The sequence below is a fragment of the Pseudomonas sp. PGPPP1 genome (assembly GCF_002255865.1).
GTDB lineage: Bacteria > Pseudomonadota > Gammaproteobacteria > Pseudomonadales > Pseudomonadaceae > Aquipseudomonas > Aquipseudomonas cremoris.
The window spans coordinates 1-57671 of record NZ_NKIG01000024.1; the positions used below are offsets into that span (position 1 = coordinate 1).

The following is a 57671-nucleotide window of genomic DNA, read 5'->3' on the forward strand; positions in this document are numbered from 1 at the left end:
GCGAGCGCGCGACCAACTCCTCATCAGAGAGCTCACGGGGGTCATAGCGCGTGGACAGCGTTTGGGCTTTATTCAAAACAAGTCGTGCCGACAGTCAGGTCAATGTCCGCTACAGCCCGGTCAGCCGGGTTTGCGGCGGCGTACATTAGCAGGGTTTTGCCGGATTAGCGGCTACTGACCTGCTGCTCCAGGAGAATCCGATTGGACAACGACACCAGGTCACCGTCATCAGTCAGCACCGTCGTCTTGACTGTGCCGATCTCCTCGATCTGCCCTTCGACCTCGCCCACACGCACCTGTTGCCCAACCTGATACAGCTCACGCACATAGATTCCCGCAAGAATCTGGCCGGCAATTTCCCGGCTTCCCAACCCCATGGCCAGCGCAACGGCCAGACCAACGGTAATCAAAACGATCACAATCACGTGGTTGAGCAGGTCAGTCTTGACCTCCAACTGGCTGATCGCGACCGAAATACTGATGATAATGACCAGCCCCTGGGCAATTCGCCCCAGCCCCGCAGCATAGTCCAGGCCCACACCTTCTGCGGCGCCGCGCACCAGCCCATTGGCCAGTTGCGCCAGCAAAACACCTACCAGCAGTACCAGCGCGCCGCCGAAAACCTTCGGCAAATACAGTGCCAGCATGTCGAGCGTAGCTGAAACTCGCTCAAGGCCAAGGGATTGCGCCGCAGAAACCAGAAAAATAAGTAAAACGAACCAGTAGACGATCTTGCCGATCAGCGTGGAGATCGGGACTTGCAGCCCCGCGCGCCCCAGCAGCTTGGTCAGGCCAGTGCCTGCCATCAAGCGATCGAGGCCCAGTTTCGCGAGCAATTTGGACAGCAGGGTGTCGAGCAGCTTGGCCACGACAAAGCCCAGCAACACCAGTACCAGAGCACCAAACAGGTTGGGAATGAAGTTCGCCACCTTGGTCCACAATGCGGTCATCGCGGTGACCAGGCTCTGGGTCCAGAGATCAAGTTCCATATTCAATCAGCCTTATCAGCAGTGCGAGCAAGAGGTTTACGACGGGAAACCGGTGATACGTGGGCCGAACCGTTGTTCAGGGCCATCATCAACGCCGGCAGCCAGCGGCCGAGCAGACCGAACAGATCGCCCGCGCCTACCTGGCGGTTGGCGGTTTTCAACACGCGGCCCAGGCAGGCATCGTCATCCCGGTTGGACGGCGAAGCATTGAGCATGTCACGCAAAGACTGTTCGAACGGATCGTGCATATAGACCTCTCGCAAGTGAGTTAAAAGACGAGGGTTAAATTCTTGGGGTCACATAGGACCCTTCCTACGTTCAGGTCATATTCAGCTCAAACCCAGCGCAATCGTCGAAATAGCCACCATTGTCCGAGCGCGACAGCCACCATCATCAGGCAGGCAATCACGAAACCATAGGGGCTGGCGGAGAACGGAATCCCCCCCACGTTTATACCCAGCAGGCCGGTCAGAAAGCTCATCGGCAAAAAGATCCCGGTGATGATCCCGAAGCGGTACATGGTGCGATTCATGCGCACGCTCAAACGCCGGTCTTCGGTCTCAAGCACAAGCCCCACGCGCTCCCGGGTCAATTCGAGCTCTTCCAGGTAGCGGGTCAGGCTGTTGTTCAATTCGTTCCAGTAATCGGCATCGTCGTCGCAAAACCACGGCAATTTGATCCGTGTGAGCTGGGCAAAAATATCCCGCTGTGGCGCGAGGAATCGCTTGAGCCCGGCTGCCCTGCGACGGATCTGCAGGACACTGCCATGCTCCGGGGTATACCGTTCGTCGGCGTCGAGTTTTTCTTCCTCGCCATCGACGATTTCAGACAGGTCACCGACCAGATCCTGCACTTTATTGGTCAGGTACTGCGCCATATAAAGGATGAGTTCTGACGCAGTTTTGGGGCCTTTGCCATCCGCCAACTGCACCAGCAGCTCATCGGTGGCACGCAGCGGGCGCAAACGCAGGGAGATCACACGGTTGGCTGCAGCAAAGATGCGCACCGAGACCATGTCTTCCGGCTCGGCACCCGGATTGAGGTTGACCCCGCGCAGAAACAGCAGCAGCTCAGAGTCCGGCAATGGCAACAGCCGTGGGCGCGTGTTCTCCTCCAGCAGCAGGTCACACGCGAATTCGCTCAAACCGCTGGATTTACGCAGCCAGGTCTGGGTTTGCGGGTGGCTGCGATCCCAATGCAGCCACAGGCTTTCCTGGGGCTGCAGTTGCAAATCGTCGAGCTCAGTCCGGGCAATCGAACGCGCGCCGCCTTTACCGTCCAGCACCAGGGCGTGCACCAGCCCCCACTGCGCGTTTTCTTCCTCGAACATCCTCACCCCTGTCGGTTATTGCGGTTTATTCAGGCATTTTCAGCGGGCTGGGTGACACGATCACACCGTTGTTGTCGGCGTAGATGTATTCCCCCGGGCGGAACGTCACGCCTGCGAAGGTCACTACGACGTTGAGGTCGCCGATGCCGCGCTTGTCGGTCTTCATGGGATGGCTGGCCAGGGCCTGTACCCCAAGATCGGTCTGGGCGATGACGTCGACGTCACGAATACACCCGTAGATCACCAACCCTTCCCAGCCGTTTTTCGCGGCTTTTTCGGCGATCATGTCGCCAAGCAGCGCGCGGCGCAGCGAACCACCACCGTCGACCACCAGCACCTTGCCGGCGCCCGGCTGGTCGGCTTGTTCCTTGACCAGCGAGTTATCCTCGAAGCACTTGATGGTGACAATCTCACCGCCAAAGGAGTCTCGGCCACCAAAGTTACTGAACATCGGCTCGACCACCTGTACCAGTTCCGGGTAGGCGTCGCAGAGGTCGGGGGTCACGTAATGGTTCATCGAAAAATTCCTTTCTGTCAAAGAAGTGTCTTTCAAGGAAGTACCGGTCGAAGCAGGTAGGGAACATCCCACTCACTTCGCCGCAACGCAATAGTCACTGCGCGACTGAATATGACCAGAAGCGATCAGCGCGTCATATCTTAGCCGCAACCTGCTACAAGCGAAACGCCCTTGGCAGAGCGCTTCATCAATCCACCGCCAATGCCGGCGCTTCGAACAACGGTGCAAGCGGATCTCTCAACCAGCGTTCCACCAACGGCCACACTTCGGCCTGTGCAGGCTTGCTGACCAGCATCTCTACGTGCCCGAAATCCCCGGTAAAACCTTGCTGACGCCCCAGGCATAAGTACTGGCGATGTTCCGACCCCACTTGTTCGAACAACTTGCGGCACGCCCAGTCCGGGTCTTGACGATCCCCCGCGGCGCTTACCGCCAGCAACGGCACATCGACTTCAGCCAAGCCCTTCCACCAATCATTCTTGCCTTCGCCAAACCGGCCAAACAGACCATTCCAGCGCATGGCTTCGATCATCACGCCTGCCGGTTCGTCCTCTGGGCCACGCTTGAGGCGCGAGCCGGAAACCTCGCCGAAGCGTTTCAACAGCAAGCGCCCCGTCCACTCAACCGGCGGCAGTTTCAGCGGCCAGTGAGTGCGGCTGACCTGACAGCCAAACAGCGCCACCGACGCCACTGCTGGCGCGCCCAGGTGTTGCCCGCCAAGGGCCGCAGCCAAGCTGGTGCCACCCAGGGAGTGACCGATCCAGTGAGGAATCTGCCCACTTTGTTCGCGCACAAACGCACCAATCGCCGGCAAATCGTAGCGTGCATAGTCAGCGACGCGGTTGCGCGCGTAGTTCTGGTTACGCTTGGACAGGCCATGACCGCGCATTTCCGGGATCCACACATCGAACCCTTGGCGCGCCAGATAAGCACCGAGACCGATGCCCTTGGGTGAGTACCAGAAACGCCGATTGGAAAAACTGCCATGCAACAAAATAACCGGGATGCCCCGGTTTTGCGGGACATCCGCCAGGCCCAAACGGGTAACCGCCAGCTCAACGGTGCCGTCGGGACTGTTACCGGGCTTGAGGCGGTACACATCTTCACTCAGGTCGCCACGACGTTCAGCGCTGATCAGGGCGACGGGAAACAGGTTGCTGCTGCTTTGCATAATGCTCTTGCACAAAAAAGGGCGAGTCCGCAAGGATTCCGCCCTGTACAGATAAGAATGCCGGCCACCCTCGACGAGTGACCGGCACTTTTGACGTAGCGACCTTAGGCGGACGCTTGGCCTTCCGCCAGGAAGAACCAGGTTTCCAGCACGGAGTCCGGGTTCAGCGAGACGCTTTCGATGCCCTGTTCCATCAGCCATTTGGCCAGGTCAGGGTGATCGGAAGGACCTTGGCCGCAGATACCGATGTACTTGCCGGCTTTATTACAGGCCTGGATAGCGTTGGCCAGCAGCTTCTTGACCGCAGGGTTACGCTCGTCGAACAGGTGCGCGATGATCCCGGAGTCACGGTCCAGGCCCAGGGTGAGCTGGGTCAGGTCGTTGGAACCGATGGAGAAACCGTCGAAGAATTCCAGGAACTCCTCGGCCAGGATGGCGTTGGACGGCAGCTCGCACATCATGATTACGCGCAGGCCATTTTCGCCACGAGACAGGCCGTTTTCAGCCAGCAGATCGATGACTTGGCTCGCTTCGCCCAAGGTACGCACGAACGGCACCATGATCTCGACGTTATCCAGGCCCATATCGTTGCGCACGCGCTTGAGGGCACGGCATTCGAGTTCGAAGCAGTCACGGAACGCTTCGCTGATGTAACGCGAGGCGCCACGGAAGCCCAGCATCGGGTTTTCTTCTTCCGGCTCGTACAGCTTGCCGCCGATCAGGTTGGCGTATTCGTTGGACTTGAAGTCCGATAGACGCACGATGACCTTTTTCGGGTAGAACGCCGCCGCCAGGGTGCTGATGCCTTCCACCAGCTTCTCGACGTAGAAGCCCACCGGGTCGTTGTAGCCGGCAATGCGCTTGTCGACGCTTTCCTTGATGTCCAGCGGCAGGCCGTCGTAGTTCAACAGGGCCTTGGGGTGCACGCCGATCATGCGGTTGATGATGAACTCCAGGCGGGCCAGGCCCACACCGGCGTTCGGCAACTGCGCGAAGTCAAAGGCACGGTCCGGGTTGCCGACGTTCATCATGATCTTGAACGGCAGGTCGGGCATGGCGTCGATGGAGTTTTGCTTGATATCGAAGCCCAGCTCGCCTTCGAAGATAAAGCCGGTATCACCCTCGGCACAGGAAACGGTCACGCCCTGGCCATCTTTGAGCAGTTGAGTCGCGTTGCCGCAGCCCACGACCGCAGGGATACCCAGCTCACGGGCGATGATCGCCGCGTGGCAAGTACGCCCGCCACGGTTGGTAACAATGGCGCTGGCACGCTTCATCACCGGTTCCCAGTCCGGGTCGGTCATGTCGGAAACCAGTACGTCACCTGGCTGGACTTTGTCCATTTCGGACACGTCCTTGATGATCCGCACCTTGCCGGCGCCGATGCGCTGGCCAATGGCACGGCCTTCCACCAGCACAGTGCCGGTTTCTTTGAGCAGGTAGCGTTCCATGACGTTGGCCGAAGTACGGCTCTTCACGGTTTCCGGACGGGCCTGCACGATGTACAGCTTGCCGTCGTCACCGTCCTTGGCCCACTCGATGTCCATCGGGCACTTGTAGTGCTTTTCGATGATCATCGCTTGCTTGGCCAGTTCGCTGACTTCAGCGTCGGTCAGGCAGAAACGCGCGCGCTCGGCCTTGTCGACTTCAACGGTTTTAACCGAGCGACCAGCCTTGGCTTCGTCGCCGTAGATCATCTTGATGGCCTTGCTGCCCAGGTTACGGCGCAGGATGGCCGGGCGACCCGCTTCGAGGGTGCCCTTGTGTACGTAGAATTCGTCCGGGTTTACCGCGCCTTGTACGACGGTTTCGCCCAGGCCGTAGGCACCGGTGATAAACACCACATCACGGAAGCCGGATTCAGTGTCCAGGGTGAACATCACACCGGCAGTGCCGGTTTCCGAACGCACCATGCGCTGCACGCCGGCAGACAGGGCTACCAGCTTGTGGTCGAAACCTTGGTGTACGCGGTAGGAAATGGCGCGGTCGTTGAACAGCGAGGCGAACACTTCCTTGGCCGCGCGGATCACGTTTTCCACGCCGCGAATGTTCAGGAAGGTCTCTTGTTGACCGGCGAAGGAGGCGTCCGGCAAGTCTTCGGCGGTAGCCGAGGAGCGCACGGCAACGGCCACATCCGGGTTGCCGGCAGACAATTCAGCAAAGGCGGTACGAATTTCTTCGTTGAGCTTCTCGGGGAACTCGGCTTCCATGATCCACTGGCGGATCTGGGCGCCGGTCTTGGTCAGGGCGTTGACGTCGTCGACGTCCAGGGCATCCAGCGCGGCGTGGATCTGAGCGTTGAGGCCGCTCAGTTCGAGGAAATCGCGGTAAGCCTGGGCCGTGGTGGCGAAACCACCCGGCACCGAGACACCAGCGCCTGCAAGATTACTGATCATCTCGCCGAGGGATGCGTTCTTGCCCCCTACGTGCTCTACATCATGGACGCCGAGCTTATCGAGGGAAACTACGTACTCTACCAAGGTGATCTCTCCACTAACTGTGTTGGAAAAGCTCAGGACGCCGGTTGCTCAGTAGGAGCGCTTACCGGCGTTTGTGGCCTGGACCTGGAAAATAAGTGAGAATGCGGCCCACTGCGGGACGGCAAAATCGCGCCTATCATATCCAAGATTCGTCATCAGCTTAAGGCCCAGGGCTCAAATGAAACGATCTGCTTTCTTTATCTCCGACGGCACCGGCATCACAGCCGAAACATTGGGTCAAAGCCTGCTCGCGCAGTTCGAAAACATTACCTTCGCCAAATTCACGCGGCCCTATATCGACAGCGTGGATAAAGCGCGGGCCATGGTACAACAAATCAATCTGGCGGCTGAAAAAGACGGTTTTCGGCCGATCATTTTCGACACCATCGTCAATCAAGACATCCGTGAGATCCTCGCAACCTCCAATGGTTTCATGATCGACATCTTCTCCACGTTCCTTGCGCCACTGGAGCAAGAGCTGAGTGAACACTCCTCATACTCCGTAGGAAAGTCTCATTCCATTGGCCACAACTCCAATTATATGGAGCGAATCGAAGCGGTGAACTTCGCCCTCGACAACGACGACGGCGCCCGCACCCACTACTACGACAAGGCCGATCTGATCCTGGTGGGTGTGTCCCGCTGCGGCAAGACGCCGACTTGTCTGTACATGGCCATGCAATTCGGCATCCGCGCGGCGAACTACCCGCTGACCGAAGACGACATGGAGCACCTGACACTGCCCGCCGCCCTGCGCGCCCATTCCCACAAGCTATTCGGCCTCACCATCGACCCGGACCGGCTGACGGCGATCCGCAATGAGCGCAAGCCTAATAGCCGTTACTCCAGCTATGCCCAGTGCGAGTTCGAAGTGCGTGAAGTGGAAAATCTGTTCCGTCGCGAGAATATTGCGCACATCAATTCCACGCATTTTTCGGTGGAAGAGATTTCGGCGAAGATTTTGGTGGAGAAAGGGGTTGAGCGTAGGTTCAAGTAAGGCTGGTTGCCCGACAGCGCCGCAGTCCAATGTGGGAGCGGGGTTGCTCGCGAATGCGGTGTGCCAGTCAATAGATTCGTTGGCTGATACACCGCATTCGCGAGCAACCCCGCTCCCACATTTGGTTCAGTGTATATCCCCGCCTACAGATGAAACCTGCCCCCACCCTGCCCCAGCGCAGTAGCCAACGCATCAAACCCCGCCAGCAACAACTGATCATCTCCCGACGTATTGCAGATGCTCGCCCGAATAAACTGCGGCACCGCCGTCTGCCCCACGGCAAACGCCTCGGCAGTGGCGATCAGGTAATTGTTTTGCTTGAGTTCCGCTTCAATTTCCGACGCGCGCCATGGCTCCGGTACTTCAATCCAGAAGTGCGGGCTATTGAGATGGGTGCGGTATTCCAGGCCGGCCAACAGGTCGCGCACCAGCGCCTTGCGCCGGCTGATCTCGTTGATCTGTTGGCGCAGCAGGTACTCCGCCGTGCCGTTTTCGATCCATTGGGTGGCCAGTTCCAAGGTCACCGGGGTGGCCATCCAGCACGTCGAGCGCAGCGCCGCCGAAATGCGGCTGACCAACGCTGGCGGCGCATGTACGTAACCCACGCGCAACCCGGCTGACACCGCCTTGCTCAAGCTGCTGATCAAAATCGTACGCTCGGGCGCGAAATAACTGAGCGGTGGCGGCCGGTCTTCTACCAATACACCGTGGGCCTCGTCTTCAAGGATCAGCAGGTTGTGTTCACGGCACACCCTGACCAGCGCTTCCCGACGCGCGACGGATAACACCGCCGTGGTCGGGTTTTGAATAGTCGGCGTGCAGTACAACGCTGAAACCCGGTGATTGCGACAGACTTCATCCAGCGCACTCGGCAGCACGCCTTCTTCATCCATCTCCAGGCCGATCAGCCGTATGCCGAGCATGCGCGCGGCAGTGATGAGGCCGGGATAGGTCAGTTGCTCGGTGACCACCGTGTCGCCGGCCCGCAGCAACGCCATCATCGCGCAGAGCAAGCCGTGCTGGCCGCCATTGACGCAGATGACCTGTTCGGGAATCGGATGGAAATCGCGCTGCACCAGCCACTGCGCGCCCGCCTCGCGGTAGCGCGGCAGGCCCGCGTCCGGCGTGTAGGCGCTGATGTCCTGGAGGAACTTGGCATTGGTCGACAGGGTTTGGAAACTCTGGGCGAGAAACGTCGTTTCCTGCCCGGGGATATGCATGTTGCGGCTCATGTCGAAGTACTGGCGCGGCTCTTCGCTGAAGTTGCGAAAACCTTCATCGCGCTGGCGCTCCATCCCACGCTTGCGTACGAACGTGCCGTCGCCCACACGCGCCACTACCAACCCCAGGCGTTCCAACTCGCCGTAGGCCCGGCTGATGGTGCCGATCGTGACGCCAAGATTGTCGGAAAGCACCCGATGGGGTGGCAGTTTTCTTCCCGGTTCAATCAAGCCTTCAAGGATGCCCCGTTCCATGACATCGGACAGGCGCTTGTACTTCACGCCCTGCCCGTTGGACAACCCCTCACGCATAATTGACACCATGTCAATATTTGTTTTGACAGCCATCTTTCGCCCTAATAGTGTGCTTTTACGGGTTCAATCGCCGAATTTTACAACTCATTACAAGCTCAATATAGAGTTCAATTTCGGCTCAGGGAAGCAATAAACGATGCCAATGTCCGCCGTTCTCGAAAATACCGCCAAGGCCAAAAACCAAAAACAGTGGTTGGCCGGCCTGGTCACCAGCGTGATGTTCCTGATCGTGTGCCTGAGTTGGGGCACCACTTGGCTGGGCATCAAGATTGCCGTGGAGAGCGTTCCGCCGCTGACATCCGCCGGCCTGCGCTTCCTGATCGCCTTCCCACTGTTCCTGTGTTTTGCCTTGGTGCGCCGCGAGCCCATCCTGTTCCCTCGTGAAAGCCGCTGGTTCTTTGTGTTCGTGACCCTTTCCTACTTCAGCGTTCCCTATTACCTGCTCAATTACGGCGAGATGCATGTCTCATCCGGCCTCACTGCCCTGCTGTTCAGTTGCATGCCGGTCTTCATCCTGATTTTCTCCGCGCTGTTCCTGCGCGAACGGATCTACTTTTCCCAGGTGGTCGGTATCGGTATCGGCTTTGGCAGCCTGTACATGATCATCAAGAGCCAGGGCCTGCACCTGGACCACGCCGAGTTCTTCGGCGTGCTGGCGATTCTCACCGCCGCGATCATGCATGCCTTGTGCTACGTGATTACCAAGCAAAAAGGCAGCGCCATCAGTGTGATCACCTACAACACCCTGCCCATCGGCATCGCTGGGCTGATGCTGTTTGTCGCAGGTTTGTGGTTTGAAACACCGACCTTTGAAGCCATCACCCTGCGCTCCTGGGGGGCACTGTTCTATCTGGGGCTGGTGGCTTCGGTCGGCGGGTTCATCGTGTACTTCATGCTGCTCAAGCGTTTGAGCCCGATCATCCTTTCGTTCGTGTTCATCATCTTTCCGGTGTTCGCGGTGATCATCGGCGCCTGGTACGAAGGCGTAGCGATTTCCCGCGACCTGATGCTGTATTCGGCCATCCTGCTGGCCGGTTTTGCGATCACCAAGTTGCCGGTTGAAAAACTGCTGGCCAAGAAAAATTGACCCTTCAACCACTACGCGAGAGAAACATGGACGTCCTCCGCCCAAAAGCCCTGGAACAGATCTACGCCCACGCCAGCCGCAGCTATCCCGAAGAATGCTGCGGCTTCGTCTTCGCCGACGGCAGCGTGTACCTGGGCAGCAATATCCAGAATGAGCTGCACCGCAAGAACCCCGAGATGTACCCACGCAACGCGGCCAACGGCTACACGTTTGCGGTGGCCGACACCCTGCTGATGAACAAAGCGTTTCGCAGCGACAACCCGGTGGTGGTGATCTACCACTCCCACCCGGATGTCGGTGCCTATTTCAGCGACGAAGACCAGGACAAGGCGCTGTTCATGGGCGAACCGATCTACCCCGTCAGTTACCTGGTGGTAGACGTTCGCCAGGGCCAGGCCCTGGGTTCCAAGCTGTTTGCCTGGGACGGCAAGCATTTCGCCCTCAACCCTTTCAACGACCTGCACACGGAGTTGTCCATGAACGCTGTCTCTTTCCCCGACATTCTGGTTCGCGTGGCCAAGCTGCCGGAATCGACCCTTGAGGGTACCGGATCGACATTGCGCGAAGTCATTGAAAACCTCTGCAGCAGCCACCCACAGTTGCGCCCGCACCTGTTCCACGAGAAAAACAACCAACTCAAGGAGCACTTCCTGTTTACCGCCGAGGAAGCGCTGATCGACGCGGACGACCTGCTGCCCGAAAAAGCCAAGATCGAAGTACTGCTCGCCACCTCGGGCGGCATCGACGTCGATACCTTGAGCAACGAAGAAGTACAGCGCTACGTGCGCCACATCACCCTGCCCGGTGTCGGTCGTGAAGGCCAACTGAACCTCAAGAAAGCCAAGGTGCTGATCATCGGTACTGGCGGCCTGGGTTCGCCCATCAGCCTGTACCTGGCGGCGGCCGGCATCGGCACCCTGGGCCTGGTGGACTTTGACGTGGTGGAAAGCAGCAACCTGCAGCGCCAGATCGTGCACGGCAACAGCACCCTTGGCATGCCCAAGGTCGAGTCCGCCAAGCAACGCCTGCAAGACCTCAACCGGCATATCCAGATCAACGCGCACGACACTGCCTTGAACGCCGACAACGCCCTGGAACTGGTGGGCGCCTACGACCTGGTGATCGACGGCACCGACAACTTCGACACCCGCTACCTGGTCAACGACGCCTGCGTGCAGCTGGGCAAACCCTTGGTGTACGGCGCCATCTACCGTTTCGACGGGCAGATCAGCGTCCTCAACTATAAAGGCGGGCCGTGCTACCGCTGCCTGTTCCCCAAGGCGCCGCCCGCTGAGCTGGCGCCCAATTGCAGCGCCGGCGGCGTGATCGGCGTGCTGCCCGGCGTGGTCGGAATGATCCAGGCCACCGAGGCAATCAAGCTGCTGATCGGCATTGGTGAGCCGCTGTCCGGCCGCCTGATGCGCTTCGATGCGCTGGCGATGAAATTCAGCGAGATCCGCTTCAAGCGCCGTGCCGACTGCCCGTGCTGCTCGGAACTGCGCCACAGCGAAACCCAGGCGCCGGCGGTGTGCGCCGATGCCGTGCCGAGCCAGCCGTCACTGGCCGAAGAGCGCTACATCAAGCCCCGCGTGCTCAAGCAACTGCTCGAACACCCGCGCAGCGCCGACGTGCTGCTGGACGTGCGCGATGCCAGCGAACTGGAAGTGTGCAAGTTGCCGGGCGTGGTGCACATCCCGCTGGCCGAACTGGATGGGCAACTCGACAGCCTCAGCCGGGACAACACCCATTACCTGATCTGCTATGCCGGCACCCGCGCCGAGCAGGCTGCCAGCACGCTGCTGGCGGCAGGTTTTGCCAACACCAAAGTCCTGCAAGGTGGCATGAAACATTGGGTTCGCGACGTCGAACCCGACATGCCTTTGTACTGACCTCCGGCCATGGGCTCCTACCTGATGCTGCATAACTCTATTCTCGACGCCATCGGCCACACGCCGATCGTGCGCCTGGCGCAGTTTTCCGAAGACCTCGGCATCGAGGTCTACGCCAAGCTGGAATCCCTCAACCCCGGCGGCAGCCACAAGGCGCGCATCGCCTTGGGCATGATCCTCGACGCCGAGCGCCGGGGCGTGCTGATCCGCGATTCCGGGCAAACCATCATCGAACCCAGCGGCGGCAACACCGGCATCGGCCTGGTAATGGCCGGCAATGTGCTGGGCTACAAGGTGGTGCTGGTGATCCCCGACAACTACAGCCCTGAAAAACAAAAATTGCTGCGCCTGTACGGGGCCAAGGTGGTGCTGTCGGACAGCCGCCTGGGCAACAACTCCCATGGCGAAAAATGCATGGAACTGCAGCTGCAAAACCCTAGCTTCGTGATGCTCAACCAGCAGCGCAATGGCGCCAACCCGCAGACCCACCGCGACACCACCGCACGGGAAATCATCCGCGCCTTTGGCGAGCGTCGCGTGGACTATTTCGTCAGCGGCATTGGCACCGGCGGGCATATCACCGGCATCGGTGAAACCTTGAAAGCGACCTGGCCAGCCGTGCGCGTCATGGGTGTGGAACCGGAGGAATGCGACCTGCTGAAAAACCAGCACGCACCGCACCATATCCAGGGCCTGTCGATCGGCCTGATTCCGAGCATCCTCAACCTGGACGTGATCGACGGCATGCTCAAGGTCTCGCGCCAGGAATGCATCGACATGATGAAACGCATCATGCGCACCGACGCCATCAGCCTGGGTCTGTCCTCCGCCGCCAACATGGTGGCCATCGCCAAGCTCGCCCCCGAATTGCCGCCCGAAACGGTGGTGTTGACCATGGTCTACGACAATGCCGACAGCTACCTGCCCAGTTTCGAATAAGCGGTATTCCAACAAACCAGAATGCGGGGGTGCCTCCATGAGCGGTTTTATCGACATGCAACAGCTGCACGATGAGTTGCTCACGCACCTCATCACCACCCTCACGCCTGCGCAGATGAAGCAGTTGGAACCGCACCTCGCGCCGCTGATCCAGAACGCCGCGCAGGCGGTGGCCGAAGACCTGATCGCCTACGCCTACCGCGACCCGGCATCCCGTGGACGGGGGGAGCTGATCCTGGAGTCCTATGCCTCGTTCAAGGCGGTGCTGTATTACCGCTTGGCGCACTTGGTGTGGAACTTCCCCGACCAGACCAACGGGATGTTTTCGCGCATGGCGCTCAAGCTGAGCAACCAGGGCAAGATCCTCTCCGGCGCCGAGATCCACCCAGCAGCCCGCATTGGTCGGCGCTTTGTGCTCGACCACGGCTACGGCACGGTGATCGGTGAAACCTGCGAGATCGGCAACGACTGCTACATCCTCTGCGGCGTGACGCTCGGCGCCCGAGGCATCGCCAACAACCCCGACGGCAAGCGCCACCCGCGCCTGGGCAACAACGTCGAGGTCGGCTCCGGCGCACGCGTGCTGGGTTACGTGCTGATCGGCGACAACGTGTTTATCAGCCCTTCCTGCGTGATCACTCAAGACGTGCCGGCCGGCACCAAGGTCAAAGTGGTAAACCAGGTCCAGTTGCAGAAAAACGATGAATCAGAGCACAGCAGCTACCTCGGCGCTTTCGCCCTCGACGAGCGTTTGCACGTGGTCGGTGAGATCAACGCCAGTCATAAGGTCACGGTGCTGGACGCTGATTTCCACCCCTTGCAAGGGCTGATGCTGGAACCCACGGTGAAGGAGCGCCACCACCTGCAATTTCGCCTGCATCGCGTGGAGTCGGGCAACCAGCTGCCGCGCCTGCCGCTGAACCTGAAAGTGTGCGGCCCGGAATTTGAAATCACCCTGCTATCCCCCCCTGGCTTGAGTGCAATGGTGCGTTCCCTGTTGCAAGCCAGCCCATTGACTGTCGGAGGTTGAACATGTCTGTGCACACCATGGAAACCCTAGCGCTGTTCGATAGCGCGCCCTACCAGAACGCCTTCAGCGCCCGGGTGATCGCCGTCAGCGAACACGGCGTCGCGCTGGAACACACCTTGTTCTACCCCACTGGCGGCGGGCAGCCGGGTGACACCGGCCACCTCACGCTGGCCGACGGCACGCGGGTTCAAGTGACTGGCACGATACGCGACCCGGTACTGCGCTCGATCATCTGGCACCAGGTGGAACAGTGGCCGGCGCAGTTGGCTGCCGGCGCGCAGGTAGATGCAGGTATCGATTGGGAGCGGCGCTACCAGCACATGAAGATGCATACCTGCTTGCACCTGCTGTGCTCGCTCATCGACGCTCCGGTCACCGGTTGCAACATCAGTGCCGACAAAGGCCGCCTGGATTTCGACTTGCCGGAAATGACCCTCGACAAAGATAGCCTCACCCGTGACCTGAATGCGTTGATCGAGCAGGCCCATGCGGTCAAGACCCTGTCGATGCCCGCCTCCGAGTATTCCACCCTGCTGCAGATAACGCGCACCCAGGCGGTCGCGCCTCCGGTGGTCCAAGGCTCGGTCCGGGTCATCGAGATCAGCGGTATCGATATCCAACCGTGCGGCGGTACCCACGTCACCAACACCGAAGAAATCGGCCGGGTGTTCTGCGAGAAAATCGAGAAGAAGAGCAAGCACAACCGCCGGGTAATCCTGCGGTTTGAATGACCGCCGGGCAACAGCTGGGGCGACCGCGCCCTGGCTGCGTTTCGTACAGCAAACTGACAGCAAATTTATGTGCTTGTAACATTCAGAAACGTACAATCCCGCCTGCAGCCATCCCCCTGATGTGCCGCCATCTGACTCATGGAGAAAGAGCGTCCGCCCATTCTCGGTGGGGCTTTCGAACAGAAGCTAAGCTCACCCCCATCGCCTCTCTTAGAACCTGAACGCTGCAGGAATGACTGCCTATGAACAAAGTGTTCCGCCACTACATCCCGGCGTCCACATTGCGCTTGCTGCCCAACCGCTGGGATTTGGTTGCCCTGCCGCTGGTAATCGGTTTTCTACTGTTTTTCTCGATCACCGCCCGTGAAACCTGGGCCCCCATCGACACCCTGCAGAGCGAAATCATTTCCCTCGACCCGGCCAACCTGCCGGAGTACGCGATGCGCACCACCCTGCGCATGCTCGCAGCGATGGTTGCGGCGCTGGTTTTCACCCTGTTGTACGGCACCTTGGCGGCCAAAAGCCGGCGCGCCGAGAAACTGCTGGTGCCGGTGCTCGACATCCTGCAATCGGTGCCGGTGCTCGGTTACATCTCCTTTACGGTGACGTTTTTCCTGCTGCTGTTCCCCGGGCGCGTGCTCGGTGCCGAGTTCGCGGCGATCTTTGCGATCTTCACCAGCCAGGCCTGGAACATGACGTTCAGCTTCTACCAGTCGCTGCGCATGCTGCCCCACGACCTGGTGGAAGTGTCCACCAACCTGCGGCTGTCGGGCTGGCAGAAGTTCTGGAAACTCGACGTGCCCTTCGCCATGCCCGGGCTGGTGTGGAACATGATGATGAGCATGTCCGGCGGCTGGTTCTTCGTGGTCGCATCCGAAGCCATTACCGTCGGCGACAAGACCATCACCCTGCCCGGCGTGGGTTCGTACCTGGCCCTGGCCATCGCCCAGAAGGACCTGCACGCCGTGGGTTACGTGATCCTGGCGATGATCGCGGTGATCCTGATCTACGACCAGTTCCTGTTCCGCCCGCTGGTGGCCTGGGCCGACAAATTCCGCATGGAAACCACCGCCTCCCAAGGCGCTGCGCCACAATCCTGGGTGCTGAACCTGATCCAGCGCACGCGCATGGTCCAGCGCATCTTGCGCCCCATCACCCGCACCATCAGCCGGATTGGCAACAAGCGCTTCAGCCTGGCAGGCGGTGCGCTCAAGGCATTGCCGGCAGAAACGCCAGCAGCCTCGAAGGTGATCGACTGGGCATGGGGCAGCCTGATTGCCTTGATGGCCGCCTATGCGCTTTACCACATCGTGCTGTACGTCGGCACTGAAGTGGGCCTGGCCGAAGTTGGCCACGTGCTGGTGTTGGGCCTGATCACCTTGTTGCGGGTCGCGGGGCTGATCCTGATCGCGTCGCTGATCTGGGTGCCACTGGGCGTGATGATCGGCCTGCGCCCAAAACTGGCGGAAAAGATCCAGCCATTGGCGCAGTTCCTCGCGGCGTTCCCGGCCAACCTGCTGTTCCCGGTGTTCGTCATCGTGATCCTGCACTACAAACTCAACCCGGATATCTGGCTGAGCCCACTGATCGTGCTGGGCACCCAGTGGTACATCCTGTTCAACGTCGTCGCCGGTGCCAGCGCCTTCCCCAACGACTTCAAGGAAGCCGCCGCCAACTTCCGCATTCGCGGCTGGCTGTGGTGGCGCAAGGTAATGCTGCCGGGGATCTTCCCGTACTACGTCACCGGCGCGATCACCGCCTCGGGCGGTGCGTGGAACGCCAGCATCGTCTCCGAGTACGTGTCGTGGGGCCAGGACACCGTGGTCGCCCATGGCCTGGGCGCCTACATCGCACAAACCACCGCCGCCGGCGACTTCCCCAAAATCGCCCTGGGCGTGGTGGTGATGTCGATCTTTGTGGTGGCCTTCAACCGTGCGGTCTGGCGGCCGATGTACGCCATGGCTGAAAACAAACTGCGTCTGAATTGATGGGATTCACCGTGATGAGTACTTCTATCGAACACACTGCAGACACCCCGGAAATCTACGCGTTGAAGAACGTCAACCGGGTGTTTGGCAAAGGCAAAGACGAGCTGCAGGTACTCAGCGGCGTCGACTTGAGCCTGCATGAAGGCGAGATCGTTGGCATGCTCGGGCGCTCTGGCTCCGGCAAGTCCACCTTGCTGCGTATCATCGCCGGGCTGATCCAGCCCTCGTCGGGCGACGTGCACTACAACGGCAAACCGCTGACCGGTCCGGCCGAAGGCGTGGCCATGGTGTTCCAGACCTTTGCGTTGTTCCCCTGGCTGACTGTGCTGGAAAACGTCGAAGCAGGCCTGCAAGCCTTGCAGGTCGAGCGCAAGGAAACCCGCCGGCGCGCCCTGGCCGCTATCGACCTGATCGGCCTGGACGGTTTTGAAAACGCCTACCCGCGCGAGCTGTCCGGTGGCATGCGCCAACGCGTCGGTTTCGCCCGTGGCCTGGTGGTCAACCCGACGCTGCTGCTAATGGACGAACCTTTCTCTGCCCTCGACGTGCTCACCGCCGAAACCCTGCGCACCGACCTGCTGGACCTGTGGAGCGGCAAACAGTTGCCGATCAAGTCGATCCTGATCGTGACCCACAACATCGAGGAAGCCGTGCTGATGTGCGACCGCATCCTGGTGCTGTCGTCCAACCCTGGCCGCGTGGTCGCCGAGATCAAGGTACCGTTTGCTCACCCGCGCAATCGCCTGGACCCAACATTCCGGCAGATGGTCGATGACATCTACGCGCTGATGACCGACCGGCGCAGCGCCGATGCCAGCGCCGGCAAACCCGAGCTGAAAATGGGCAGCCTGCTGCCGGAAGTCTCCACCAACCTGATGGCCGGCTTGATCGAAACCCTGGCCGCCGAGCCCTACAACGGTCACGCCGGTTTGCCCAATGTCGCCGAACGGGGCCTGCTGGAAGTGGACGATCTGTTTCCGGTGGCAGAAATGCTCGAGCACTTGGGCTTCGCCGAACTCAAGGGTGCCGACATCACGTTGACCGATGCGGGCAAGCTGTTTGCCGACTACGGCACCCAAGAGCGCAAGACCTTGTTCGCCGAGCATTTGATCCAGCATGTGCCGTTGGCCGCGCGCATTCATCAGGTGTTGCTGGAGCGCAGTGGGCACCGGGCACCACGGGTGCGTTTCGAGCAGGAATTGGAAGACTCGATGACCGAAGCGTTCGTGGAGAAAACCCTCGAAACCGTGGTGGCGTGGGGACGGTATGCGGAGATTTTCTCGTATGACGACCATACCGAGACGTTTAGCCTGGAGGACTTCGAGGGCAGTATGTAAGCCTTGAACAACACAGAACAAAATGTGGGAGCTGGTTTGCCTGCTCCCACATTGACCGCGTTGTTATTTAGATCACGAACAGGTCCACGAACCGGTTGACCGGCGTGGCCTCAAGCCGCGCTTGATCCTTGCACAACGCAAAAATCTCCCCGCTGCGCTGCGCCGTGAACCGCGTGGCCAGGTTGGCCTTGAACTTGTCTTCCAGCAACGGAATGCCATCCCCACGGCGGCGGCGATGGCCAATCGGGTATTCCACCGCCACTTGTTCAGTACTGGAACCGTCCTTGAAGAACACCTGCACCGCGTTGGCGATGGAGCGTTTGTCCGCTTCCAGGTATTCGCGGCTGTAGCGCGGGTCTTCGACGATGACCATCTTGTCGCGCAGTTCGTCGATGATCGGATGGGCTGCGTGGAACTCATCTTCGTACTGCTCCGCCACCAGGTTGCCGAACGCCAGCGGGACGGCGGTCATGTATTGCAGGCAATGGTCGCGGTCAGCGGCGTTGGCCAGTTGGCCGACCTTGGAGATGATACGGATCGCCGACTCGTGGGTGGTGATCACGATGCGGTCGATGTCATGCAGGCGATCTTTCACCAACGGGTGCAAGGTCACCGCCGCTTCGCAGGCGGTTTGCGCGTGGAACTCGGCGGGGAAGCTGATCTTGAACAACACGTTTTCCATCACGTAAGTGCCGTAGGGCTGGGACAGGCTGAACACGCGCTTGTCCTCGGGTTTGAGCGCCAGGTCCTTGTTGGTGTGACTGAACAACACGTCGTAAAAGCCCCATTGCGGCGCGCTCAATACGCCGGGAATGCCCATCTCGCCACGCAACGCAATATCCGCCAGGCGCACGCCACGACTTGACGCATCCCCCGCTGCCCAGGATTTACGTGACCCGGCATTCGGTGCGTGACGATAGGTGCGCAACGCTTGCCCATCGACAAACGCATGGGACAACGCTGCCAACAGTTGCTCGCGGTTAGCGCCCATCAGCTTGGCGGTGACCGCCGTGGAGGCGACTTTCACCAGCAGCACGTGGTCGAGGCCGACGCGGTTGAAGGAGTTTTCCAGGGCGATCACGCCTTGAATCTCGTGGGCCATGATCATTGCTTCCAACACCGCACGTACGGTCAGCGGCGCGTCGCCATTGGCCACGCGTTTTTGCGAGAGGTGATCGGCCACGGCCAGGATGCCGCCGAGGTTATCCGAAGGATGGCCCCATTCGGCGGCGAGCCAGGTGTCGTTGTAGTCGAGCCAACGCACGATGCAGCCGATGTCCCACGCGGCTTTTACCGGGTCCAGTCGGAACGAGGTGCCCGGTACACGCGCGCCAAACGGCACCACCGTGCCCTCGACGATAGGCCCCAGGTGCTTGGTGCACTCGGGAAAGCGCAGGGCCAGCAGGCCACAACCCAAGGTGTCCATCAGGCAGTTACGGGCGGTGTCCAGCGCAGCCTGGGAATCGATCCGGTAGTTGAGGACGTAGTCGGCGATGTCCTGCAAGACCTGGTCGTAATCGGGGCGGTTGTTCTGGTCGACGTTGGCGCTCATGGCAGTACTCCAAAAGTGGGTTGGGGGTAGTCCTCGGGCTCACGGTTGATCAAATTTGGGCTGGTCTGATTGCCAGCCTTGGAATAAATGTCACCTGTGGGAGCGGGCTTGCCCGCGATCGCGGTGGGTCAGCAAAAGAAATGTCACTGATATGCCGCTATCGCGGGCAAGCCCGCTCCCACAGGTGATGGGTGTCGGGTTTTAGAAAGCGTCGCCGGGGACGCGCACGAAACCTTCCATCAGCACCCGCGCACTGCGGCTCATGATGGCTTTCTTCACCACCCACTCACCGTTCACCTCACTGGCCTCGGCGCCCACGCGCAACGTGCCGGACGGATGCCCGAACCGCACCGCATTGCGTTCCACACCACCGGCAGCGAGGTTGACCAGCGTGCCGGAAATCGCCGCTGCCGTGCCAATCGCCACCGCCGCCGTGCCCATCATCGCGTGGTGCAGCTTGCCCATGGACAGCGCACGCACCAGCAGGTCGACATCACCGGCCTTGATCGCCTTGCCGCTGGATGCCACGTAGTCCGCAGGCTTGGCCACAAACGCCACCTTCGGTGTGTGCTGGCGCTGGGCCGCTTCGTCCAGGTGCTTGATCAGGCCCATGCGCAATGCGCCGTAGGCCCGTACCGTTTCAAACATTGCCAGGGCCTTAGGGTCGCTGTTGATCGCACTCTGCAACTCGGTGCCGGTGTAGCCCAGGTCTTCGGCGTTGATGAAGATGGTCGGGATGCCCGCGTTGATCAGCGTGGCCTTGAACGTGCCGACGCCGGGCACCTCCAGGTCGTCCACCAGGTTGCCGGTGGGGAACATCGAGCCGCCGCCCCCCTCTTCTTCTGCTGCCGGGTCCATGAACTCCAACTGCACTTCGGCCGCTGGGAAGGTCACGCCATCCAGCTCGAAGTCGCCGGTTTCCTGCACCGCGCCGTCAGTAATTGGCACGTGGGCAATGATGGTCTTGCCGATATTGGCCTGCCACACACGTACCACGGCCACGCCGTTGCGGGGCACGCGAGCCGGGTCGACCAGCCCCGCGCTGATGGCGAACGAACCCACCGCCGCCGACAGGTTGCCGCAGTTGCCGCTCCAGTCCACGAATGGTTTGTCGATGGACACCTGGCCGAACAGGTAATCCACGTCATGATCGGCGCGGGTGCTTTTGGCCAGGATCACGGTTTTGCTGGTGCTGGACGTGGCGCCGCCCATGCCGTCGATCTGCTTGTCGTACGGGTCGGGGCTGCCGATTACCCGTAGCAACAGGGCGTCGCGCGCAGCGCCCGGGACCTGCGCCGACTCGGGCAGGTCCTTGAGGCTGAAAAACACACCCTTACTGGTGCCGCCACGCATATAGGTGGCGGGGATCTTGATTTGCGCTACGTGTGCCATGGTTACCCCTCAGGCAGTCGCTGCCGATTCCAGGAAGTCCTGGGCAAAACGTTGCAACACGCCGCCCGCCTCGTAGATCGACACTTCTTCGGCGGTGTCCAGGCGGCAGGTCACCGGCACTTCGACACGTTCGCCATTCTTGCGGTGGATCACCAGGGTCAGTTGCGCACGCGGGGTGCGCGAGCCGACCACGTCATAGGTTTCGCTGCCGTCGATGTTCAAGGTATGACGGTCGGTGCCCGGCAGGAACTCCAACGGCAACACGCCCATGCCCACCAGGTTGGTACGGTGGATGCGCTCGAAACCTTCGGCAGCAATTGCTTCCACGCCGGCGAGGCGCACGCCTTTGGCCGCCCAGTCGCGGGAAGAACCCTGGCCGTAATCGGCGCCGGCAATGATGATCAGCGGCTGCTTGCGCTCCATGTAGGTTTCGATGGCTTCCCACATCCGCGTGACCTGGCCTTCGGGCTCGATGCGTGCCAGGGAACCCTGTTTGACCTTGCCGTTTTCCACCACCATTTCGTTGAACAGTTTTGGGTTGGCGAACGTCGCGCGCTGCGCGGTCAAATGGTCGCCCCGATGAGTCGCGTAGGAGTTGAAGTCGACTTCCGGCAAGCCCATTTTCGCCAGGTATTCACCGGCGGCACTGTCGAGCATGATCGCGTTGGACGGCGACAGGTGGTCAGTGGTGATGTTGTCCGGCAGCACCGCCAGCGGGCGCATGCCCTTGAGCGGACGCGCACCGGCCAATGCGCCTTCCCAGTACGGCGGGCGGCGAATATAGGTGCTTTGCGGGCGCCAGTCATACAGCGGCGCAACCTTGGGGCCGGTGTCTTCGTGAATGGCGAACATCGGGATGTAGACCTTGCGGAACTGCTCCGGCTTGACCGAAGCCTTCACCACCGCGTCGATTTCTTCGTCGCTTGGCCAGATGTCCTGCAGGCGGATTTCCTTGCCGTTGGCGTCCAGGCCCAGCACGTCTTTTTCGATGTCGAAACGGATGGTGCCGGCAATCGCGTAAGCCACCACCAGCGGCGGCGATGCGAGGAACGCCTGCTTGGCGTACGGGTGAATGCGCCCGTCAAAGTTGCGGTTGCCCGACAACACGGCGGTGGCGTACAAGTCGCGGTCGATGATCTCTTGCTGGATCACCGGATCGAGCGCGCCAGACATGCCGTTGCACGTGGTGCAGGCGAAGGCCACCACGCCGAAGCCGAGTTTTTCCAGTTCATGATCCAGGCCGGCGTCTTCAAGGTACATGGCCACGGTTTTCGAACCCGGTGCCAGGGACGATTTGACCCACGGTTTGCGCACCAGCCCGAGCTTGTTGGCATTGCGCGCCAGCAGGCCTGCGGCAATCACGTTGCGCGGGTTGCTGGTGTTGGTGCAGCTGGTGATGGCGGCAATGATGACTGCGCCATCTGGCATTTGGCCGGGCACTTCTTCCCACTGGCCGCTGATGCCTTTGGCTGCCAGGTCGCTGGTCGCGACGCGGGCGTGCGGGTTGCTCGGGCCGGCCATGTTGCGCACGACGCTGGACAAATCGAACGTCAGGCCACGCTCATATTGCGCGCCTTTGAGGTCATCCGCCCACAGGCCGGTATGACGTGCGTATTGCTCCACCAGGGTGACTTGTTCGTCTTCACGGCCCGTGAGTTTCAGGTAAGCGATAGTCTGTTGGTCGATGTAGAACATCGCTGCGGTGGCGCCGTATTCCGGGGCCATGTTGGAGATGGTTGCGCGGTCGCCCAGCGTCAGCGCCGACGCGCCCTCGCCGAAGAACTCCAGCCACGCGCCGACCACTTTCTGCTTACGCAAAAACTCCGTCAGCGCCAGCACCATATCGGTGGCAGTGATGCCCGGTTGCAGCTTGCCGGTCAGTTCCACGCCGACGCTTTCCGGCAGGCGCATCCACGAGGCGCGGCCAAGCATCACGCTCTCGGCTTCCAGGCCACCGACGCCGATGGCGATTACGCCCAGGGCATCCACGTGCGGGGTGTGGCTGTCGGTGCCGACGCAAGTGTCGGGGAACGCTACGCCGTCGCGCACCTGGATCACCGGAGACATTTTCTCCAGGTTGATCTGGTGCATGATGCCGTTGCCCGGCGGGATCACGTCGACGTTCTTGAAGGCCTTTTTGGTCCACTCGATAAAGTGGAAACGGTCTTCGTTGCGACGGTCTTCAATGGCACGGTTTTTTTCGAACGCGTCCGGGTCGAAACCACCGGCTTCGACGGCCAGGGAGTGGTCGACGATCAGTTGGGTCGGCACCACCGGGTTGACCTGCGCCGGGTCGCCACCTTGCTGGGCGATGGCGTCGCGCAGGCCGGCGAGGTCCACCAGGGCGGTCTGGCCGAGAATGTCGTGGCACACCACGCGCGCCGGGAACCAGGGAAAGTCGAGGTCGCGCTTGCGCTCGATCAGTTGGCTCAGGGACGCATTGAGGGTGGCCGGGTCGCAGCGACGCACCAGGTTCTCGGCGAGTACGCGGGAGGTGTAGGGCAAGGTGGCGTAGGCGCCAGGGGTGATTGCCTCGACAGCCGCACGGGCGTCGAAGAAATCCAGGCGGCTGCCGGGGAGCGGTTTGCGAAATTCAGTGTTCATCGTCAGGACTCGGTCACGGTAGGTTCAAAGGGCGGACTGTCGACACTGGCCCAGCTCCCACAATAAAGCCCATTTGCCAGTGTGTTCAGTTCATCCCACTCAGCGACGTTCGATTGGCACGAACTTGCGCTGCTCAACGCCGATGTACTCGGCGCTTGGACGGATGATGCGGTTGTTGGCGCGCTGCTCGAACACATGCGCGGCCCAGCCGGTCAGGCGTGAGCACACGAAGATCGGCGTGAACAACTTGGTCGGGATGCCCATGAAGTGGTACGCCGAGGCATGGTAGAAGTCGGCGTTGGGGAACAGTTTCTTCTGCTCCCACATGGTCTTGTCGATGGCTTCGGAGACCGGGAACAGCACCTTGTCGCCTACTTCATCGGCGAGTTTTTTCGCCCAGCCCTTGATCACTTCATTGCGCGGGTCGCTGTCTTTGTAGATCGCGTGGCCGAAGCCCATGATCTTGTCCTTGCGCGCCAGCATGCCGAGGGTGCCTTCCACGGCATCTTCGGCCGAGGTGAAGCGCTCGATCATTTCCATTGCTGCTTCGTTGGCGCCGCCATGCAACGGGCCGCGCAGCGAGCCGATGGCCGCGGTGACGCAGGAATACAGGTCGGACAGGGTCGAGGCACACACGCGCGCGGTGAACGTCGAGGCGTTGAATTCGTGCTCCGCATAGAGGATCAGCGACACGTTCATCACTTTGACGTGCAACTCGCTTGGCTTCTTGCCATGCAGCAGGTGCAGGAAGTGGCCGCCGATGGAAGGCTCGTCGGTCACGCAGTCGATACGCTTGCCGTCGTGGCTGAAGCGGTACCAGTAGCACATGATCGCCGGGAAGGCGGCGAGCAAGCGGTCGGTGACATCGCGCTGCACGCTGAAATCTTTCTCGGGCTCGATATTGCCGAGGAACGAGCAACCGGTGCGCATCACATCCATCGGGTGGGCGTCGGCAGGGATGCGTTCCAGCACTTCTTTCAGCGCTTGGGGCAAGTCACGCAGTTTGCTCAACTTGGCGCTGTAGGCCGCCAACTCGGTTTTAGTCGGCAACTCGCCGTACAGCAGCAGGTAGGCGACTTCTTCGAACTGCGCATCGGCGGCCAGTTCGCGCACGTCATAGCCGCGATAGGTCAGGCCGGCACCCGCCTGGCCCACGGTGGACAGTGCGGTCTGGCCGGCTACTTGGCCACGCAGGCCAGCGCCACTGAGTACTTTTGCTTCAGCCATGTCGGTTCTCCAATCTTGAATTTATTAGGGAGGCTGTTCTTTACTTCTTGGCTGCGAACAGCGCGTCGAGCTTCTGCTCAAAGGTGTGGTAGTCGATGCGATCGTAAAGCTCCATGCGGGTTTGCATGGTGTCGATCACGTTCTGCTGGGTGCCGTCGCGACGGATCGCGGTGTAGACGTTCTCGGCGGCCTTGTTCATGGCGCGAAAGGCTGAGAGCGGGTACAGCACGATGGAAACATCGGCAGATTTCAACTGTTCGGTGGTGTACAGCGGTGTGGCGCCGAACTCGGTGATGTTGGCCAGGATCGGCGCCTTCACGCGGGAGGCGAACAGCTTGTACATCTCAAGTTCGGTAATGGCTTCGGGGAAGACCATGTCGGCGCCGGCTTCGATGCAAGCGGCGGCACGCTCCAGGGCGGACTCCAGGCCTTCGACCGCCAGCGCGTCGGTACGCGCCATGATCACAAAGCTGTCATCGGTGCGCGCGTCCACGGCGGCCTTGATGCGATCGACCATTTCCTGTTGGGACACGATTTCTTTATTCGGGCGATGGCCGCAGCGCTTGGCGCCGACCTGGTCTTCGATATGGATGGCGGCGGCGCCGAACTTGATCATCGACTTGACGGTGCGCGCCACGTTGAACGCCGAGGAGCCGAAACCGGTGTCCACATCCACCAGCAACGGCAGGTCGCAGACGTCGGTGATGCGGCGCACGTCGGTGAGCACGTCATCCAGGCCGGTAATCCCTAAGTCCGGCACGCCCAGGGAACCGGCAGCAACACCGCCACCCGACAGGTAGATCGCCTTGAAACCGGCACGCTTGGCCAGCAGCGCATGGTTGGCGTTGATCGCGCCGACCACCTGCAAGGGATGCTCGCTGGCGACGGCGTCACGGAAACGCTGGCCGGGAGTGCTCTTATTATTCGAACTCATCATTCACCTCGTGATTGGGGGGCACCGTCGGGGAAATGACGGGCGATGTTGCGTTTGGAGGCGCCGATATGGCGGCGCATCAGCAGTTCGGCCAGCTCACCGTCACGATCGGCAATCGCATCGAGAATTCGGTGGTGCTCGGCAAAAGCCTGGCGTGGACGATTGGGGGTCGCGGAAAACTGGATGCGGTACATGCGCACCAATTGGTACAGCTCGCCGCAGAGCATTTGGGTGAGGGTACGGTTACCGGCACCTTGAATTATCCGGTAATGAAAATCGAAGTCGCCTTCCTGCTGGTAGTAGCCGAGGCCGGCCTGGAAGGCTTCGTCGCGCTCGTGGGTGTGCAACACCTGGCGCAATTCTTCGATCTCCGCATCGGTCATGCGCTCGGCAGCCAGGCGACAGGCCATGCCTTCGAGGGATTCGCGGATTTCGTAGAGTTCGATCAATTCGGCGTGGCTCAACGACACTACCCGCGCGCCGACATGGGGTACGCGCACCAATAGGCGCTGGCCTTCCAGGCGATGGATCGCCTCGCGCAGCGGGCCACGGCTGATGCCGTAGGTACGCGCCAGTTCCGGCTCGGAGATCTTGCTGCCGGGGGCGATCTCGCCCTTGACGATGGCGGCCTGGATACGGCGGAAGACGTTTTCAGACATGGTCTGGGATTCGTCTGACACCGCGACCGAGGCTTCCGCTTGATCCAGCATATTGTCGACACCTTCAAAAGCAATGCCGCAAAAACTAGCCAATTAGCCTCGCGCAGTCAAAGAATAAATACACATTGTCGACAATCGTCTAATAACCGCTTGCGCACTCTATCAGGGCATGGCCGCCTGCCAGCGCTGGCGCCAAAAAAGCATCATGTTAGAATGCCCGCCGCTTTTGCCTGACATCATTAGATGAAACGGCGCACGAGGGAGCTTGCGCAGCAATGCCAGTCGCCTTGAACCAAACATCGCACTGCACCGCCTCGGGATTTATGAGACTCAAGCCCTTCCTTTTACTGATTTGCCTGTTATCGGTGCCCGGCCTTGCCATTGCCGGCGAGAAGACCGTGTACGGCCTCAACGAATACGCCCAATTGGCCGGCATCGACCTTGAAGTCGCCGCCAAACTGGACACCGGTGCCAAGACCGCCTCTCTCAGTGCCCGTGATATCAAGCGTTTCAAGCGCAACGGCGAATCCTGGGTGCGCTTCTACCTGGCCATCGACACCGCCCATTCCCACCCCATCGAACGCCCCCTGGCCCGCGTCAGCAAGATCAAGCGCCGCGCCGGTGACTACGACCCCGATGAGGACAAGAACTACACCGCCCGCCCAGTCATTGCGCTGGACATCTGCATGGGCACTGCTTTACGCAGCATCGAAGTGAACTTGACTGACCGCAGCGCATTCCAATACCCGCTGCTGATCGGCTCCGAAGCGTTGAAACGCTTTGATGCGCTGGTCGACCCCAGTCTTAAATACGCAGCAGGCAAACCTGCCTGTGCCGCCGACGCTCATACCGCCGAGTAAACCGAATGCGCTCTCTGACCCTGCACCTGAAAATCCTGATCGCCATCCTGGTGGTGCTGGGTATTTCGGTCACCGCCTATCAGATCTTCGTGCTGGGGATCCCCGTCACCGAAGACGCCACCGACGACTTATGGAACATCGACGCCAAAGTCGAGTTCGTCGCCAACCCGAAAGACCCGGTAAAGATCCAGATGTTCGTGCCGCCGCTGAGCCGCGATTTCGTGAGCCTCAACGAGAGTTTCATCTCGAATAACTATGGGGTCAGCGTCAATCGTATCGACGGCAACCGTAAGGTCACCTGGTCGGCGCGTCGCGCCAACGGCAAGCAAACCCTGTATTACCGCCTGGTGTTGACCAAGCGCTACAGCGGCGAAAAAGCCAAGGTCAAGGGCCCGACCTTCCGCGACAGCATTGCAGTGGAAGGCCCTGAAAAAATCGCCGCCGAAGCCTTGCTGGCACCGATCCGCCAGCACTCGGCCGACGTCGAGACGTTTATCAGCGAAGCTATCAAGCGCACCAACAACCTCAACGACGACAATGTGAAGCTGCTGCTGGCGGGCGATCCCTCTACGCCGCACAAGGCCAAGATCGTCGAGTTGCTGCTGTCCATCGCCCATGTGCCGGTGGAAAAGGTCCATACCATTCGCCTGGTGGCCGACCAACCACAAACCCCGGAGCTGTGGTTGCGCAGCTTCAATGGCAACGACTGGCTGTACTTCAACCCGGAAACCGGCGAACAGGGCCTGCCCACCGACCGGCTGCTGTGGTGGACCGGTGATGAAAACCTGATCACCGTCGACGGTGGCAAGAAGGCCATGGTGACCTTCAGCCTGAACAACAGCGAGATGAACGCGATCCGCCTGGCCAAGCTGACGGACGAAAACACCGACGCCAACTTCCTTGAATATTCGTTGTACGGCCTGCCGCTGCAAACCCAGCAGACCTTCATGATCATGGTGATGATCCCGATTGGCGTGCTGGTGATCCTGATCCTGCGCAACCTGATCGGCCTGCAGACATTGGGCACGTTTACCCCGGTGCTGATCGCCCTGGCGTTCCGCGAAACCCAGTTGGGCTTTGGTATTGCGCTGTTCACCATTATTACGGCGCTGGGGCTGTCACTCCGGTCGTACCTGGAACACTTGAAGCTGCAGATGCTGCCGAGGCTCTCGGTGGTGCTGACCTTTGTGGTGGTGCTGATCGCGGCTATCAGCCTGTTCAGCCATAAGCTTGGGCTGGAGCGCGGGCTGTCGGTGGCGCTGTTCCCGATGGTGATTCTGACCATGACCATCGAACGCCTGTCGATCACCTGGGAAGAACGCGGCGCCAACCATGCGCTGAAAGTGGCGATTGGTACGCTGTTCGCCGCCTCCCTGGCGCACTTGATCATGAGCGTGCCAGAGCTGGTGTACTTCGTGTTTACCTTCCCGGCGATCCTGCTGATCCTGGTGGGCTTCATGCTGGCCATGGGTCGCTATCGCGGCTACCGCCTGACCGAGCTGGTGCGTTTCAAGGCATTCCTCAAGAAGGCTGATCAGTAATGTTCGGTTTCTGGAAGACCTGGAAGGCCCTTGAAGCGCGGGGAATCATGGGCATCAACCGGCGCAATGCCGACTATGTGCTCAAGTACAACAAGCGCAGCCTGTACCCAATCGTGGATGACAAGATCATCACCAAGGAACGGGCCATCGCTGCTGGCATCCATGTGCCGGAAATGTACGGGGTGATCTCCACCGAGAAGGAAATCGACAAGCTCGACGAGATCATCGGTGGGCGCAGCGACTTCGTGATCAAGCCGGCACAAGGTGCCGGCGGTGACGGCATCCTGGTGGTGGCGGACCGCTTTGAAGGGCGCTATCGCACAGTGTCCGGCAAGATCATCAGCCATGAAGAGATTGAGCATCAGATCTCCAGCATCCTCACCGGCCTGTATTCCTTGGGCGGTCACCGCGACCGCGCATTGATCGAATACCGTGTGGTGCCCGACCAGATCTTCAAAAGCATCAGCTACGAAGGCGTGCCGGACATTCGCATCATCGTGCTGATGGGTTACCCGGTCATGGCCATGTTGCGCTTGCCAACGCGCCAGTCCGGCGGCAAGGCCAACCTGCACCAAGGCGCCATTGGCGTCGGTGTGGACTTGGCTACTGGCTTGACCCTGCGTGGTACCTGGCTGAACAACATCATCACCAAACACCCCGACACCACCAACGCGGTGGATGGCGTGCAACTGCCCAACTGGGACGGTTTCATGAAGCTTGCGGCCGGCTGCTACGAGCTGTGCGGGCTGGGTTACATCGGCGTGGACATGGTGCTGGACCAGGAGAAAGGCCCGCTGATCCTGGAGCTGAATGCGCGTCCGGGACTGAATATCCAGATTGCCAACGACTGCGGCTTGACGCTGCGCACCCATGCCGTGGAGGCGCGGCTGGAAGAATTGAAGGCCGCTGGCGTGACCGAAACCCCGGAGGAACGGGTGAGGTTCGTCCAGGAAATGTTTGGGCATATCCCACTGGTGGAAGGCTGATCCAGCCCTCTAACTGTCTATCCCCGACATCCCCTCTAGGAGCAAATCCTACAGGGGACTACAATCCCCTCCCCCGCGCGACTGGCTGATCCACCCCGCATGTTGACCTGCTCTGTACACCCGCTGCCCTACCGGGCCAACCCCGCCGAGTATTTTGCGGCGATTCGCCACGCGCCGGGTTCGGTGCTGCTGGACAGCGGCCGACCGTCTGCCGAGCGCGGGCGTTATGACCTGTTGAGCGCCTGGCCCGAAACAACGTTGACGGTGTCGCCAGATGAAAGCGGCAGTGATTTCCTGCAACGCCTGCGAGAAAACCTTACGCAGTTGGGCGAAGCGAATTTGCCCGCCGGTCACGAACTGCCCTTTGCTGGCGGCTTGATCGGATACCTGAGTTATGACTTCGGGCGGCACCTGGAGCAGATGCCGCACTTGGCTGCAGACGACCTGCACCTGCCGGATGCGCGCTTTGGACTGTATGCCTGGGCGCTGATCAGCGATCACCAGGCGCAAACCAGCCAGCTTGTATTTCATCCGGCACTGGCCGACAGCGAGCGTCTACGCTTGATCGCGTTGTTCGGCCAGCCTGTCATCGACGCCGCTGCAACGTTCAAACTAGGCGGCGCGATGGCCCCTGACCTCACGGCCGAGGCTTATCGCCAGGCCATCGTGCGCATCCAGGACTATATCCAGGCCGGCGACTGCTACCAGGTCAACTTCGCCCAGCGCTTTCGCGCGCCGTGTATCGGTGACCCATGGGTGGCTTACTGCGCCTTGCGCGAGGCCTGCCCGACGCCGTTTTCCGGGTTCCAGAGCCTGCCGGATGAAGGCGCTGTGCTGAGCCTGTCGCCTGAGCGCTTCGTGCATATCAGCGAACGCCGGGTCGAAACACGCCCAATCAAAGGCACGCGCCCGCGAGGTTCAACACCGGAAGAAGACGCTGCCAACGCCGCTGAACTGCTGGCCAGCCCCAAGGACCGCGCCGAAAACCTGATGATCGTCGACCTGCTGCGCAACGACCTCGGCCGCACCTGCCGCATCGGTTCAGTCAGTGTGCCGGAACTGTTCAGCCTGGAAAGCTACCCCAACGTGCACCACTTGGTGAGCAGCGTGATTGGCGAATTGGCCGACGGCAAGGACGCCCTCGACCTGATCGCCGGCAGCTTCCCCGGCGGTTCCATCACCGGCGCACCAAAGATTCGCGCGATGCAGATCATCGATGAACTGGAGCCCACTCGACGCGGGCTGTACTGCGGCTCGTTGGTGTACCTGGACGTGCGCGGCCAGATGGACAGCTCCATCGCCATCCGCAGTCTGCTGGTCAAGGAGGGGCAGGTGTGCTGCTGGGGCGGCGGCGGGATCGTCGCGGACTCGGAGTGGGAGGCGGAGTATCAGGAGTCGCTGACGAAGGTGCGGGTGTTGTTACAAACCTTGGAAAACCTGTAGCAACCAGGCCGCCTTTGGCTTTCGAACGGATAGCCGCACGATAGGAAAAGATCTGAATCAGAACGGCTGTGGACGAAATATAAGCTGGGCGATAGCGTCCAGCTCCGACCGTCCACCAGCCGTTTGTGAAGGATCACATGAAGCGTCTGCATACTCGTCAGAAATCATTTCCAAGATTGCACTTCCAACCCATCACACCTATCATCTCCCAAATTGGGAGATTGCATAGATGCGGATAATTGCGCTCTCTACCCTGCGGATATTCTGGGAAAGCCAGCCAGCTTTTTCCGATGCCAAAACGCCGCTTGTCGAGCTGTACCGCCATATGGAAAAGGCTGAATACGCGACACCACAAGCGCTCAAAGCAGAGCTTAGGACCGCAAGTATTCTTAAAGGCGGCAGGGTTGTATTCAACGTGGGCGGCAACAAATATCGAGTGATCATGGCGATCGATTACCTGCGCCAGCTCGGGTTCATACGTTTCGTAGGGACTCACGCGCAATACGATCAGATCAACGCGGAGACCGTGTGATGAACATCAAGCCTATACATTCCCAGGAAGACCTGACCGCAGCACTTGCGCGCGTGGAGCAGCTATGGGGAGCAGACATTGGCTCGCCGGAGGGCGACGAGCTGGAAATCCTCGCCATACTTATCGAAAAGTACGAGTCCGAACACTGTCCAATGCCAGCTTCGGATCCGGTAGAGGCCATCAAGTTTCGAATGGAACAACTTGGCATGACGGCCCGCGACCTGGAGCCCTTTATAGGCACCAGCGGGCGGGTTTCCGAGGTTTTAAACCACAAGCGCAAGCTGAGCCTGGCGATGATCAAGCGCCTGCATGAGGGCTTGCGCATTCCTTATGAGCGCTTGTTGGTGGGGGGTTAGTAGAAAGATATGCAGCGGCTGAGCCGGCCTCTTCGCGAGCAAGCCCGCTCCCACATTTGACCGAGTACATCCTTTGGAATGCGATCAAATGTGGGAGCGGGCTTGCTCGCGAAGGGACTATCAGCCGCGCTGAAAGCCTTACAGGCTCAACGGCCGATTCGAGGCCTTGATAAATTCCTGCTTCAAATCCTCAAACGTATGCACCGCCGGGAACTGTGGGAACTCACGGATCACATTCTCTGGCGCATGGAACAGAATCCCACGGTCGGCTTCGCCCAGCATGGTGGTGTCGTTGTAGGAGTCGCCGGCGGCGATGACGCGGTAGTACAGGCTCTTGAAGGCCAGTACCGACTGGCGCTTGGGGTCTTTCTGGCGCAGTTGGTAACTCACCACGCGGTCGGTTTCGTCGGTGATCAGTCGGTGGCACAGCAAGGTCGGGAAGCCCAGTTGACGCATCAGCGGCTGGGAGAACTCGTAGAAGGTGTCTGACAGGATCACCACCTGGAAGCGCTCACGCAGCCAGTTGACGAACTCGATGGCACCGTCCAGCGGCTTGAGGGTGGCGATCACTTCCTGGATGTCGGCGAGCTTGAGCCCGTGTTCGTCGAGAATACGCAGGCGCTGCTTCATCAACACGTCGTAGTCGGGAATGTCCCGGGTGGTGGCCCGCAAGGATTCAATACCGGTTTTTTCGGCGAACGCGATCCAGATTTCCGGAACCAGCACCCCTTCCAGGTCGAGACAGGCAATTTCCACAAGACACTCCCATTAGATGTTGTTAGTTGAGCGAGCAAAAGGACTGCCGAACTCTAGCGATTCATGCTCGCCGCCGCAACGCAGGGCGGATTTTGATACCATCGCCCCCCTATAGAGCGCATAGCGCCACTGACCTTGTAGGAACCGTCCTGATGAACCAAGCCTTCGACGTCGCTGAACTCGCCGCGACTTATGCCAACAAATCCGCCCAGGACATTCTCAAGCTGGCGTTCAGCCAGTTCGGTGATGACCTGTGGATTTCTTTCAGCGGTGCCGAGGACGTGGTGCTGGTGGACATGGCCTGGAAGCTGAACAAGAACGTCAAGGTATTCAGCCTCGACACCGGCCGCCTGCACCCGGAGACCTACCGGTTTATCGAGCAGGTGCGCGAGTTCTACAAGATCGACATCGAGTTGATTTCGCCGGACCAGGCCAAGCTGGAACCTTTCGTCAAGGAAAAGGGCCTGTTCAGCTTCTATAAGGACGGCCATGGCGAATGCTGCGGCGTGCGCAAGATCGAGCCGTTGCGCCGCAAGCTTTCCGGCTTGAGTGCCTGGGCCACCGGCCAGCGCCGCGACCAAAGCCCCGGTACCCGCAGCCAAGTGGCGGCGCTGGAGATCGATTCAGCGTTCTCCACACCGGAGCGCACCCTGTACAAGTTCAACCCGCTGACACAGATGACCAGCGAGGAAATCTGGGGTTACATCCGCATGCTGGAGCTGCCGTATAACAGCCTGCATGAGCGTGGTTTTATCAGTATTGGTTGCGAGCCATGCACCCGTCCGGTGTTGCCGAACCAGCACGAGCGTGAAGGCCGCTGGTGGTGGGAAGAAGCCACGCAGAAGGAATGCGGGCTGCATGCGGGGAATATCATCAGCAAGGCTTGAAGGCCTTCAGGTGAAACAAATCAATGTGGGAGCGGGCTTGCTCGCGAATGCGGTATTTCAGTTGATGCATTCATCACTGTGACACCGCATTCGCGAGCAAGCCCGCTCCCACATTTTGTTTTGTGTTGGGCGCTAGAGATGTACACACACATGTAACTATCGGTGCCATTTATGTGTGCAATTTATCTTCAGCCGCACCATTACGTAACACCTATCCCCATCATTATTTCCCTCTGTCGAATCGCCCTCTCCCCACTTAAAAATAAATAGCTGTTCAAACGGTCAATTTATATTTCTTCCAATTCAGTTAGTTATTCAAAACACCTATAAAAACGAAATTACCCTAGGTTTTCATAGATCAAAAACTGGCACGCATGTGGCTTAAGGTGAATTGTGCTTTGTATACAATATATACAAAACCTACATACACTTTGCCATCCGCGGCTTGCTCGCAGATGCGCTGGAGCCTGCCGGAATGCGCACAAGTCTCTCGAATAACATCGCACTGGATCTGCCCTCCTCCCTGAACCCCGAGGCCATCGGGCCCGGCCCGTTGGTGCTGAGCCCGCGCCTGCACAACAAGGACCTGGCACCCACCAAGGTCGAAGGTCGACGTTGGGGGCGCTACAGCATCTTCGCGTTGTGGACCAATGACGTGCACAACATCGCCAACTACTCCTTTGCCATTGGCCTCTATGCCTTGGGCCTGGGTGGCTGGCAGATCCTGTTGTCCCTGGGTATTGGCGCGGCACTGGTGTACTTCTTCATGAACCTGTCGGGTTACATGGGCCAGAAGACCGGCGTGCCGTTCCCGGTGATCAGCCGCATCAGTTTCGGCATTCACGGCGCGCAGATTCCGGCGTTGATCCGCGCGGTCATCGCGATCGCCTGGTTTGGTATCCAGACCTACCTGGCTTCAGTAGTTTTCCGCGTGCTGCTGACCGCGATTCATCCAGGTTTTGCCGAATACGACCACAACTCGATCCTCGGCCTGTCGTCCCTGGGCTGGGCGTGCTTCGTGGCGATCTGGCTGGTGCAACTGGTGATCCTGGCGTACGGCATGGAGATGGTGCGCCGTTACGAAGGCTTCGCCGGACCGGTGATCTTGCTGACGGTGGCTTCGCTGGCCGGTTGGATGTACTTCCAAACCGGCGGCAACATCGCCTGGTCGATCCGCGAACCGCTGAGCGGCGGCGAGATGTGGCGCAACATCTTTGCCGGCGGCGCACTATGGTTGGCGATCTACGGCACGCTGATTCTCAATTTCTGCGACTTCGCCCGCTCCTCGCCGTGCCGCAAGACCATCCAGGTCGGCAACTTCTGGGGCCTGCCGGTGAACATCCTGGTGTTCGCCGCGATTACCGTGCTGCTGTGCGGCGGGCAGTTCCAGCTCAATGGCCGGGTGATCGAAAGCCCCACCGAAATCATCGCAGCCATCCCCAATACATTCTTCCTGGTACTGGGCTGCCTGGCGTTCCTGATCGTCACCGTGGCCGTGAACATCATGGCCAACTTCGTCGCACCGGCGTTTGTGCTGAGCAACCTGGCGCCCAAGTACCTGAACTTCCGCCGCGCCGGGCTGATCAGCGCCACCGTGGCCGTGCTGATCCTGCCGTGGAACCTCTACAACAGCCCGCTGGTGATCGTGTATTTCCTCTCCGGGCTGGGTGCACTGCTGGGGCCGTTGTACGGGGTGATCATGGTTGATTACTGGTTGATCCGTAAAAGCCAGGTGGACGTGCTGCAGCTGTATAGCGAAGACCCGAACGGCGTTTATTACTACAGCCGTGGCGTCAATCTGCGCGCCGTGGCGGCGTTTATTCCTGCAGCGGTGATCGCCATTCTCCTGGCCTTGCTGCCCGGTTTCGCCAGCGTCTCACCGTTTTCCTGGATGTTTGGCGCCGGTATTGCAGGGCTGCTGTACCTGCTGATCGCCAAGCGCCAGCCGTTCTACGCCGATGTCAGTGGCGAAAGCATTGCCGTCGATAACGTCAGTCATTAATCAAGGACATTCCATGCGAATTCTCGTGGTCAACGTCAACACCACCGAATCCATCACCGACACCATCGCCCAGCAAGCGCGGGCCGTAGCAGCGCCGGGCACTGAGATTGTCGGGCTCACGCCGTACTTTGGTGCCGAGTCGGTTGAGGGTAACTTTGAAAGCTACCTGGCGGCCATCGCGGTGATGGACCGGGTGATGGCCTACGACCAGCCGTTCGACGCGGTGATCCAGGCCGGCTACGGCGAGCACGGCCGCGAAGGCTTGCAGGAATTGCTCAACGTACCGGTGGTGGACATCACCGAAGCCGCCGCCAGCACCGCGATGTTCCTGGGCCACGCCTATTCGGTGGTGACCACCCTGGACCGCACCGTACCGCTGATCGAAGACCGCCTGAAACTGGCAGGCTTGTACCAACGCTGTGCCTCGGTACGGGCCAGCGGCATGGCGGTGCTGGAGCTGGAAGAAAACCCGCTGGCCGCCATGGAAGCCATCGTGCGTCAGGCGGAACTGGCCATCAGCGAAGACAAGGCCGAGGTGATCTGCCTGGGCTGCGGCGGCATGGCCGGGTTGGATGAACAGATTCGCCAACGTACCGGCGTGCCGGTGGTGGACGGCGTGACGGCGGCGGTGACGATTGCCGAATCGCTGGTGCGGTTGGGGTTGTCGACGTCGAAGATCCGGACGTACGCGACGCCACGGCCGAAGAAGGTCATCGGCTGGCCGGGGCAGTTCGGGCGGTAGACCGAGGTGTGTCCATCGCAGGCAAGCCAGCTCCCACATTGGAATGCCGTGCCCTGTGGGAGCCGGGCTTGCCCGCGATGGCCGCGACTCGGTCTGACTGTGTGATCAAATCGCGCTAAAGCGCTGCCCCAATTGCTGCTCGGCAAATTGCTCAATGATGAAATCCACAAACGCACGGGTCTTGCCGGGCAGCAGTTTGTGTTCGGCGTAGTAAATGGAAATATTGCCATCATCGACATACCAGTCCGGCAGCACCCGCATCACTGCACCACTGTCCATAAACGGTACGGCCATCGGCATGCTCACCAGCGCAATCCCCAGACCCTGGGCGCTGGCGCAGCAGGCGGCCTCGGAGTCGCTCATGGTCATGCTCGGCTTGAGCACCAAGGGGCGCTGTTCACGCTCGCGGTTGGTCAGTTGCCAGGAACGTATGCGCCCGGTCTGCGGTGAACGGATAAGGATGCCGTGGCAGCGCGACAAATCCTCCGGCACCACCACTGGCGGGCGCTGCGCCAGGTAATCCGGTGAGGCGACCAATACCCGATGGGCTGGCGTCAGCTTGCGCGCCACCACGCCTTGGGGCAGTTCAAAACCACCCCCGATGGCGGCGTCAAAGCCTTGGCCGATCAAGTCGACTTGGCGGTTATCGAAATGCCAGTCCGGGCTGATGTCCGGGAAACGCCCCATGAACTCGCCCAGCAGCGGCACCACATAACGATTGCCAAACACCGTGCCCATGCTGACCTTGAGCGTGCCCACTGGCCGCCCTTCGGCACTGGCCAGGTTGGCCACGGCGTTCTGGATAGTGGTGAGGCTGGCGCTGACTTCTTCCAGGAACAACTTGCCGGCTTCGGTCAGCGTGAGACGCCGGGTACTGCGCTGGAACAAACGCACGCCAAGCCGGGCTTCCAGTTTGGCGACGCTCTTGCCAACCGCTGCCGGGGTGAGGCTCAGGTGCCGCGCGGCCTCGGCGAAGCTGCCGCCTTCGGCACTGCGCACAAAGCATTCGATACTGCCAAAGCTCTCCATATCGCCCCACTCTAAACTTTTGGTTTACACAGACTATAGCAATCACGGTCTACCGGGCGACACGGGTGAGGTCGATACTCGGCTCCAACAACAAGGCATCCCGCCTTGAACAGCTAGGAGATCGACATGACCACACACAACCTCAGCGGCAAAGTCGCCTTGATTCAAGGCGGTTCCCGCGGCATCGGCGCCGCCATTGTCAAGCGCCTCGCGGCACAAGGTGCAGCGGTTGCCTTTACCTACGTCAGCTCGGCCGCCAAGGCCGAAGAATTGCAGAACAGCGTGATCAGCGAAGGCGGCAAGGCCCTGGCGATCCACGCCGACAGCGCCAGCGCCGATGCAATCCGCAACGCCGTCAACGCTACCGTCGAAGCCTTCGGGCGCCTGGACATCCTGGTGAACAACGCCGGCGTATTGGCCATCGCCCCGCTGGAAGACTTCAAACTGGAAGACTTCGACCAGACCCTGGCAATCAACGTGCGCAGCGTGTTTATCGCGACCCAGGAAGCGGCCAAGCATATGGGTGAAGGCGGCCGGGTGATCAATATCGGCAGCACCAACGCCGAGCGCATGCCCTTTGGCGGCGGTGGCCCGTATGCGATGAGCAAGGCGGCGCTGGTGGGTTTGACCAAGGGCCTGGCGCGGGATCTGGGGCCGCGTGGCATCACCATCAACAACGTGCAGCCTGGGCCGGTGGACACCGATATGAACCCGGCGAACAGTGATTTTGCAGAGAGCTTGATTGGGTTGATGGCGGTAGGGCGGTATGGGCATGTGGAGGAGATTGCCAGCTTTGTGGCGTATCTCGCGGGCCCCGAAGCCGGGTACATCACTGGGGCAAGTTTGACCATTGATGGTGGCTTCAGCGCCTAAGGCTTCAGGAACACTGCAAAACCAAATGTGGGAGCGGGCTTGCTCGCGAAGACGGAGTGTCAGTCAATGAATAGGTCGACTGATCCACCGCATTCGCGAGCAAGCCCGCTCCCACCTTTTTTGACTGCGCTCAGTCAATCCAACGGCGGCAAGCCATAGGCCGCCAGATCAAACTCCGCGAGCTTGCGGATGATCTGGTCGGCGTGGTGGTACTTGCTGTCCGCCATGGCTTCGTCCGGCACGGCGATGGCAGTCATATGGGCAGCCTTCGCAGCCGTTACCCCAAAGGGCGAATCCTCGAACACCAGGCAATCCTCGGGCGCAACGCCCAGGCGGCGCGCTGCGGTAAGGAAGATGTCCGGCGCGGGCTTGGCAGCGCCGACTTCCGGGTCGTCAGCGGTAACGATGGTGTCGAACAGGCCAAACCACTCACGGTGCAACGTGGTCTTGTGGCCAAACGAATTGCGCGACGAACTGGTCCCCACGGCAATCGGAATGTGGTGCGCCTTCAAGTGCCGCACCAACGCTTCGGCGCCAGGCATGCCCAGGGCCTTGGGGAAGCGTTCGCTCATCAGCGGTTCGCGGATGGTTAGAAACTCGGCTGGCGTGATCGGCAAGTCCAGCGCCTTGACCACGTAGTCGGCCAGGTCCTGGGCGCCGCGACCGATGATGTGCTGCTTGATCCCCCAGTCATAGGTACGGCCGTAGCGTTCAGCGATGATCTGTGTGACTTCGGTGTAGATGCCTTCCGTATCCAGCAACAAACCGTCCATATCGAAAATCACGGCCTTGATCGGGCCGGCGGTACGCGGTGCGTTCATCAAAACAGATCCTTGGGGGAAGGACTAAAAGGATTCAGCACAATAACGGCGCAGGTTGCCTTCAAGCAACCTTCGAAGCTCGGTATTGATAATTACTCTCAATTAAACTAACGTCGCCGCGCTTGAGGGTCTGATCTCTTTTCGAGTTTCGCTGTGACTGACAACGCCGCCAGGCTGCAACTCTACCTTGACCACCGTCCCGCACTGATCAACTACGCCAAGGTTGTGGTGGGCGAACACGCACGCGCCGAAGACGTGGTGCAAGACGCGTTCCTGCGCTTTTGCGCCAACGCGCAAGACCCCGTGGAGCAACCCGTGGCCTACCTGTACCGGATCGTACGCAACCTGGCGTTGGACGCCGTGCGCCGGCAAGCCACCGAAAAACGCCAGCAGAAAATGCCCGCGCAATGGATGCACCCGGGCCAGCAATTATCGCCCGAGCAACGGGTGGTGCATGGCGACGACGCAAGCCGAATCGCCGCCGCCCTGGCAGGGTTGCCGGAACAAATGCGCATCGCCGTCGAGATGAATCGACTGGGCGGTTTCACGTTGCAGCAAACCGCCGATCATCTCAATATCTCGCTTTCCACCGCCCATCGCCTGGTCAAGGACGCCATCGTTCACCTGGCCTCAAGTGTCGCCACCCATGGCGCGCACAGTAAGGAACGCCCGTATGCATGACGCCCACCCGCCCAGGAACGTCTCGGCCAAAAGCCTGGAAGACGCCGGCCAGTGGCTGCTGGACCTGCAGGCTTCACCAGAACGCTTCGACGAGTTCGATCGCTGGTTGCACGCCGGCGATGATCATTTTGAGGCGTGGGCCCAAGTCAATCGCGCTTTGCACGCGCTGGAACAACTGCCGCCCACCACTCAACAGCAGTGGCCACGCCCTGCCCGGCTGCGCCTGCCGTTGCTGGCCGCCGCGTGCATCAGCGCGCTGGCGGTGTGCGCCGCGTTGGTGTTCAACCCCGGTTGGCGTGCCGACTACAGCACCGCCACCGCAGAAACCCGCGAAGTCACCCTGAGCGACGGCAGCCGCTTGACGCTGGCGCCACGCAGCGCAATCAACGTGAGCATCGACGGCGCGCAACGCCAGGTCACGCTGGTACGCGGCGAGGTATTTTTTGATGTGGTGCACGACGCGCAAAAGCCGTTTGAAGTGCGCAGCGACGACGCGGTGATCCGCGTCCTCGGCACCGCCTTCGACGTGGCTCGGGCGGAAAATGGCCTGGCGGTAGAAGTGCGTGACGGCACCGTGGGCGTGAACAAACAGTACCGGCTGACGGCGGGACAACGGCTGTGGATCGATCGCCAAAGCGGCGTGGGCACTCAGTCATCGGTGGCGCCCACGGAAGTCGCGGGCTGGATCAACGGCACACAGTTTTTTGAAAACGCCAGCGTCGCCCAGGTGGTCGAGCAACTTGATCGCTACCAGCGCGGCTGGATCGTGATCAAGGACCCGGCCCTGGCCAACAAACGTGTCACCGGGCTTTACGACATGCGCGATACCCGACGCGCCCTCCAGGCATTGGTCGCGCCGATTGGCGGTGAGGTCAGCGCGTACTCACCGCTGTTGATCGTCATCGGCAACACAACGTCTGCCACTGAAAAATAATTGCATTTCCCTGAAAAAAATTCGGCAGGTGCTCGTCTTTGTAGCTCTCCGTATTGCGAATGAATCGCAATACAAAACACTAAGGCGATGAAACATGGGTCACCGATCACCCGCACCGCTGGCACTGGCCATCTTGTGCGCTGCCATCCACAGCGCAATTTTCCAGCCCTCCCTGGCATTGGCGGCCGATAGCGCAGGCACGCCGAGTGATCAGGCGACCCGTTTCTTCGACATCCTCGCCCAACCGTTGACGACTGCGCTGAGCACCTTCGCCCGCCAGGCCAACTTGCAATTGGGCCTGCAAGCCGGGCTGGTGGACGGCCTGCAATCCCAGGCCGTGCGCGGCAACTTTACCCAGGAACAAGCGCTGCAACGCCTGTTGGGTAATGCGCCAGTGAACTGGAAGATCGACAGCCAGCGCAGCCTGATCCTCAGCCGCCGCGATGCCTCCAACGCCGGCCTGGACGATCTCGACGACGCCGAATTACTCGGCCCGGTGACCATCAAGGGCGGCGAAACCAGCCGTTTGACCGGCACCGCCGCAGAGGTCTACACCAAGGCTGGCTCGAGCGTGTTTATCTCTGGCGAAACCATCAACCGTTTCCGTGGATCTTCCCCGGCCGACATTCTCAAAGGCGTGCCCGGCGTGCAAACCGGCGACGCTCGCAATGGCGGCGCACTGGACGTGAACATCCGTGGTATCCAGGGCCAGAGCCGCGTGCCGGTGACCATCGACGGCAGCCAGCAAGCCATCGATGCCTACCGTGGCTACAGCGGTATGCAGCAACGCAGCTACATCGACCCCGACCTGATCAGCGAGATCCGCGTGGACAAGGGCCCCAGCCTCGGCGCCGATGCGGCGGGCGCCATCGGTGGCATGGTCAAGATGAAAACCCTGCAACCCAAGGACATCCTCAAGGAGGGCGAAACCTACGGCGTGCGCCTCAAGGGTGACCTGTCCAGCAACAGTGTCGATGCACCCGACACCTACAAAGCCACACCGCATCACGGCAGCAACGGCCTGCTCGGTTCCCCGGCGCATTCCGGCAGCGTGGCGTTCGCCAGCACCAGCGAGACGGTGGATTTTGTCGCGGCCTACTTCCAACGCCAAAGCGGCAACTATTACGCGGGTAAAAAGGGCTTCAAGAACTACCAGGTGTTTCAACAGGTGCGTCGATACGACCCGAAAACCCGGAAGTACATCTACGTCACCCAAGAGGCCAACACCGCGGCCAAGTTCTTCAAGCCTGACACTGAGGTGTTCAACACCGCGACCGACACTGAATCGGTGCTGCTCAAGGCGATCATCAAACCCGCGACGGACCAGAAACTGGAGTTGACCTACCGTTACACCGACGGCAAATATGGCGAAGTGATGCCGTCGCAAATCATCCGCAACACCAGCGGCAGCGTGCCGCAGTGGGACCCAGGCAGCATGCGCATCAACGCCTACACCGCACGCTACACCTACAAGCCAGAAGACAATCCGCTGATTGATTTGAGTGCCAACGTCTGGGCTACCAAAGCCCAGAGCGAAGCCTTCAACGGCCTGGTCACCGTGACGCCGCTGTTTGGTCATGACGACGATGCCGACCCGCTCGGCGATACCTACAAGGACGCGTTGCGCAACCGCACCAAGGACAAGCGTTGGGGTGTGGACCTGAGCAACACCTCGCGCTTCGACACCCGCGCCGGCAAGTTCGCCCTGACCTACGGCGGCTCCTATCAGACCGAAGACCTGGGCCCTGATGACAACTCGCCGGTGCTGCTGTCGGACTTGCAAAAGAACCGTTTTATCCGCAGTGGCGAACGCGAAGAAAGCAGCCTGGTGACGTCGCTTGAGTGGGCGCCAATCAACCGCCTGACCCTGACGGCGGGCGGCCGCTACAGCGCATTCAACAGCAAGGACCACAACCGCAAAGCCACTGCGGCCACGTTCGATGCAGACGACAACCCCACCAGCTACACCTTTGCGCCCCCCATCGAGCGCAAGGATCACGCCTTTGCGCCATCGTTTGGTGTGAAGTTGAACGTCACCGATAACAGCTTCGTCTACGCCAATTACAACCAAGGCGTACGCATGCCGAGCCTGTTCGAATCCACCCTCGGGTTGTTCACGGCCGCCGTGCCGACCGACGGCATCAAGCCTGAACGCAGCAAGAACTGGGAGTTCGGTGTCAGTACCCTGCACAACAGCGTGCTCACCGACGGCGACACGGCGGCCGCCAAGCTGGCGTATTTCAACAACAAGATCAAAAACTACATCACCCGCGACTACACCGACATTTTTGCCGGCAACCTGCAAAACGTCGACAGCTTCACGGTCAAGGGCATCGAGTTGCAAACCAGCTATGACATGGGGCGGGTGTTCACCGACATCTCCGCCACCTACTACTTGAACGCCAAGACCTGCGCGCCGGACATCGCGAAAAAACTGCGTGAAGAGGACAACTCCGCCACCCCCAACTGTGTCGACGGTGGCTTTCCGGGTTCCTACACCAATACCCAGAACCCGCCTAAATACTCGGTCAACACCACCCTGGGCAGCCGCTGGTTTGACAACCGTCTCGTGCTCGGCGGGCGCATGGTCTACAACAGCGCGCCCACCGCCAAACTCGACAAATCCTGGAACGACGGCATCACCACCAACCAGATGTACTACCGCAAGTCGGCGATCTTCGACCTGTTTGCCAGCTTCGAAATTGTCAAAGGCACCCAACTGGACTTCTCGGTACAGAACCTCACCAACGTCTATTACCTGGACCCGCTGGCCCAAAGCTTCATGCCCGCGCCAGGGCGAACGCTGCGCACCGGGTTGACCGTCAAATTCTGATAACGCCGCGGGTAAACCACGGGATGCCCTGCATGGGCATCCCGTTTTACGTTGATCTCTATTGATAAGCCCATGATGTCCAAGACTGCTCCCGACTACCTCAACCCACCGCGCAAGGCTTTGTGGAGCATTGCGACGCTGATCACCCTGAGCGTCTACGCCGCCCTCATCGCATGGTGGCTGCACACGCCCGTGGTGGCCGTGGCCGAAGCTGCGCCCGCTGCAATGATGATCGAACTGGCCGCCGCCCCCGTGGCCCAGGCCGTGGAAGAGGACCTGCAAGTAGCGCCCGACAAGGTGGTGCAGAAGCAGCTGAACGCACCGTCGGTAAAACCCGCGAAGGCGCTGCCGAAAAAGGTCGTGCCCGCAGCCCGACCGAGCCCGGCCAAGCAAGCCACCTCACCACTCAAGGATTCGGCCCAAGGCACCTACTCTTCCGCGCCCGAGCACGCCGCCGAATTTGCGAGCGCGCCACAAACGCCAGCCGAACCGTCCGCCCCCTCCGCCACCACCGCACCGCCCAAGCTCGACACACAGGTCGCTGGCAGCACCGCCGCGAACCAGTCCTCACGCGGCAGCGCCGACCCCGCGCAAAAGGTGCAATGGGAGGCCCAACTGCTGGCCCACCTGGAACGCTTCAAACGCTACCCACAAAACGCCCGCGACCGGGGCGACCGGGGTGTGGCGTATTTGCGCTTTGAAATCGACAGCAACGGCACAGTGCTCAGTGCCAGCATCATGCGGTCTGCAGGTTTTGCCGAACTGGACAGCGCCACGCTGGACATGATCAACCGCGCCTCCCCGGTACCTCGTCCGCCGGAGGGCGGCAAGACGCGGTTTACGGTGCCGGTGGTGTTTGCGAAGTAGGGCTTGCCTATAGCAACGGCGTCAAAGGGCAAGCTAATCTCGCGGGGATTTCCCACCCTGAAAGCGAACCCAATCATGCTTTACCGCTTAGCCGCCGACGGCCTGGTGCTGTTCCACCTGTGCTTCATCCTGTTTGTGTTGTTTGGCGGGCTGCTGGCGCTCAAATGGCGGCCCGTCATGTGGTTGCATCTGCCCGCCGCCGTGTGGGGCGTGGCCGTCGAAGTGTTTCACCTGCCCTGCCCGCTGACCCGTTGGGAAAACCTGTTCCGCCATCTCGCCGGGCAGGACGGCTACGGCGGTGGGTTTATCGAGCACTACATCCTGGCGCTGATCTATCCGGCTGGGCTGACCCCGAACATTCAATTGGCTTTGGGCGCGTTGGTGTTGCTGATCAATATCGCGGTGTATGTGCGCTTGATCAGGCGTTCTTAGGCAAGCAGCCGAGGCCGATCAACGTGGCTTCCACCGCGTGTTCCAAGGGCGTGTGAGGTTCGCTGCCAAGCACCTCGACCAGACGCTGGTTATCCATGCTCAGCGGGGTTTGCCACAGGTAACGCATTTCCTGCACTTCGCGGAAGGTCACTACAAAGGGCGCGGCCAGTTTCAGCAACCACCAAGGGAAGCTGCCAACGCTGGGTTGTTGGCCTGTCCTACGCAGTACCACACGCTGGATGGCCTGGACCATCTGCATGCCATCCCTGTCGACATGCCCGGCCATATGAAAACAGGCAAAAGCGTCGAGGCTTGCGCGGCGCTCCAGCAACGCAACCATAGTGCGGGCCACATCCGGCAGGTAGGCCCACTGATGCGCCACGCCGCGTGCGCCCGGATAACTCACGGTCGAAACAGGTTTACCTGGCTTGACCAACCCTTGGGAAAACCAACTGTTGGCAGCCTGAGCGCCAAAAAAATCCCCGGCACGTACGATCAGCACCCGCGCACCCTGGCGGGAAGCGTGGAGTAACCGCTGCTCCAGCTGCACCCGGATAGCGCCTTTGCGTGTTTGCGGATGTTGCGGCGAGTCTTCACGCAACACGGGAAACGCATCTGGCCCAAAGTTGTAGACCGTGCCGGGCAGCACGATTGTTGCGCCCTCAACAATGGCTGCCGCGATGGTGTTGTCGATCATCGGCAGCACCTGCTCGGCCCAATTGCGGTAGCCCGGTGGGTTCACCGCGTGCACGATCACCGCACAACCTCGGGCGGCTGCGATCACCTCTTCACGCTTGAGCGCATCCCCCTTGAGCCAGGCAAACCCTGGCTGCTGGCTGCGCGCCTTGTCGACATCCCGGGTCAATGCACACACCTCCCAACCTGCCGCCTTCAGTTGTCGCGCCACTTCACCGCCGATACCACCCGTTGCACCCAAGACCAGAACCTTGCTCATCACCGTCTCCCCTACCTGTTGATGAGCTCATTGTGTTGGTGGCCGCGCTATAGAGGAATTGTCGAAGACCATCCAGGCGCTATACATTTATGCATGGCATCAAATATTGGTTGGGAGCTTTACCGGTCGTTCCTCGGCGTACTCAAGGAGGGATCGTTGTCGGGGGCCGCGCGGCAGCTTGGCATTACACAGCCTACAGTTGGCCGGCACATTGCCGCGCTGGAAACGGCGCTGGGCGTGGTGTTGTTTACCCGCTCACCTACCGGGCTGCTGCCGACGGCAGTCGCCCATACGCTGCGTGACCACGCCGAAACCATGGCACGTACAGCCGCCGCCCTTGAGCGTGCGGCATCGGCCCAGGGGGACGAAGTGCGCGGCGTGGTGCGGGTGTCCGCCAGCGAAGTGGTGGGTGTGGAGATACTGCCGCCGATCCTCACGCAATTGCGCCAGCAACATCCGCATCTCAAGGTCGAATTGATCCTGACCAACCGCCTCAGCGACCTGCTGCAGCTGGAAGCCGACATCGCCGTGCGCATGGTCCGCCCCCGCCAGGAGCAATTGCTGGCGCGGCGTGTCGGCCTGATCGAAGTGGGCCTGCATGCCCGCGACGACTACCTGCAACAACACGGTATTCCCCAACACATGCAAGACCTGGCGGCGCACGCAGTGATTGGCTTCGACCAGGAAAACGCCTTTATCCGCAGCCTCGCCATCAAGGGCTTCGAACGCAGCACCTTCGCCCTCAGCAGCGACAGTGACCTGGCGCAATTGGCCCTGATCCGGGCCGGCGCGGGCATCGGCGGCTGCCAGGTGCAACTGGCCAAGCGCGATCCCCATCTGCATCGGGTTTTGCCCGAAGCCTTCGCGCTCAAGCTGGACACCTGGGTCACCATGCACGAAGACCTGCGCAACAGCCCGCGCTGCCGCGTGATGTTTGATGCTCTGGTGGAAGGTTTGCAGCGTTACGTACAGGCTTGAGACAGCTTCGCTGGTGAAGAATCAGACTCCCTCATTCCGTTCGCAGTCGCCGCCATGTCCGAAGCCTTCGAAGTCCCCAGCCCCCACGAAAAACACGTCGAACACACCACCGAACATGCCCACGGCCGCGGCGACAATTTCGCCAGCCGCATTGCCGTGATGACCGCGCTGATGGCCACCCTCGGCGCCATGCTCAGCTACCAGGCTGGCTCCACCGAAAGTGAAGCGGCAATGGACAAGAACAACGCCGCCATCATCAAGACCGAAGCGGCCAACCAGTGGAACTACTACCAGGCCAAATCCAGCCGACAGAACCTTGCGGAGCTGGCCACCCATATTCCCGGTGTCGATACGGCGCATTACAAGGACGAAATCGAACGCTACAAGAGCCAGAAGGAAGACGTGCGCAAGCAGGCCGAAAAGCTTGAGGCCACCTCCAGGGAATGGGATGAAAAATCGGAGCAGGCGCTGCACCAGCATCATCGTTGGGCCCAGGCGATGACGGCGATTCAGATCGCGATTTCGTTGGCGGCGATTACTTTGTTGACCCGGCGGGAATGGTTAAAGCGCATGTCGTATACAGCGGCAGGTGCGGCCGTAGTGTTGGGTAGCCTGGCGTGGCTACATATCTGACGCGCAATTTGCGTTTTGCTGCGCCACCACCGCGCTATATAGTAAAACGCATAACGACCCACATCATTTAGGCCGAGGACACGCTGGTGAGTGCACAACCCAAAGAAGCCGTAGGCGCCGCCTACAGTATTGAATCCATGCGCTACGCCCAGGCCATGACCTGGAAAGCCATCGAAAACCTCTCCCAGCGTATCCGCCCTGGCATGCTCGAATCCGAAGCCCGCGAGCTGGGCAAGCAGGTCCTCGCCGACCTCGACATGCAACGCATCTGGCACCCGCTGCTGGTGCGTTTCGGCGCCAACTCCCTCAAGACCTTCAAGCAACGCTCCGAAGGTGACCCGGTGCTGGGCGAAAACGATATTTTCTTCATCGACATGGGTGCCGTGTGGCAGGGCCACGAAGGTGACGCCGGCGCCACGTTCAGCACCGGCAACGACCCAGAAATGATCGCCTGCGCCAACGCCGCCAAAGAGCTCTTCGACCGCGTGCAAGCCCGCTGGAAAAACGACCAGGTCGTGGGCCTCGAGCTTTACCGCTACGCCGAAGAACAGGCCCAGGCCATGGGCTGGCAGCTGAACCTGGACATCAAGGGCCATCGCGTCAGCGACTTCCCCCACGCGATCCACCGTGGCGGCGATCTCGGCGACTTCGAGCACTACCCAAACGCCGGCCTGTGGATTCTCGAAATCCAGATCGCCCACCCGACCAAGCCCTACGGCGCCTTCTACGAAGACCTGCTGGCATAAGGAACCCCAATGGAACGCTCCACCGAATACCCCGTGCTGTTGTTTTCCTACGGCACGTTGCAGGACAAGGCCGTGCAACTGGCCAACTTCGGCAGGGAACTGGTCGGCCAACACGACGCCATGCTGGGCTATTCGCAAAGCTGGGTAGAGATCACCGACCCGCAGGTGCTGGCGAGCAGCGGCAAGACCCATCACCCCATCGTTGCACCGACCACCGAGCGAGGCGCCAAGGTTGAGGGGTCGGTGTTCCAGATCACCGACGCGGAGTTGGCAGCAGCAGACGCGTATGAGGTGTCGGACTACAAGCGAGTGGCGGTAAGCCTGTCGTCCGGGCTGACGGCTTGGGTGTATGTACAGGCATGAATAACACCGCATAAGTCGTATGATCGGAGTAACTCCCGAGGACCGCCCATGAACCTCAGCATCGTCTACGCCCTCGCCGCCGCCGCGCTCTTCGGCGCCAGCACGCCACTGGCCAAAAGCCTCGGGCTAGGCCTGTCGCCCATCCTGCTCGCCGGCCTGCTCTACCTCGGCAGCGGCGTCGGCCTCGCTGGCGTTCGCCTGGTGCGTGATCGCGGCTGGAAACCCACCGGGCTCAGCCCATCGGAATGGCCCTGGCTGCTCGGCGCCATCGCATTCGGCGGCATCCTCGGGCCAGTGGCGCTGATGTTCGGCCTGACGCGCACCGCAGGCGCAACCGCCTCCCTGATGCTCAACCTAGAATCGGTGCTTACCGCACTGATCGCCTGGCTGGTATTCAAGGAAAACGCCGACCGCCGCATCGTACTCGGGATGATCACCATCGTGCTGGGAGGTTTGGCGCTGTCCTGGTCTGACGGCAGCGGAGCCAGCCACGATTGGACAGGCCCCTTCGCGGTTGCACTGGCCTGCCTGTGCTGGGGCATTGATAACAACCTGACGCGCAAAGTGTCCGCATCTGACGCAGTGTTTATCGCAGGCGCCAAAGGCCTGATCGCGGGCCTGGTGAACTGCGGCCTGGCGCTGTACCTCGGCGCACAGACTCCTGCGCCGGCGCAACTCGTGCCGATCTTGCTGGTGGGCTTTCTGGGATACGGCATCAGCCTGGTCATGTTCGTGCTGGCACTGCGCGGGCTAGGCAGCGCACGCACGGGGGCTTACTTCTCGACAGCACCGTTCCTAGGGGCCGCGATTGCGTTGTTGGTGCTAGGGGAGTCGGTGACGTTTGCCTTCTGGATTGCCTCGGCGCTGATGGCAGTGGGCGTGTGGCTGCACCTGACGGAACGCCATGCCCATGAACATCAGCATGAAGCGACGGAACACGGGCATCGACATGTGCACGATGAGCATCACCAGCATGAGCATGGGTTTGAATGGGACCCGGCGCAGCCGCATAGTCATGTGCATTTGCACAGCCCGGTGCGGCATAGTCATGCGCATTTTCCGGATGTGCATCATCGGCATCGGCATTGAGGGGCGGGGATACTTTTTTGCCCCCTACAATCACAAAACCCCTGGTTTCTTTCGAAACCAGGGGTTTTGTTTACATCGAATTTGGCGGTGAAGGAGAGATTCGAACTCTCGATACAATTTCTTGTATACACACTTTCCAGGCGTGCTCCTTAAGCCACTCGGACACTTCACCGTATCTCGTCAAACCAGTTCAGTCTGTCGAGGCGCGCTAATGTAGTCGAAAGCCTTTCCGATGGCAAAGGTTTTTTTCAGAATTTTCATGCGGTTAGCGGGTTATGCCGTGACGCGCCCGGCAAGGGGCGGTGTTTCTGCCATTCTCGGGCATGTGCTGCATGCCTCTGGGGCAGTTGTTGGGCCCTGCCGTGGGCCGTGTAGCAGCCTGCGTGCGGGAAATGTCTGACTGGGTAGTCAGTCACGGCGCTTTACCGGGGCGGGCGTGGTGGGTAACGTCTGTGCATGCCCTTCTATAACAAGTCCCTACAAGGAACCGCGTCATGAGTGAGTTGATTGCCTACCACCTCGAAGACGGTATCGCGACCCTGACCTTGAGCAACGGCAAGGTGAATGCCATTTCTCCGGCGGTGGTCAGTGCGTTTAATGAAGCGTTGGACCAGGCGGAGAAAGATCGCGCGGTGGTGGTGATCACCGGCACGCCGGGGATTTTGTCCGGTGGTTATGATTTGAAGGTGATGACTGCTGGCCCCAAAGAGGCGATCGGCCTGGTGACTTCCGGCTCGACGCTGGCGCGTCGCTTGTTGTCGCATCCGTTCCCGGTGATTGTGGCGTGCCCTGGGCATGCGGTGGCCAAGGGTGCCTTCTTGTTGCTGTCGGCGGATTATCGGATTGGTGTGGAAGGCCCGTTCAGCATCGGCCTGAATGAAGTGGCCATCGGCATGACCATGCACCACGCCGGGATTGAGCTGGCGCAGGATCGCCTGAGCAAGGCGGCGTTCCAGCGCTCGGTGATCAACGCCGAGATGTTCGACCCGCAGGGCGCCGTAGTGGCCGGTTTCCTCGATAAAGTGGTGGCACCGGAGGAGTTGCACGCGGCGGCACTGGAAGCGGCGCGTCAGTTGAAGAAGATCAATATGAACGCCCACAAGCACACCAAACTGAAAGTGCGCAAGGCGCTGCTGGAGGCGTTGGATGACGCGATCATCCAAGACCAGGGCCACATTCTGAGCTAAGCCCTTACAGCTACAACGTTAAAGCCCGACCTAGTGTCGGGCTTTTTCTTACAAACAAACCAGCAATGTCCTTAGCCGCTCTAGCCGGGCGGTGTCAGTAGATGTTGAAACATGTACTTAAACATCGCCTATCTCCTACCTCTACCGGGCTAATTGCCGAATACAGTGCACATCCGTACACTGCGCCACCTTTTGTCTCGATAGGCCGTGTCGATGCTTTTCCTGTTACGTATGTTGTTGATGGGCCTGCATTTTATGATCGCTGGCGTGCTCGGCGTGCTGGTTGGCATCTGCCGGCCGTTCAACCCGGACAACAGCCGCGTTTGCGCGCGTCTCTATGCCGTGCCGGCCATGCGGATCCTCGGGTTGAATGTAAAGACCGACGTGGACTCGCTGCGCAATAAGCCTGGCACCTGTGTGGTTGTCGCCAACCATCAGTCCAACTATGACCTGTTTGTGTTTGGCAATGTGGTGCCCCATCGCACGGTGTGTATCGCCAAGAAGAGCTTGAAATGGGTGCCGCTGTTCGGTCAGTTGTTCTGGCTGGCGGGCAATGTGTTGATCGACCGTGGCAATGCGCACAAGGCGCGCCGGGCGATGCTCACCACCACCCACACCTTGCAACATGAGGACACGTCGATCTGGGTGTTCCCGGAAGGCACGCGTAACCTGGGCAAGGGTTTGCTGCCGTTCAAGAAAGGCGCGTTTCATATGGCGATTGCCGCCGGGGTGCCGATCGTGCAGGTGTGCGTGAGCAATTACGTTACGCAGATGCAGCTCAACCGATGGAGCAGTGGGGATGTGCTCATACGCTCGTTGCCACCCATTCCCACGGCTGGTATGACGGCGGATGACGTTCCGGGGTTGATGCAGGCGTGTCAGGCGCAGATGGAGGCGTGTATTGCTCAGATGGATCGGGAGTTGGGGGCGGTCTGATTGGGCGCGCGTTGCACCCCAGCGCGAGCAAACTCGCTCACTACAAAAGCCCATCCGCAAGGGAACGTCATTCAGGCTAAGCTGCCCAACACCTGTCCTCCCAATAAGAAGTGATCAGCACCATGGGTAGAGTTGTTGCGGCCGCTGTCTACAGCGCCGGTAAGAAAGTCAGGGATATCACCCTGGATGAAGGCGCGGCCTGGGCCGCCAAACCCGACCACTTTGTGTGGATCGGCCTGGAAGAACCCAGCGCCCAGGAGCTGGCCAACCTGCAACGCCAGTTCAACCTGCATGAGCTGGCCATCGAAGACGCCCTGGAAAAACACAGCCGCCCCAAGCTTGAAACCTTCGGCGATGCGCTGTTTATCGTCACCTATTCCCCAGTGCGCGAGAACGGCAAGCTGGAGTTTATCGAGACCCATATTTTTGCCGGCAACGGCTACATCATCACGGCGCGCAACGGCCACTCGGCGTCCTACGGTTTTGTGCGCCAGCGTTGTGAGGCGCGGCCATTGCTGCTGGAGCACGGGGAAGATTTCGTACTGTATGCGCTGCTGGATTTCGTCACCGAAAACTACCAGCCGGTCAGCGAAGCCATCCACGCCGAGATCGATGAGCTGGAGCGCAACGTGCTGTGCAGCTCGCTGAGCGAGCGCGACATACAGAACCTCCACGGCCTGCGCCGTGACGTGCTGCGGCTCAAGCGCTATGTGGCGCCGATGGTGGAGATCAGCCAAGAGCTGCAGAAGCTGAGCTTCCCGTTTATCGACAAGAACATGCGCCCGTATTTTCGTGACGTGCAGATCCACGTGACGCGGCAGATGGAGGACCTCACTACCTTGCGCGACATTGCCAGCCAGACCATCGAGATCGGTGTGCTGTTGGAGGCCTCGCGCCAGAGCGTGGTGCAGCGCAAGTTCGCCGCCTGGGCGGCGATCCTCGCCTTCCCCACGGCGGTGGCAGGGATTTATGGGATGAACTTCCAGAACATGCCCGAGCTGCAATGGCACTACGGCTACTTTGCGGTGCTCGGGTTTATTGCGGTGGGTTGCACCGGCCTGTGGGCCAGCTTCAAGCGGTCGGGCTGGCTTTAAGCCGCCGCGTCCGGCTTGTGTGCCACAAAGCGCATCATCCATTCCGCCACGGTGACGCCGTGGTGGTCATGTTCCAGGCTGGCCACACCGCGGGTGTAGATCTGCTCACCGAGGTTCTGCTGGCGAATATCCAACAGGGCGCGGGAGTAATCATGGATGAATTCCGGATGGCCTTGGAAGCACAGCACTTGGTCATTGATGTGGTAGGCGGCGAACGGGCAGAAATCGCTGGAGGCGATAACGGTGGCGTTTTCCGGCAGCGCGGTGACTTGGTCCTGGTGGCTGATCAGCAGCGTCAGCTCCTCCACCACCGGGCTGATCCACGGTGCCTTGGCGGCCATTTGATAGTTGTGGATGCCCACGCCCCAGCCCTGGCTGGCACGCTCGCTCTTACCGCCCAGCAGCAGCGCCAGCAGTTGGTGACCGAAGCAGATGCCCAGCAACTTGTCGCCACGCTCGTAGCGGTTTAGCAGGTAGGTCTTGAGGGTCTGGATCCACGGGTCGGTGCCGAATGAGTCGGCCTTGCTGCCGGTGACCAGATAAGCGTCGAACACTTGGTCGTCAGCGGGATAGTCGCCGTCCATCACGTTGTACACGGTGAACTCGGCCGCAATAGGCTGCTGGGAGAACAGACGCTGGAACATATGCCCGTAGCCCTGATATTGATCCACCAACTCCGGGCGCAGGACATCGGTTTCCAGAATGCAGACGCGTAGCGACATAAAAAATACCTGACACGGTGATGGGAATAATGCACACCCAAGCCTGCCTTGAAACCTGTCGGTAAAGCAAGTCCCCATGGGAGCGAGCGTGCTCGCTCCTACAGAGATATCACCGGAAGACTTCACCTCGTGCGGCTTTCTCCAGCAACAACGCAGGAGGCGCAAAACGCTCGCCATACTGCTCCGCCAAATAACGCGCCCGGGCGATGAAGTCGTCCAAACCGTACTGGTTGATGAACTGCAACGCGCCACCGCTCCACGCGGCAAAGCCGATGCCGAAGATGGAACCAACGTTGGCATCCGCCGTGGACATCAACACGCCCTCCTCCACACACCGCACGGTCTCGATGGCCTGGATAAACAGCAGACGGTCGCGCACATCCTGCGGCGAGATGCGTTGATCGGGCCGTTCAAAACGGTGTTTAAGCTCGGGCCACAGGTGCTTTGGGCCACCGGCGGGATAGTCGTAAAAACCGCCGCCCGCCGCCTTGCCCGTGCGCTTGTACTCGTTCACCAACAAGTCGATCACCGCCGTCGCAGGATGGCTCGGCACGGCCTTGCCTTCCGCCTGCAGATCCTTGGTCGCCTGCTGTCGGATATGGCTCATGAGGCTGAGGGATACTTCATCCGACACCGCCAACGGCCCCACCGGCATGCCGGCCTTGCGTGCTTCGGTCTCGATCATTGGCGCGGCCACGCCTTCACCGAGCATGGCGATGCCTTCGTTGGTAAAGGTGCCGAAGACGCGCGAGGTGAAGAAGCCGCGACTGTCGTTGACCACAATCGGGGTTTTCTTGATTTGCAGTACGAAGTCGAAACCCCGGGCCAGGGTTTCATCTGACGTTTGGACTCCCTTGATGATCTCCACCAAGGGCATTTTGTCCACTGGGCTGAAAAAATGCAGGCCGATGAATTTGCTCTGGTCCGGCACCGCCTTGGCCAATCCGCTGATGGGCAAGGTTGAAGTGTTGGAGGCGATGACTGCATCGGCGCCGACCACGCCTTGGGCAGCAGCGGAGACTTTGGCTTTAAGCTCGCGGTCTTCAAACACCGCCTCGATGATCAGGTCGCAACCGGCCAGATCGGTATCGGACGCCGTGGGAAGAATCCGCGACAGGATGGTTTCGCGCTGCTCGGCGGCCAATTGCCCACGGCTGACCTTCTTGTCCAGCAGCGCTGCCGAATGCGCCTTGCCCTTCTCGGCCGCCGCCAGGTTGATGTCCTTGAGCACCACTTCGATGCCCGCACTGGCGCTGACATAAGCAATGCCTGCCCCCATCATCCCGGCGCCCAACACACCGACCTTACGCGTCACATAGGGCGCAAAACCTTGCGGTCGCGAACGGCCTGCGTTGATCTCATTGAGCTGGAACCAGAAGGTGCCAATCATGTTTTTCGCCACTTGGCCCGTCACCAGTTCGGTGAAATAACGGGTTTCGATCAGGTGTGCGGTGTCGAAATCCACCTGCGCGCCTTCAACGGCAGCACAGAGAATCTTCTCCGGGGCGGGGAAACAACCGTTGGTTTTGCTGCGCAAGATCGACGGTGCAATGGCAAGCATCTGCGCCACCTTCGGGCTCGATGGCGTGCCGCCGGGGATCTGATAAGCCTTGTTGTCCCAAGGCTGCTTGGCCTCAGGGTTGGCCAGAATCCACGCGCGGGACTTGGCCAGCAGCTCGTCGCGGTCTGCTGCAAGCGCATGAATCAATCCGGCTTGCAGCGCCTGCTGTGGTCGCACCTTTTTGCCTTCCAGCAAATACGGCAAGGCCTTTTCCAACCCCAGCATGCGCACCATGCGCACCACCCCGCCGCCGCCCGGCAGCAAGCCCAAGGTCACTTCCGGCAGGCCAAGTTGCACCGACTTGTCGTCCAGCGCGACCCGGTAATGGCACGCCAGGCAAATCTCCCAACCGCCGCCCAAGGCCGCACCGTTGATTGCGGCCACCACCGGTTTGCCGAGGGTTTCCAGGCGGCGCAGCTGCGCTTTCAATACCAGCACGCCGTCGTAGAAATCCTTGGCATGGGCCTTGTCGACCTTGATCAACTCATTGAGGTCGCCGCCGGCAAAGAACGTCTTTTTAGCCGAGGTGATGACTACGCCGGCCAGCGTGTCTTTTTCCGCCTCCAGACGTGTAACGGTGGCGGCCATGGCTTCGCGGTACGCACCGTTCATGGTGTTGGCGCTCTGGCCGGGCATGTCGAGGGTCAGCACCACGATCTGGTCCTGGCCTTTTTCGTAACGAATGGCTTGGGTCATGACAAATTCCTTGGGCTCAGAGGCGTTCAATAATCGTGGCGATGCCCATCCCACCACCGACACACAGGGTGGCCAGGCCGTAGCGCTGTTGGCGCGCCTCCAATTCATCGAGCAAGGTGCCCAGAATCGCGCAACCCGTAGCGCCCAGCGGGTGGCCCATGGCGATGGAGCCACCGTTGACGTTGACCCGCCCGGCATCGATGCCCATGTCCTTGATGAACTTGAGCACCACCGACGCGAACGCTTCATTCACTTCAAACAGGTCGATGTCCTCGACCCGCAGGCCGGCCTTGGCCAAGGCCTTGCGCGTAGCGGGCGCGGGGCCGGTGAGCATGATGGTCGGGTCGGTGCTGGTCACCGCTGTCGCGACGATGCGCGCCCTGGGCTGCAAGCCCAACTCGCGGCCCTTCGCCTCTGAGCCGATCAACATTAGCGCCGCGCCGTCGACAATGCCGGAACTGTTGCCCGGCGTGTGCACATGGTTGATGCGCTCCACATGGCTGTAGACCCGCAATGCGGTGGCGTCGAAGCCCATTTGCCCCATCATCTCAAAGCTCGGCTTGAGCTTGCTCAAGCCGTCGAGGGTGGAGTCGGCGCGGATAAATTCATCGTGGTCCAGCAGCACAATGCCGTTCTGGTCCTGCACCGCGATCAGCGATTTGTTGAAGGAACCGTCTGCGCGGGCCCTGGCGGCTTTCTGCTGGGAATGTAAGGCGAAGGCGTCGACGTCCTGGCGGGTGAAGCCTTCGAGAGTGGCGATCAAATCCGCACCGATGCCTTGAGGGGTGAAGTGGCTGTGCATATTGGTCTGCGGGTCGAGCACCCAGGCCCCGCCATCACTGCCCATGGGCACGCGGGACATGGACTCGACGCCACCGACCACCACCAGGTCTTCGAACCCGGAACGCACTTTCATCGCGCCAAGGTTCACCGCTTCCAGGCCCGAGGCGCAGAAGCGGTTGATTTGCACGCCGGCGACGCTGATGTCCCAGTCCGCCACTAAGGCGGCGGTCTTGGCGATGTCGGCGCCCTGGTCGCCTATCGGGGTGACGCAGCCGAGGACGATGTCATCGACTTGATGGGTATCGAGGTCGCTGCGTTGGGCCAGCGCGGTGAGCAAGCCGGCCACCAGGTTTACCGGTTTGACACTGTGCAAGGCGCCGTCGGCCTTGCCTTTGCCACGGGGCGTGCGTATCGCATCAAAGATCAAAGCTTGGGTCATGACGTCCTCGAACCGCTGTGCGTGTGTGCCCCTACCTTAGGCCCGATTGACACGGTTTCAATGACGGATGCGCTCATTGCTTTTGACCCTCTCGCTCGGACGAACGGTAGGCACCCGACGCCATTGGGTGATTAATCGTTTTAGCTGTCTAGCCAAGGGTCTGGCGCCAAGATGGCGTTAGGCCTCATGCCGTTTTAAGCGCAAATTCCGCTTAGCTGATATGAAATGGATCTAAGCCACGCAGAACGAGGGCTCTAAGGTTGAATCAGTAGGAGGTTGCTGCCGGGTTTTGCTGGAGCAGCTGTAAAAAAAGTGTCACGTCACACCGCGATACTGAAATTGACCGGCACGCATTTGACGCTCAGGAATAACAACAAAAGGCAGTCAGCCATGTTCAAACATACGAAAGTACGCCAGGCGGGACTTATTCTCTTCGCCACCACACTGATTCTGATCCTGCCCAATTTAACCAAGGTTATTGGGTGACCCCTCAACCTCCACATTCCATGCACGCACAGCATCAGGA

The 57671-nt window shown here is 60.4% G+C and carries 51 protein-coding genes, 1 tRNA gene and 1 pseudogene; 31 read left to right on the forward strand and 22 right to left on the reverse strand.

What is annotated here, in order from left to right:
- The 7 genes and pseudogenes from CFE47_RS22830 to ppsA all read right to left on the reverse strand — a co-directional run.
- Window positions 1-76 (reverse strand): annotated as a pseudogene (locus CFE47_RS22830) (RNA polymerase sigma factor SigX); the annotation flags it as partial.
- An 88-nt stretch (window positions 77-164) separates the two neighbouring features.
- Window positions 165-989 carry a mechanosensitive ion channel family protein gene (locus CFE47_RS22835; RefSeq protein WP_003175519.1) on the reverse strand — a complete coding sequence of 275 codons (825 nt, stop codon included), beginning with the start codon at window positions 987-989 and terminating at the stop codon, window positions 165-167.
- A gap of 2 nt (window positions 990-991) precedes the next feature.
- Entirely contained in the window at window positions 992-1237 is a 246-nt protein-coding gene (locus tag CFE47_RS22840) for a hypothetical protein (protein ID WP_005790375.1), read from the reverse strand.
- Between the two features lie 86 nt (window positions 1238-1323).
- Complete coding sequence (cmaX, locus tag CFE47_RS22845) at window positions 1324-2319, reverse strand: divalent cation transporter CmaX (protein WP_286840670.1); 996 nt, start codon at window positions 2317-2319, stop codon at window positions 1324-1326.
- A gap of 25 nt (window positions 2320-2344) precedes the next feature.
- Complete coding sequence (gene rraA / locus CFE47_RS22850; RefSeq protein WP_017527456.1) at window positions 2345-2836, reverse strand: ribonuclease E activity regulator RraA; 492 nt, start codon at window positions 2834-2836, stop codon at window positions 2345-2347.
- Between the two features lie 187 nt (window positions 2837-3023).
- Entirely contained in the window at window positions 3024-4007 is a 984-nt protein-coding gene (locus tag CFE47_RS22855; RefSeq protein WP_286840671.1) for an alpha/beta fold hydrolase, read from the reverse strand.
- A gap of 104 nt (window positions 4008-4111) precedes the next feature.
- Window positions 4112-6487 carry a phosphoenolpyruvate synthase gene (ppsA, locus tag CFE47_RS22860; protein ID WP_286840672.1) on the reverse strand — a complete coding sequence of 792 codons (2376 nt, stop codon included), beginning with the start codon at window positions 6485-6487 and terminating at the stop codon, window positions 4112-4114.
- 178 nt (window positions 6488-6665) lie between these two features.
- Between ppsA and ppsR the strand changes: the two genes are divergently transcribed.
- On the forward strand, window positions 6666-7484 hold the full coding sequence (gene ppsR, locus CFE47_RS22865; RefSeq protein ID WP_003193298.1) for a posphoenolpyruvate synthetase regulatory kinase/phosphorylase PpsR: 819 nt from the start codon (window positions 6666-6668) through the stop codon (window positions 7482-7484).
- Between the two features lie 143 nt (window positions 7485-7627).
- Here the strand turns inward: ppsR and CFE47_RS22870 are convergent, their stop codons facing one another.
- Complete coding sequence (locus CFE47_RS22870; protein WP_286840673.1) at window positions 7628-9052, reverse strand: aminotransferase-like domain-containing protein; 1425 nt, start codon at window positions 9050-9052, stop codon at window positions 7628-7630.
- Window positions 9053-9212: 160 nt separating this feature from the next.
- Here CFE47_RS22870 and CFE47_RS22875 point away from each other — a divergent pair, with 160 nt between their 5' ends.
- The 7 genes from CFE47_RS22875 to CFE47_RS22905 all read left to right on the forward strand — a co-directional run bounded on the left by CFE47_RS22875 (window position 9213) and on the right by CFE47_RS22905 (window position 18020).
- Entirely contained in the window at window positions 9213-10106 is an 894-nt protein-coding gene (locus CFE47_RS22875) for a DMT family transporter (protein ID WP_286840738.1), read from the forward strand.
- 26 nt (window positions 10107-10132) lie between these two features.
- Window positions 10133-11995, forward strand: coding sequence for a molybdopterin-synthase adenylyltransferase MoeB (moeB, locus tag CFE47_RS22880; protein ID WP_286840674.1), 1863 nt, complete (start codon window positions 10133-10135; stop codon window positions 11993-11995).
- A gap of 24 nt (window positions 11996-12019) precedes the next feature.
- Window positions 12020-12934, forward strand: a complete 915-nt coding sequence (locus CFE47_RS22885; RefSeq protein WP_286840739.1) for a PLP-dependent cysteine synthase family protein — start codon at window positions 12020-12022, stop codon at window positions 12932-12934.
- 37 nt (window positions 12935-12971) lie between these two features.
- Window positions 12972-13964, forward strand: a complete 993-nt coding sequence (locus CFE47_RS22890; protein WP_286840675.1) for a serine O-acetyltransferase — start codon at window positions 12972-12974, stop codon at window positions 13962-13964.
- A gap of 2 nt (window positions 13965-13966) precedes the next feature.
- Entirely contained in the window at window positions 13967-14695 is a 729-nt protein-coding gene (locus CFE47_RS22895) for an alanyl-tRNA editing protein (protein ID WP_286840676.1), read from the forward strand.
- A gap of 242 nt (window positions 14696-14937) precedes the next feature.
- Window positions 14938-16683: an ABC transporter permease gene (locus CFE47_RS22900; protein WP_286840677.1), complete on the forward strand. Its 1746-nt coding sequence runs from the start codon at window positions 14938-14940 to the stop codon at window positions 16681-16683.
- A gap of 14 nt (window positions 16684-16697) precedes the next feature.
- The gene (locus tag CFE47_RS22905) at window positions 16698-18020 is read left to right on the forward strand and encodes an ABC transporter ATP-binding protein (RefSeq protein ID WP_286840678.1); all 1323 of its coding nucleotides are present in this window, start codon (window positions 16698-16700) and stop codon (window positions 18018-18020) included.
- A gap of 67 nt (window positions 18021-18087) precedes the next feature.
- Here the strand turns inward: CFE47_RS22905 and prpD are convergent, their stop codons facing one another.
- The 6 genes from prpD to CFE47_RS22935 form a co-directional block, all read right to left on the reverse strand.
- Window positions 18088-19572 carry a 2-methylcitrate dehydratase gene (gene prpD / locus CFE47_RS22910; protein ID WP_286840679.1) on the reverse strand — a complete coding sequence of 495 codons (1485 nt, stop codon included), beginning with the start codon at window positions 19570-19572 and terminating at the stop codon, window positions 18088-18090.
- A gap of 201 nt (window positions 19573-19773) precedes the next feature.
- Entirely contained in the window at window positions 19774-20964 is a 1191-nt protein-coding gene (gene prpF, locus CFE47_RS22915) for a 2-methylaconitate cis-trans isomerase PrpF (RefSeq protein WP_286840680.1), read from the reverse strand.
- A 9-nt stretch (window positions 20965-20973) separates the two neighbouring features.
- Window positions 20974-23568: a Fe/S-dependent 2-methylisocitrate dehydratase AcnD gene (gene acnD / locus CFE47_RS22920; RefSeq protein ID WP_286840681.1), complete on the reverse strand. Its 2595-nt coding sequence runs from the start codon at window positions 23566-23568 to the stop codon at window positions 20974-20976.
- A 99-nt stretch (window positions 23569-23667) separates the two neighbouring features.
- Window positions 23668-24795: a bifunctional 2-methylcitrate synthase/citrate synthase gene (prpC, locus tag CFE47_RS22925; RefSeq protein WP_185703378.1), complete on the reverse strand. Its 1128-nt coding sequence runs from the start codon at window positions 24793-24795 to the stop codon at window positions 23668-23670.
- A gap of 40 nt (window positions 24796-24835) precedes the next feature.
- Window positions 24836-25729 carry a methylisocitrate lyase gene (gene prpB / locus CFE47_RS22930; protein WP_025854214.1) on the reverse strand — a complete coding sequence of 298 codons (894 nt, stop codon included), beginning with the start codon at window positions 25727-25729 and terminating at the stop codon, window positions 24836-24838.
- A complete protein-coding gene (locus CFE47_RS22935) occupies window positions 25729-26439 on the reverse strand; it encodes a GntR family transcriptional regulator (RefSeq protein WP_286840682.1) in 711 nt (236 codons plus the stop codon). Before CFE47_RS22935 ends, prpB begins: the two co-directional genes overlap by 1 nt.
- 272 nt (window positions 26440-26711) lie before the next feature.
- Here CFE47_RS22935 and rloA point away from each other — a divergent pair, with 272 nt between their 5' ends.
- The 6 genes from rloA (at window position 26712) to CFE47_RS22965 (ending at window position 32106) form a co-directional block, all read left to right on the forward strand.
- A complete protein-coding gene (rloA, locus tag CFE47_RS22940; RefSeq protein ID WP_185703374.1) occupies window positions 26712-27248 on the forward strand; it encodes a retropepsin-like aspartic peptidase RloA in 537 nt (178 codons plus the stop codon).
- Window positions 27249-27253: 5 nt separating this feature from the next.
- Window positions 27254-28789, forward strand: a complete 1536-nt coding sequence (gene rloB / locus CFE47_RS22945; protein WP_286840683.1) for an osmotic stress tolerance membrane protein RloB — start codon at window positions 27254-27256, stop codon at window positions 28787-28789.
- Complete coding sequence (locus CFE47_RS22950) at window positions 28789-29775, forward strand: alpha-L-glutamate ligase-like protein (RefSeq protein WP_286840684.1); 987 nt, start codon at window positions 28789-28791, stop codon at window positions 29773-29775. The genes rloB and CFE47_RS22950 overlap by 1 nt, the downstream gene beginning before the upstream one ends.
- A gap of 99 nt (window positions 29776-29874) precedes the next feature.
- Window positions 29875-31218, forward strand: coding sequence for an aminodeoxychorismate synthase component I (gene pabB, locus CFE47_RS22955; RefSeq protein ID WP_286840685.1), 1344 nt, complete (start codon window positions 29875-29877; stop codon window positions 31216-31218).
- Between the two features lie 229 nt (window positions 31219-31447).
- On the forward strand, window positions 31448-31750 hold the full coding sequence (locus CFE47_RS22960) for a type II toxin-antitoxin system HigB family toxin (RefSeq protein ID WP_286840686.1): 303 nt from the start codon (window positions 31448-31450) through the stop codon (window positions 31748-31750).
- Window positions 31750-32106, forward strand: coding sequence for a helix-turn-helix domain-containing protein (locus tag CFE47_RS22965; protein ID WP_185703366.1), 357 nt, complete (start codon window positions 31750-31752; stop codon window positions 32104-32106). The genes CFE47_RS22960 and CFE47_RS22965 overlap by 1 nt, the downstream gene beginning before the upstream one ends.
- Window positions 32107-32244: 138 nt before the next feature.
- Here CFE47_RS22965 and thrH read toward each other — a convergent pair whose 3' ends face one another.
- On the reverse strand, window positions 32245-32862 hold the full coding sequence (thrH, locus tag CFE47_RS22970) for a bifunctional phosphoserine phosphatase/homoserine phosphotransferase ThrH (RefSeq protein WP_286840687.1): 618 nt from the start codon (window positions 32860-32862) through the stop codon (window positions 32245-32247).
- Between the two features lie 152 nt (window positions 32863-33014).
- Between thrH and CFE47_RS22975 the strand changes: the two genes are divergently transcribed.
- From CFE47_RS22975 to CFE47_RS22985, 3 genes are all read left to right on the forward strand, one after another.
- Window positions 33015-33749: a phosphoadenylyl-sulfate reductase gene (locus tag CFE47_RS22975; RefSeq protein WP_286840688.1), complete on the forward strand. Its 735-nt coding sequence runs from the start codon at window positions 33015-33017 to the stop codon at window positions 33747-33749.
- A gap of 475 nt (window positions 33750-34224) precedes the next feature.
- A complete protein-coding gene (locus CFE47_RS22980) occupies window positions 34225-35751 on the forward strand; it encodes an NCS1 family nucleobase:cation symporter-1 (RefSeq protein ID WP_286840689.1) in 1527 nt (508 codons plus the stop codon).
- 13 nt (window positions 35752-35764) lie between these two features.
- Window positions 35765-36493: an aspartate/glutamate racemase family protein gene (locus CFE47_RS22985; protein ID WP_194937770.1), complete on the forward strand. Its 729-nt coding sequence runs from the start codon at window positions 35765-35767 to the stop codon at window positions 36491-36493.
- Between the two features lie 105 nt (window positions 36494-36598).
- Here CFE47_RS22985 and CFE47_RS22990 read toward each other — a convergent pair whose 3' ends face one another.
- On the reverse strand, window positions 36599-37522 hold the full coding sequence (locus tag CFE47_RS22990; RefSeq protein ID WP_286840690.1) for a LysR family transcriptional regulator: 924 nt from the start codon (window positions 37520-37522) through the stop codon (window positions 36599-36601).
- A 126-nt stretch (window positions 37523-37648) separates the two neighbouring features.
- Here CFE47_RS22990 and CFE47_RS22995 point away from each other — a divergent pair, with 126 nt between their 5' ends.
- Window positions 37649-38395: a 3-oxoacyl-ACP reductase family protein gene (locus tag CFE47_RS22995; RefSeq protein WP_185703353.1), complete on the forward strand. Its 747-nt coding sequence runs from the start codon at window positions 37649-37651 to the stop codon at window positions 38393-38395.
- A gap of 134 nt (window positions 38396-38529) precedes the next feature.
- Here the strand turns inward: CFE47_RS22995 and CFE47_RS23000 are convergent, their stop codons facing one another.
- Entirely contained in the window at window positions 38530-39216 is a 687-nt protein-coding gene (locus CFE47_RS23000; protein WP_185703351.1) for an HAD-IA family hydrolase, read from the reverse strand.
- Between the two features lie 153 nt (window positions 39217-39369).
- On the opposite strand from CFE47_RS23000, the gene CFE47_RS23005 reads away from it, so the two are divergent.
- From CFE47_RS23005 to CFE47_RS23025, 5 genes are all read left to right on the forward strand, one after another.
- Window positions 39370-39897, forward strand: coding sequence for a sigma-70 family RNA polymerase sigma factor (locus tag CFE47_RS23005; RefSeq protein ID WP_286840691.1), 528 nt, complete (start codon window positions 39370-39372; stop codon window positions 39895-39897).
- Window positions 39890-40831, forward strand: a complete 942-nt coding sequence (locus tag CFE47_RS23010; RefSeq protein WP_286840692.1) for a FecR family protein — start codon at window positions 39890-39892, stop codon at window positions 40829-40831. The genes CFE47_RS23005 and CFE47_RS23010 overlap by 8 nt, the downstream gene beginning before the upstream one ends.
- 94 nt (window positions 40832-40925) lie before the next feature.
- On the forward strand, window positions 40926-43664 hold the full coding sequence (locus CFE47_RS23015; protein WP_286840693.1) for a TonB-dependent receptor: 2739 nt from the start codon (window positions 40926-40928) through the stop codon (window positions 43662-43664).
- A 72-nt stretch (window positions 43665-43736) separates the two neighbouring features.
- The gene (locus CFE47_RS23020) at window positions 43737-44531 is read left to right on the forward strand and encodes an energy transducer TonB family protein (protein ID WP_286840694.1); all 795 of its coding nucleotides are present in this window, start codon (window positions 43737-43739) and stop codon (window positions 44529-44531) included.
- 75 nt (window positions 44532-44606) lie between these two features.
- Window positions 44607-44963: a DUF2784 domain-containing protein gene (locus CFE47_RS23025; RefSeq protein ID WP_286840695.1), complete on the forward strand. Its 357-nt coding sequence runs from the start codon at window positions 44607-44609 to the stop codon at window positions 44961-44963.
- Here the strand turns inward: CFE47_RS23025 and CFE47_RS23030 are convergent.
- The gene (locus CFE47_RS23030) at window positions 44950-45918 is read right to left on the reverse strand and encodes an NAD-dependent epimerase/dehydratase family protein (RefSeq protein ID WP_286840696.1); all 969 of its coding nucleotides are present in this window, start codon (window positions 45916-45918) and stop codon (window positions 44950-44952) included. The two genes, CFE47_RS23025 and CFE47_RS23030, sit on opposite strands and share 14 nt — an antisense overlap.
- A 93-nt stretch (window positions 45919-46011) precedes the next feature.
- On the opposite strand from CFE47_RS23030, the gene CFE47_RS23035 reads away from it, so the two are divergent.
- From CFE47_RS23035 to CFE47_RS23055, 5 genes are all read left to right on the forward strand, one after another.
- Window positions 46012-46896 (forward strand): LysR family transcriptional regulator, encoded by an 885-nt coding sequence (locus CFE47_RS23035; RefSeq protein ID WP_286840697.1) that lies wholly within the window; start codon window positions 46012-46014, stop codon window positions 46894-46896.
- 54 nt (window positions 46897-46950) lie between these two features.
- A complete protein-coding gene (locus tag CFE47_RS23040) occupies window positions 46951-47529 on the forward strand; it encodes a DUF4337 domain-containing protein (protein ID WP_286840698.1) in 579 nt (192 codons plus the stop codon).
- A gap of 86 nt (window positions 47530-47615) precedes the next feature.
- On the forward strand, window positions 47616-48275 hold the full coding sequence (locus CFE47_RS23045; RefSeq protein WP_286840699.1) for a M24 family metallopeptidase: 660 nt from the start codon (window positions 47616-47618) through the stop codon (window positions 48273-48275).
- 9 nt (window positions 48276-48284) lie between these two features.
- The gene (locus tag CFE47_RS23050; protein ID WP_286840700.1) at window positions 48285-48638 is read left to right on the forward strand and encodes a gamma-glutamylcyclotransferase family protein; all 354 of its coding nucleotides are present in this window, start codon (window positions 48285-48287) and stop codon (window positions 48636-48638) included.
- 48 nt (window positions 48639-48686) lie between these two features.
- Entirely contained in the window at window positions 48687-49727 is a 1041-nt protein-coding gene (locus tag CFE47_RS23055) for an EamA family transporter (protein WP_286840701.1), read from the forward strand.
- 82 nt (window positions 49728-49809) lie between these two features.
- On the opposite strand, the gene CFE47_RS23060 is transcribed toward CFE47_RS23055, so the two are convergent.
- Window positions 49810-49899 (reverse strand) — tRNA-Ser (locus CFE47_RS23060).
- 322 nt (window positions 49900-50221) lie between these two features.
- Between CFE47_RS23060 and CFE47_RS23065 the strand changes: the two genes are divergently transcribed.
- The 3 genes from CFE47_RS23065 (at window position 50222) to CFE47_RS23075 (ending at window position 52944) form a co-directional block, all read left to right on the forward strand.
- Entirely contained in the window at window positions 50222-50914 is a 693-nt protein-coding gene (locus CFE47_RS23065) for a crotonase/enoyl-CoA hydratase family protein (RefSeq protein WP_185703325.1), read from the forward strand.
- 213 nt (window positions 50915-51127) lie between these two features.
- Window positions 51128-51850 carry a lysophospholipid acyltransferase family protein gene (locus CFE47_RS23070; RefSeq protein WP_286840702.1) on the forward strand — a complete coding sequence of 241 codons (723 nt, stop codon included), beginning with the start codon at window positions 51128-51130 and terminating at the stop codon, window positions 51848-51850.
- Between the two features lie 122 nt (window positions 51851-51972).
- Window positions 51973-52944, forward strand: a complete 972-nt coding sequence (locus CFE47_RS23075; protein WP_286840703.1) for a magnesium and cobalt transport protein CorA — start codon at window positions 51973-51975, stop codon at window positions 52942-52944.
- On the opposite strand, the gene CFE47_RS23080 is transcribed toward CFE47_RS23075, so the two are convergent.
- The 3 genes from CFE47_RS23080 to CFE47_RS23090 form a co-directional block, all read right to left on the reverse strand.
- Window positions 52941-53666 carry an amidotransferase gene (locus CFE47_RS23080; protein ID WP_185703319.1) on the reverse strand — a complete coding sequence of 242 codons (726 nt, stop codon included), beginning with the start codon at window positions 53664-53666 and terminating at the stop codon, window positions 52941-52943. The two genes, CFE47_RS23075 and CFE47_RS23080, sit on opposite strands and share 4 nt — an antisense overlap.
- 109 nt (window positions 53667-53775) lie before the next feature.
- Window positions 53776-55923 carry a 3-hydroxyacyl-CoA dehydrogenase NAD-binding domain-containing protein gene (locus CFE47_RS23085; protein WP_286840704.1) on the reverse strand — a complete coding sequence of 716 codons (2148 nt, stop codon included), beginning with the start codon at window positions 55921-55923 and terminating at the stop codon, window positions 53776-53778.
- Window positions 55924-55939: 16 nt separating this feature from the next.
- Complete coding sequence (locus CFE47_RS23090; RefSeq protein ID WP_286840705.1) at window positions 55940-57145, reverse strand: acetyl-CoA C-acetyltransferase; 1206 nt, start codon at window positions 57143-57145, stop codon at window positions 55940-55942.
- Between the last annotated feature and the right edge of the window lie 526 nt (window positions 57146-57671).

Bases quoted from the DNA above. Each gene is read 5' to 3' on its own strand.
- CFE47_RS22835 (WP_003175519.1), bottom strand. From the start codon at position 989: ATGGAACTTGATCTCTGGACCCAGAGCCTGGTCACCGCGATGACCGCA.
- CFE47_RS22840 (WP_005790375.1), bottom strand. From the start codon at position 1,237: ATGCACGATCCGTTCGAACAGTCTTTGCGTGACATGCTCAATGCTTCG.
- cmaX (WP_286840670.1), bottom strand. From the start codon at position 2,319: ATGTTCGAGGAAGAAAACGCGCAGTGGGGGCTGGTGCACGCCCTGGTG.
- rraA (WP_017527456.1), bottom strand. From the start codon at position 2,836: ATGAACCATTACGTGACCCCCGACCTCTGCGACGCCTACCCGGAACTG.
- CFE47_RS22855 (WP_286840671.1), bottom strand. From the start codon at position 4,007: ATGCAAAGCAGCAGCAACCTGTTTCCCGTCGCCCTGATCAGCGCTGAA.
- ppsR (WP_003193298.1), top strand. From the start codon at position 6,666: ATGAAACGATCTGCTTTCTTTATCTCCGACGGCACCGGCATCACAGCC.
- CFE47_RS22870 (WP_286840673.1), bottom strand. From the start codon at position 9,052: ATGGCTGTCAAAACAAATATTGACATGGTGTCAATTATGCGTGAGGGG.
- moeB (WP_286840674.1), top strand. From the start codon at position 10,133: ATGGACGTCCTCCGCCCAAAAGCCCTGGAACAGATCTACGCCCACGCC.
- CFE47_RS22885 (WP_286840739.1), top strand. From the start codon at position 12,020: ATGCTGCATAACTCTATTCTCGACGCCATCGGCCACACGCCGATCGTG.
- CFE47_RS22890 (WP_286840675.1), top strand. From the start codon at position 12,972: ATGAGCGGTTTTATCGACATGCAACAGCTGCACGATGAGTTGCTCACG.
- CFE47_RS22895 (WP_286840676.1), top strand. From the start codon at position 13,967: ATGTCTGTGCACACCATGGAAACCCTAGCGCTGTTCGATAGCGCGCCC.
- CFE47_RS22900 (WP_286840677.1), top strand. From the start codon at position 14,938: ATGAACAAAGTGTTCCGCCACTACATCCCGGCGTCCACATTGCGCTTG.
- CFE47_RS22905 (WP_286840678.1), top strand. From the start codon at position 16,698: ATGAGTACTTCTATCGAACACACTGCAGACACCCCGGAAATCTACGCG.
- prpD (WP_286840679.1), bottom strand. From the start codon at position 19,572: ATGAGCGCCAACGTCGACCAGAACAACCGCCCCGATTACGACCAGGTC.
- prpF (WP_286840680.1), bottom strand. From the start codon at position 20,964: ATGGCACACGTAGCGCAAATCAAGATCCCCGCCACCTATATGCGTGGC.
- acnD (WP_286840681.1), bottom strand. From the start codon at position 23,568: ATGAACACTGAATTTCGCAAACCGCTCCCCGGCAGCCGCCTGGATTTC.
- prpC (WP_185703378.1), bottom strand. From the start codon at position 24,795: ATGGCTGAAGCAAAAGTACTCAGTGGCGCTGGCCTGCGTGGCCAAGTA.
- prpB (WP_025854214.1), bottom strand. From the start codon at position 25,729: ATGAGTTCGAATAATAAGAGCACTCCCGGCCAGCGTTTCCGTGACGCC.
- CFE47_RS22935 (WP_286840682.1), bottom strand. From the start codon at position 26,439: ATGCTGGATCAAGCGGAAGCCTCGGTCGCGGTGTCAGACGAATCCCAG.
- rloA (WP_185703374.1), top strand. From the start codon at position 26,712: ATGAGACTCAAGCCCTTCCTTTTACTGATTTGCCTGTTATCGGTGCCC.
- rloB (WP_286840683.1), top strand. From the start codon at position 27,254: ATGCGCTCTCTGACCCTGCACCTGAAAATCCTGATCGCCATCCTGGTG.
- CFE47_RS22950 (WP_286840684.1), top strand. From the start codon at position 28,789: ATGTTCGGTTTCTGGAAGACCTGGAAGGCCCTTGAAGCGCGGGGAATC.
- pabB (WP_286840685.1), top strand. From the start codon at position 29,875: ATGTTGACCTGCTCTGTACACCCGCTGCCCTACCGGGCCAACCCCGCC.
- CFE47_RS22960 (WP_286840686.1), top strand. From the start codon at position 31,448: ATGCGGATAATTGCGCTCTCTACCCTGCGGATATTCTGGGAAAGCCAG.
- CFE47_RS22965 (WP_185703366.1), top strand. From the start codon at position 31,750: ATGAACATCAAGCCTATACATTCCCAGGAAGACCTGACCGCAGCACTT.
- CFE47_RS22975 (WP_286840688.1), top strand. From the start codon at position 33,015: ATGAACCAAGCCTTCGACGTCGCTGAACTCGCCGCGACTTATGCCAAC.
- CFE47_RS22980 (WP_286840689.1), top strand. From the start codon at position 34,225: ATGCGCACAAGTCTCTCGAATAACATCGCACTGGATCTGCCCTCCTCC.
- CFE47_RS22985 (WP_194937770.1), top strand. From the start codon at position 35,765: ATGCGAATTCTCGTGGTCAACGTCAACACCACCGAATCCATCACCGAC.
- CFE47_RS22990 (WP_286840690.1), bottom strand. From the start codon at position 37,522: ATGGAGAGCTTTGGCAGTATCGAATGCTTTGTGCGCAGTGCCGAAGGC.
- CFE47_RS22995 (WP_185703353.1), top strand. From the start codon at position 37,649: ATGACCACACACAACCTCAGCGGCAAAGTCGCCTTGATTCAAGGCGGT.
- CFE47_RS23000 (WP_185703351.1), bottom strand. From the start codon at position 39,216: ATGAACGCACCGCGTACCGCCGGCCCGATCAAGGCCGTGATTTTCGAT.
- CFE47_RS23010 (WP_286840692.1), top strand. From the start codon at position 39,890: ATGCATGACGCCCACCCGCCCAGGAACGTCTCGGCCAAAAGCCTGGAA.
- CFE47_RS23015 (WP_286840693.1), top strand. From the start codon at position 40,926: ATGGGTCACCGATCACCCGCACCGCTGGCACTGGCCATCTTGTGCGCT.
- CFE47_RS23020 (WP_286840694.1), top strand. From the start codon at position 43,737: ATGATGTCCAAGACTGCTCCCGACTACCTCAACCCACCGCGCAAGGCT.
- CFE47_RS23025 (WP_286840695.1), top strand. From the start codon at position 44,607: ATGCTTTACCGCTTAGCCGCCGACGGCCTGGTGCTGTTCCACCTGTGC.
- CFE47_RS23030 (WP_286840696.1), bottom strand. From the start codon at position 45,918: ATGAGCAAGGTTCTGGTCTTGGGTGCAACGGGTGGTATCGGCGGTGAA.
- CFE47_RS23035 (WP_286840697.1), top strand. From the start codon at position 46,012: ATGGCATCAAATATTGGTTGGGAGCTTTACCGGTCGTTCCTCGGCGTA.
- CFE47_RS23040 (WP_286840698.1), top strand. From the start codon at position 46,951: ATGTCCGAAGCCTTCGAAGTCCCCAGCCCCCACGAAAAACACGTCGAA.
- CFE47_RS23050 (WP_286840700.1), top strand. From the start codon at position 48,285: ATGGAACGCTCCACCGAATACCCCGTGCTGTTGTTTTCCTACGGCACG.
- CFE47_RS23055 (WP_286840701.1), top strand. From the start codon at position 48,687: ATGAACCTCAGCATCGTCTACGCCCTCGCCGCCGCCGCGCTCTTCGGC.
- CFE47_RS23065 (WP_185703325.1), top strand. From the start codon at position 50,222: ATGAGTGAGTTGATTGCCTACCACCTCGAAGACGGTATCGCGACCCTG.
- CFE47_RS23070 (WP_286840702.1), top strand. From the start codon at position 51,128: ATGCTTTTCCTGTTACGTATGTTGTTGATGGGCCTGCATTTTATGATC.
- CFE47_RS23075 (WP_286840703.1), top strand. From the start codon at position 51,973: ATGGGTAGAGTTGTTGCGGCCGCTGTCTACAGCGCCGGTAAGAAAGTC.
- CFE47_RS23080 (WP_185703319.1), bottom strand. From the start codon at position 53,666: ATGTCGCTACGCGTCTGCATTCTGGAAACCGATGTCCTGCGCCCGGAG.
- CFE47_RS23085 (WP_286840704.1), bottom strand. From the start codon at position 55,923: ATGACCCAAGCCATTCGTTACGAAAAAGGCCAGGACCAGATCGTGGTG.
- CFE47_RS23090 (WP_286840705.1), bottom strand. From the start codon at position 57,145: ATGACCCAAGCTTTGATCTTTGATGCGATACGCACGCCCCGTGGCAAA.